Source organism: Amycolatopsis sp. MJM2582, assembly GCF_000754115.1.
Lineage (GTDB): Bacteria > Actinomycetota > Actinomycetes > Mycobacteriales > Pseudonocardiaceae > Amycolatopsis > Amycolatopsis japonica.
In genome coordinates this window covers 1333178-1390567 of record NZ_JPLW01000001.1, presented here as the reverse complement: position 1 = coordinate 1390567, position 57390 = coordinate 1333178, and the positions used below count along the sequence as shown (strand labels likewise).

Here is a 57390-nt window from a genome sequence, read left to right as displayed (position 1 = left end):
GACGCTGTTCCGATGCGGGCTTCGATGCCGGCGACCGAATGGCTTCGCACACCGGCGGGAAGACCGGCGTGCAGGTTTTGGGATTCCCCGAGAGTAGCCGGATGACCGGCAGGTAACCGAGAGCTGACCTGTCGGTTCTCTCACAAGAACGATAAGGGAATCGATTCAGTATCACCGGAATGGGCCATACGCAGAAATTCTTCCGGTGATCGATGGCACAGCCGCCGGTCGAATCGGACATGAGAAAACCCGGCACGAGGTCTCGTGCCGGGTTGTTCTGTGACCAGGATTACATTAAACGGCCTGCCGAAATGGACTAAACCATTCTTGTATTGGTCCAGGCCATTTCAGGATTTAGTTGGGGCTGATCCACTGGCCGGTGGCGGAATCGATCTTCGCCACTCCTTCGAGTGTTTCGGTGCCTTCGCCACCCCACGCCGCGTCGCCCGCCGGGTCGCCTTCGGCCGCCGGAGCGCTCGTGAAGACCGAGTCGATGTCGTTGTTGACCAGGCCGCTGCCGACCTCGGACCACTGACCCGGGCCGGTGTGCTCGTAGGTCTTGGAGTTGCCGGAGGCGTCGGTCTCCACCGCGATGTCGGCGCTGCCGTCGCCGTCCTTGTCGGTGAAGGCGATCGTGCGGCCGTCCTCGGTGTGGACGATGGCGGTGTCCGGGGTCCCGTCGTTGTCGGTGTCGACGGTCGGCGGGCCGACCTCGACGTCGCCGCTGGGCATGTCGGCGTGCATGGTGCCGCTGGTGCCCGTGTCGGAACCGTCGTCGCCACCGCTGCCGCCCGCTTCGACCCAGGAACCGGACGCCTCGTCGTAGACGGCTTCCTGGACGACCTTGCCGTTCTCGTCGAGCACCGCGTACTGGTCGGCCTCGCCGTCGCCGTCGCTGTCGACGAACGCCTGGCCAGTGCCGTCCTCGTGCTGGATGACGGCGGCGTCGTTCACGCCGTCCTTGTCGAGGTCGTAGTTGAGCTCGGCCTGGTACTCCTCGCCGTCAACGTGGACGGTGACCGCTTCGGTGGAGCCCGACTCGGTGTCCGTGCCGCCGCTCTCGTCGACCCACATGGGATAACCCCCTCGTTGACCTGCTGGTGTGTCGAAGCTTAAGACTCACCGTAAGCCGGTTCGGTTCCGGTCCACAACAGGACCACCCGCGCGGGCAGTCCGGAGGTTCGTCAGGCTGGGAGCCCCGTGCCGCCCAGACCGACGCACCACGAGCCGCCCTCCTCCTGCGTCACCCACAGGATGCTCGGGTCGGGCGCCGCGTCCGTCCTGCGGATTTCCACGTCGAAGGACACCCGCGTCGCTTCGTTCTGCCGTCGCGCCCCGATCGTCACCGTGGTGCCGTGCTCCGCGAACCCGGCCACTGATTTCGAAGCCGGGTACTCGGCCGAAGGGGCACAGTCGACATTCGTCAGCTTGACGGGATCCCGAGTCTCCACCGCGTCGGCGTAGGCACGGGCGATCTCGTCCGGGCCACCGGGAAGACGCTGATAGGCCACCTTGTCCGAGTTGGCGACGACGACGCCCACCACGACCACCGTCGCGATGGTCAGCACGATCACCCCGGCCAAGACCCCGAAGCCGATGAAGAGCCTCTTTTTCTTCTTCGCCCTCTTCTCGACCACCCAAGGCGGCTCGGCGAACGGCTGCTGCTGCGGCTGCTGAGGAAAGGTCACGCTTGATTGTCGCGCAGTGACCGAATGCGTCCGAGCAGTGCCTCAGCGCGGTCCCGGCCGTCCGAGACGTCCTTCAGGCGCTTCGCGACGACCGAGATCTTCTTCGCCCGTTCCTGCGCGCCCATCTTGATCGTCTTGTCGACTTCCTTCAGCTCCGCCTCGATCGCGTCGATGCGGCGGCCGAGGGCTTCGTCGAGCGCCATCGAAAGCTGCTGTTCGGCTTCGATCAGCTGCTCCGCGACGAGCTGGTCCAACGTGGACCGCGCGTCGGCGATCGCTTCGACCAGCCATTGCTTCATGTGCTGCTTGTCCGACGCGTGTTTGCGGGTCCGCGCCATCCACCAGCCGGCACCGAGCCCGATGATGATCGTGGCAGGCAGGATCACCGGGTTCAGGATCGCGACACCCGCCAGCGGCAGCGCGGCGACCTTCCCGGCGCCGAGACCACCGGAAACCCCCATGAAGATGAGCAGTTTGTCCTCGGCCGTCGGCGGTTTCTTGTCCGGCGGGCGCAGTACGACCGGCGGGCCGCCCGCCCTGGCGAACTGGCCGCGGATGATGTCGAGCTCTTCGGGCGAGAACAACTCGGCGAGCGCGACGTTGGTGACCTGGTTGAGCCGCTGGGAGAGCAGCATCGAGATCCGCTGCGACGTCGTCTGCAGCGCGATGTCGACCTGCTGGGGCAGCGCCGCGAGATCGTCCCGTTTCGCGCCGTCGATCCGCTGGCGGAAGTGGGTCGACGCGTCGCGCATCTGCCTGCTGGTCTCGTGCCCGACCTCGACACGGGTCCGCTGGATCTCCGCGCGCAGTTTCAGCTGCCAACCGCGGGTCGAAGACCGGCGCTCGGTGGTCAGGTCGTCGCGGCGCTGGCGCAGCTGCTCCGCTTCGGCCTCGCCGGCGGACAGCGCGCGGCTTTCCGCCTGGAGTTTCGCCTTGAGTTCGCCGAGCGCGCTCGACAGCGCGCGCAGGGTGTTGGCCTCGCCCAGCATCGCCGAACGGCCGACCAGCATCTCCTGCAACGCGCCCTGCAGCGCGGCGATACCCGCCTTCTCGCGCAGCATCATGGCCATCTGCTCGTTCGGGGCCTTGGCCGCCGTCTCGAACATACGCGCGGACACCGGGTGGAACACCGCGTCGGCGAACCGCGGGGCGTGCTCGGCGAGCAGCCGCCGGTCGGCTTCGAGCACCTCGCGCCAGCCACGGAACTGGTCGGTCTTGGTCAGCGCGAACAGCACCGTCTCGACGCGCTCGCCCATGTCCTGCAGGAATTGCAGTTCCTGCGCGGTGAACGGCGAAGAGGAGTCGACGACGAACAGCAGCGCGGTGGCGCCCGCGGCGGCTTCCTTCGCGAGTTCGCCGTGCATCGAATCGAGCCCGCCGACGCCCGGGGTATCCACAATGGACACTCGTTCGAGCAGCGGGACCGGGCCGGAGACCTCGACGTACCGCGGCGGGATCTGCCCTTCCGGCAGTTCGTGCGCGGCCGAGACCCAGTGGATCAGGTCGTTCAGGTTGATCGGCACCGGCGCCAGCTGGCCCGGGTAGCAGGCCTGTGCGGACCACTGCTCGGCGTGTTCGAAGACGAGATACGTCGCCGTGGCGACGTCGGCGTCCACAGGGGACAGTCCCGGCATGGACAGGAGCGCGTTCACGAGCGAGCTCTTGCCGCGGTTGGTCTCGCCGACCACCACGACCGACGGCTTCTTCGGCCGCGTCTTCCGGATGTCCTCGACCCATTTCGCCGCCTGGGGATCGGCTTCGCGGACGACGGTGAGCAGCTGCTCGCGGGTGCTCTTCACGACCGCGGGCAGGTTGGCCGCCGCGCTCGGAGCGGTCACTGTGCCTTCTTCGCGTAGACGATGACGATCGGCGCGCGCAGCACCCGGTCGTGATCGGCGAACCCGACGACCTCGGTCTCCGCGACGAGCCCTTCGAGCGCCGGGTCCTCGGTCGCGACCGCGCCGCCCGCCTCGTGCACGGCGGGGTCGAACCGCTCGCCGTCCGGACGCAGGGCACGGACGCCGATCGCGGCGAGACCGTGTTCGAGCCGCTCGACGACACCGCCGCTGCGGGCGCGGTCGAGGGCGTACAGGCACATCTGGATCAGTGCCTGCCTGTCGGCGAGAGCCTGTTCGAGGTCGGCCGGACCCGTGGTCGTGGACTCCACATCGGGTTTCGACGCGGCTTCGACCTCCGTGGTTCCCTCGGACGGCGAAGTCCCGCCATCCGCTTCGGCGATCAGCGCCGCCGAGATCTGGCCGGTCGGCACATCGTCCGGATTTTCCTCGTCGACCGCCTTCTTGCGCAGCCAGGCACCCACCGATTCGACCCCCGTAACTGATGTCCCGGGCCTACCGATCAGCCCGGGGAGATTTCACCAGTGTCGGCCACCCGCCCGGCCGCCGGGGGCGGAATCGCCAGAACGGGACGCAGGAATCTGGCGATCAGCTCCTTCATCACCGCGAGTTCCGCCGCCGGATCGAGGTCCGGCTCCAGAATCACGCGGGAAAGCGGCGCGTCGACCAGCGCGACGAGCCAGCTGGCCACCGTCCGCGGGGGCAGCCCGGGGTCGATCCGGCCCGCGTCCACCGCCCGTGTCACGAGGAGGGTGAGCCCGTCGCGCAGGGCGCGGTCGTTGCCCTGGACGAGCTCGGCCAGGTCGGCGTCGCGGGAGCACTGCGCGGCGACTTCGAGGACGAGTTTGGCCGCGACCGGGTGCAGCAGCTGTTCGGACACGTGCGCGATGACGTGGAGGATCGCCTCCCACGGGTCCTGGATCTCCCCGGCGGCCGCGAGCAGGGCCGCGGTCTCGTCGGCGTCCTGCTCGAAGATGCCGACGAACACCGCGCGTTTGTTCGGGAAGTAGTGGAAGAGGCTGCCGGTGCTGATCCCCGCCGCGCGGCAGATCTCCGCCGTCGTGGTCTTCTCGAAACCCTTCTCCGAGAAACGCCACGCGGCCGCGTCGAGGATGGCGCGGCGTTTGGCCTCGTGTTTGGCGGGGTCGACCGTCCTCATTTCACCGCCGGGGGCTCGTCGAGCCACGGATAGCCGTGGTCGAGGAAGGCTTTGGCGACGGCTTTGCGGTCGACGTCGCCCTTCTGCCGCGTCAGCTCCCGTCCGTCGGCGGCGAGGAGGACGAGCTCCTTGCCGTCGAGGAAGACGGCCTCCAGCTCGGCTTCGTACGCGCGGCTGCGGCCCTTGGTGGTGAGCGTGATGCGGGCCGGCGTCACCTTGACGATCAGCCGCTCGTGCGCCCAGACCGCGGCGAAGAGCAGGCCGAGGACCAGGCCCGCGCCGATTCCGACGACCGTGCCCCAGGGCTGGGGGATGTTCGAGACGAGCTGGAACGGGCCCTTGAACGGGATCCAGCTCAGGGACGCCACCCAGCCCGAGATCGACTGGAGGAACCAGCCGATGGCCGCCCCCGCCAGCGGGCAGCCGATCCAGGAGGCCGTGCGCAGCCACTGGGGCTCGTCGACGATCGTTTCCATGTGCTCATTATTAGACCGAGCGCTCGGTTTATCAATCCGGCCCGCATTTAGTCCTCTGGATGCGGTAGTTGCACGCGCAAGGACCGCATCCAGAGGACTAAATGCGGGAGGTCACTCGCGGATCTGCTGCCAGATGAGGAAGTAGGCCCGGTGCACGACGTGGGCGACGCGGCTTTGGGCGGGCGTCGCGCCGAAGGACGCGAAGGAGCGCCACCAACCGGCGCGTTCGAGGGCGTGGGCGGCGAGTTCGGCGCGGGGAGCGCCCGGCTTGCCGAGCTGGGCGCCGATGTCGGCGTTGCTGCCGACCCGCAGGACCTCCTCGGCCAGGTCCTCGGGCATGTCGACCGCGCCGGACGCGACCAGGGTGAGCGCTTCGAGCAGCCGCAGCTGATGTGCCTCGGGCTTGGCGAGCAGGACCTCGATCGCGTCGTGGACGCGCTGCCGCTCGGCCGGATCGCCGGACGCGTGGGCCAGCGCGGTGACCGAAGCGAGCGCGGCGGCGGCCTTGATGCCGTCTGCCCGCGCGGCGAAGACGATGCTCAGCCGCTGGCGGACGGCTTCGAGCCCGGAGGCGTCGAGCAGCTTCCGGCGCAGCGAGCCCGCGGTGATCTCGGGTTCCTTGCGGATCGCCTCGACGGCGTACCGGACGCCGAACAGGTCCAGTTTCTCCAGCAGCCGCAGCCGGGTGCCCGCCGCGACGTCGCATTCCCAGCTGGTGAAGATGTCCGCCGAGATCAGCATGGTCTCGAGGATGTCGTCGTCCATCTCGGCCAGCTGGCGCAGCGCCTCGGCGTCGGGGGAGGTGAACCCGCCGGACTCGGCCGACTCCGCGATCAGCCCGATCACCGGCAGCACGTCCGCGACACGGGGCTTCAGCGTCGCGGCCTGCTTCTCCGACAGCAGCGTCGCGGCCTTCCACACGTCACCGCCCGAGCCTTCGACCGACTCCGGCGCGATGGTGTCCGCCTTGTTGAGCACCGCGATCGCGTTGACCGGGCCCGCCTCGCGGCTCGCGGTCGCCGCGGTGAACGCGGCCAGCGCCTGCTGGTCGTCGGCGCGCACGCCCTGAGTGACCACGTAGAGCACGGCCTCGGCACCCGCGACGGCGTTGCGCGAGGTGTCGTCCAGCTCGTCGGAGCCTTCTTCTTCCTCTTCGTCATCGTCGGGCTTGCGGTGCTTCGCCGCGCCCAGCAGCTCCTCGGTCCGCGACACCGAAGCGGCGTCGAGCGAGCCGAGGCCCGGGGTGTCGATGACGGTCATGCCCTGCAGGACCGCGTTGGTGAGGTACGCCTCGATATGCGACACCTGGTCGATGTCGATGCCCAGCTCGGCCGGGATCATCCCGTCGGCGGAGAAGGGCAGCACCTGTTTGCGTCCGTCGTTGAAGACGATCTCGACGCGGTCGACCGTGCCGTACTGGAACCGGGTGACCAGCCGCGTGCACTCGCCGACGTCGGTCGGCGCGACCCGGCGGCCGATCAGGGCGTTGACCAGGGTGGACTTCCCCGATTTGATCCGGCCCGCAACGGCGACCTGCAACGGACCGCCCAGCCTGCGCAGCACTTCGGCGAACCCCGCCGCGGTCCGCGCGGAAACCTGGGGCTGGAGGCGATGGCAGAGATTCGCCACCGACATCGACAACGGACCGGCGAGACGGCCCTGCTCCGTCGCTGAGGTCACGGCGCCCACCCCTCCCAGTCGTCGAGCACGCCGAGGAGAATCGTGCCATGCCGCTCATCCTCGGGTCGCACCGAAGGTGGTACCGGCGACCGACGCGCGGACGGCATCGCCCGACATAGTGTTACCAGGTGCGACGGTTAAGCCTCTGGATGCGTGCCCACCCCATGGCCGGGGACAGCTTCATCGCCGTCGCCCTGCTGCTCACGGACCTGCTGTTCTTCGTGGCGGCGGCCGAGACGCCCGAAGTCCCGATGCCGCCCTGGTACGTGGTCCTGCCGCTGGACGTCGCGATGGTCGCGCCGCTGGTCTTCCGGCGGAAGGCGACGCTGTGGTCGGCGTATCTCCTGCTGCTGATCGGCATCCCGCACAGCGCGCTGGAGCTGGGCGCGGCCAGCGCGTTCGCGATGATGATCAGCATCTACTCGGTGCTGGTCTACGTCGGGCGCAAACAGGGGCTGCTGTACCTGCTGGCGACCGTGGTCGTCACGGGGCTCCAGCTGTGGATCGACACGCCGGAAGACGTGTGGATCCTGGCGATCATCGCCCTTTTCTCCACCGCGCTGTGCTGGACGCTCGGTGAGTTCGCCGGCGCGAGGCGCGCCTATCACGAGGAGGTGGAAGCCAGGTTGCATCTGCTTGAGACGGAACGGGACCAGGCGACCAGGATCGCCGTCGGCGAGGAGCGCGGACGTATCGCCCGTGAGCTGCACGACGTCGTCGCGCACGCGGTGAGCGTGATGGTCGTGCAGGCCGACGGCGCGTCCTACGCGGTCGACGGGAATCCCGAGATGGCGAAACGAGCCCTGCAGACGATTTCGGAGACCGGCCGCGGCGCGCTCGCCGAACTGCGGCGGCTGCTGGACGTGCTCCGCAGCGACGGCGACGACGAGCCGCGCGTGCCGCAGCCGGACGCCACCGCGTTGACCGACCTGGCGGACCGGATCCGCCAGGCGGGGGTGCCGGTGACGCTGGCGATCGGGCCGGAAGCGCTGGCCGGGCTGCCCGCCGGTGTCTCCCTCGGCGTGTACCGGATCGTGCAGGAATCGCTGACGAACACGCTGAAACACGCCGGTCAGGGCGCACAGGCCGAGGTGGTGGTGCGCCGCGAGGCCGACGTGATCGACGTCAAGGTCACCGACGACGGCGCCGGCCGCGCGAAACAGCTGGTGCCCACGGCGACGAAGGTGGCGGCGCACCCCGCGCCGCCGCGGAAGCTCACCGTCCCCGGTGGGAACGGATTGATCGGAATGAGGGAACGGGCGAACGTCTTCGGCGGCACGCTGGAGGTCGGCCCCGCTCCCGGTGGAGGGTGGCAGGTGCACGCGAGGCTCCCGGTTAGGTTGGCGACGTGATACGGGTGGTGGTCGTCGACGACCAGGAATTGATGCGCGTCGGGTTCCGGATGGTCCTGGGCGCGCAGGCCGACATCGATGTCGTCGGAGAGGCGGGGGACGGCGCGCAGGCCATCCGGCTCGCCGAGGAACTGCGGCCCGACGTCGTGCTGATGGACGTCCGGATGCCGGTGCTGGATGGGGTCGAAGCGACGAAGCGGATCGTCGAGGCCGGGACGGCGCGGGTGCTCGTGATGACGACGTTCGATCTGGACGAGTACGTGTATTCGGCGTTGCAGGGCGGGGCCAGCGGGTTCCTGCTGAAGGACACGCAGCCGGATCACCTGGTGTCGGCGCTGCGGGCGGTCGCTTCGGGCGACGCCGTGGTCTCGCCGTCGGTGACCCGGCGGTTGCTCGACCGGTTCGTCGGCGGCGGCGGGAAGCCGATGCGCGACGCGGCCGAGCTCGATGTCCTAACCGAACGGGAGCGGGAGGTGCTCGTGCTGATCGCGAAGGGCCTCTCGAACCTGGAGATCGCCGAGACGCTGTTCCTGTCCGAAGCGACGGTGAAGACGCACGTCGGGCGGATTTTGTCGAAGCTGGATCTGCGCGACCGGGTGCAGGCCGTGGTGCTCGCCTACGAGACCGGGCTGGCGCGTCCCGGGGTCACCTGAGCCACTGTCACACTCGCTCGCCCCTGCAAGTACATGAAGGCCCCCTTCCTTGCGCTAGACGCAGTGAAGAGGGCCTTCATGTACTTGGGAAGGTGTGAAGCCGGAACTCGCGTGATTCCAGGCGGAACTCACGTGCTTGGAGCCGGATCAAGCGTGATTCTCGCCGGAATACACGGTACGAGGTCGGCTCGTGTGTGTTCCGTCCCCAAGCACGCGGGTTCGGGCTCCGATCACGCGTGATCGGCCTTGAATCACGCAAGTTCGGAAAAGTGGTCATTCGGTGAGCACTTTGCGGTGGATCCTTCTTCTCAGAGCCACTACCTGAGGAGAACGAAATGCTGCGAGGTCTCACCACCACCACGTTCTACGCCGACGACCTGACCGCCGCGATCGAGTGGTACTCCGGCCTCTTCGGGATCGAGCCGTACTTCGTCCGCAATGGTCCCGACGGCACGCCGGTGTACGCCGAGTTCCGGATCGGTGACTACCAGCACGAGTTCGGCCTGGTCCGCGGGGACTTCCGGCCGCCGTCGGCTCAGCCGGGCCCCGGCGGGGCCATCGCGAACTGGGCCGTCGACAACGTCGAGGACGCCTTCGCGAAGCTGCTGGAGAAGGGCGCGAAGGAGTACGAGCCGATCATCGAGCGCGGGCCGGGCTTCGTGACCGCGGCCGTCGTCGACCCGTTCGGCAACGTCCTCGGCGTCATGTTCAACCAGCACTACCTGGACGTGCTGGCCGGGAAGAAGTAGCTCCCCGGCCGGCACGATCCCTCAGCGGTACAGCGCGTGATCCGCCGTCGCGGCGTCCTTGCCCTGCTCCCTGACTTCGGCCATCCACTTGCCGAAGTCAGGGCGTGAGCCGTCGACGTCGGTCAGGCCGTACTCGTTCATCAACGTCCACGACGCGAGCGTCTTGCCCGCGAACCGCGAGACCTCCGGGTCGGTCGCCAGCTTCGCGACACCACGCCCGAGCAGCGCCGGCGTCTCCGAGATCGCGAAATCGACCGGCGCGGCCTTGCCGACCGCGTCACGCCACGTCTCCTCGGTGACCTTGAAGTAGTCGAGCATGGCTTCCGAGCGCAGGAAGCCCGGCGTGACGGTCATGCCGACGCAGCCGTACTTCTTCAGTTCGGCGCCGAGTGCCCTGCCAATCGCGCGGATCCCGCATTTCGCGAGGAAGTACGGGATCCCCGCGCCGACGTACTCGTCATGGTCACCGTCGGTGACCTCGATGACGAGGCCGCCTTCCCGCCGCACGACCAGCGGGAGCAGCCGGTGCAGCGCGATCAGATGCGTGTCGATCGCGTTGTGCACCAGCGTGAGCGCGTCGTCGAGACTGGAGTCCCAGTACGCCCCCTCGAAATCCGCGAACTGGTCGCCGCCCCAGACGTCGTCGACCAGGACGTCGATCCTTCCGTCCACTTCGGACTCGATCCGCGCCTTCAGCGCGTCCACATCGGACACGACGGTGAAGTCGGTCCGGACGGGGATCCCCCGGCCGCCCGCCGCGTCGACGAGCTCAGCGGTGTCTTCGATCGTCTCCGACCGCTTCATCGGCGACTGCTGCTCCCGCGTCGTGCGGCCGGTGACGAACACCGTCCAGCCGAGCCTGCCCAGTTCCACCGCGATCGCCCGGCCGCATCCCCGCGTCGCCCCCGTGACCACGGCCACTTTCCGGTCCATTCAGGACACTCCCTTCCACGCGGTCAGCACCGCGTCCACGTCTTGCCCCAACCGTTCGGTGATCCGTCCCTTCGGCCGGATCGACCAGTCCAGCGCGGCCCCGTTCGCCACCCCCAGCAGCACTCGCGCGGCGCGGACGACCCCCGGCGCGCCCGGCAGGTCACGCGTCGCGGCGCGCACCAGCCTGCGCAATTCCGCTTCCACGGCGGTGAAATGGTCACCGAGCAGGGCGCGCAGCTCCGGATCGCCGATGTCCACCCCCAGCTGCCCGAGATGGTTCGCCGCGGTCTCCGCGTCGCCGAGGCCCTCGTAGACCACGACGACCGCCGCCCGCAGTGCTTCCACGGGATCGGCCAGCTCGCCGCATTCCCGCATCAGCCCCACGACGGATCGCGTGTTCGCCCGGCTCAACGCCAGCAGGAGACCGTTCTTCGAACCGAACCGCTGGGCGACGGTGCCGACCGCGACCCCGGCCTCCGCCGCCACCTGGGCCAGCGTGAAACCCGGGCCGACCTTGCCGATCACGGTTCCCGCCGCGGTCAGCAGTCGTTCGTCGGTGATGCTGCGGGGCCTCGCCATGCGATTATTGAACCACGATTCATTAACCCTGGCGAATCAGGGTCACTCTCAGGGGTATCACCGATCGCGTACGCCGCCGGAAGACGGCAAGCTACGTCTCAGGTCGGGTATCAGGTTGGCACCTCAGGATGACGCGCTCGGCCACCCACATGGACGACGATTGTTCTCGCAGTCGCCGAGGGGAGCAGACATGATCGAGGCAGCGGGCCTCACCAAGCGGTACGGCAAGACACTGGCGGTGAACGACCTGTCCTTCTCCGTCGCGGCGGGTGAGGTCACCGGGTTCCTCGGCCCCAACGGGGCGGGCAAGTCCACGACCATGCGGATGATCCTCGGTCTGGACAACCCGACCTCGGGCCAGGTGCGCATCGGGGGCAAGCTCTACCGCGATCTGAAAGACCCGCTGCGGACCGTCGGCGCGCTGCTGGACGCCAAATGGGTGCACCCCAACCGGTCGGCGCGGGCGCATCTGCGGTGGATGGCGAAGTCCAACAAGATCGCGGAGAGCCGGGTCGACGAGGTGCTCGAGATCGTCGGGCTCACCAGCGTCGCCGGCAAGCGCGCCGGTGGATTTTCCCTCGGCATGTCGCAGCGGCTGGGGATCGCGGCGGCACTGCTGGGCGACCCGGAGGTCCTGCTTTTCGACGAGCCCGTCAACGGCCTCGACCCCGAAGGCATCCTCTGGATCCGGAAGTTCATGCACCGGCTGGCCGACGAAGGCCGCACGGTATTCGTTTCCTCGCACCTGCTTTCGGAGATGGCGCTGACCGCGAGCCACCTGGTCGTGATCGGCAAGGGGCGGCTGATCTCCCAGTCCTCCACCGAGGACTTCGTGGCGCGGGCCGCCGAGAACACGGTCAAGGTCCGGTCGCCGCAACTGCCCGCGCTGCGCGCCGCGCTGACGCAGGCGAGCGCTCAGGTGACCGACGCCGACCGAGCGCTCGTGGTGTCCGGTTTGGACAGTGACAAGATCGGCGAGATCGCCGCGGCCAACCAGATCGTGCTGCACGAGCTCAGCCCGCAGACCGGCTCCCTGGAGCAGGCCTTCATGCAGATCACCGGCGATTCGGTCGAGTACCACACCGGTCTCAGGGACGGCACTGCCGAAGCCGCGTTCTCCGCCGCCCAGTAGCCAGCCACTCTTCGAGGAAAGAAAAGCCATGACTCTGCTCGCCGTGGAACGCATCAAGCTGTTCACCACCCGCTCACCCTGGTGGTGCGCGCTGGCCGCACTCGCGGTCGTGATCGGCTTCGCCGCCATCATCTCCAGTGCCGCGCCCGCCGGGGAACTCACCGACGTCAGCCTGACCCAGTTCGGTTACGGGTTCGGCATGGCCGTGATCATGGTGCTCGCCGCGCTTTCGGTGACCACCGAATACCGCTTCGGCACCATCCGGACGACCTTCCAGGCCGTGCCGAACCGCACTTCGGCGCTGCTGGCCAAGACCGGCGTGGTCGCGACCCTGTCGCTCGTGGTCGGCGAGGTCGCCGCGTTCGGCGCCTGGGGCCTCGCTTCGATCATGCGGCCGGAAGACCTCATGCTGAACACCACCGCGGAGTGGGTCTCCGTCGCCGGGGTGGGCGTGGTGTTCGCCCTCGCCTCGGTGATCGCGATCGCCGTCGGCATCCTGATCCGGCACAGCGCCGGCGCCATCTCGCTCGTGCTGATCTACGCCCTCGCGGTGGAGAACCTGATCCAGCTCATCCCGAAGATCGGCAAGAACATCTACGACTGGATGCCGTTCCACGTCGCCGACCGGTTCCTCACCGGGGGCCCCGCCGCGGCGGACGCGCCGCTGAACCAGGCAGGCTCGCTGGCCTACTTCGCCGGTTTCGCGCTGGTGTTGCTGGTCATCTCGCTGGTCGTCGCGAACAAGCGCGACGCGTAAGGACTTCCACAGGGGAGAAAGCCGGACGCCTCACTCGGGGGAGCGAGACGTCCGGACGGGGAGAAAAAGGGGAACAAGGACCGGGCCGCCTATCGGGGGGCAGCCCGGTCCTTTCCCGCGTAATGTCGGAATCCACCGGAGGGAGGGCTGATGATCGAGGCCATCGGACTCACGAAAAGCTACGGCGACAAGCTCGCCGTCGACGACCTTTCCTTCACCGCCGAAGCAGGACGGGTGACCGGGTTCCTCGGCCCCAACGGGGCGGGGAAGTCCACCACCATGCGGATGATGCTCGGGCTCGACAGCCCGACGTCGGGCACGGTGACGATCGACGGCCACGCCTACCGCGAGCTGCGTGATCCACTTCGGACGGTCGGCGGCATGATCGACGCCACCTGGCGGCATCCCGGCCGCACCGCCCGCGAGCACCTCCGCTGGATCGCCGCGACCAACGGCCTCCCGGACAAGCGCGTCGACGAGGTGCTCCGGCTCGTCGGCCTGGAGCCGGTCGCCCGCAAACGCGCCGGGCAGTTCTCGCTCGGGATGGCGCAGCGGCTCGGGATCGCCACGGCGCTGCTGGGCGATCCCCGGGTGCTGCTGTTCGACGAGCCGGTGAACGGGCTCGACCCCGAGGGCATCGTGTGGATCAGGAAGCTGATGCACGCGCTCGCCGCCGAGGGGCGCACCGTGTTCGTGTCCAGCCATCTGCTGCCGGAGATGGCGCAGACCGCGCAGGACCTCGTCGTGATCGGGCGCGGGAAGCTGATCTACCAGGGCACGATGGAGGACTTCGTCGGCCGCGCGAAGGGTCTCGGCGTGCGGGTCCGCAGCCCGCATCTGCCCGAGCTGCGGAAGGCGCTGACCGAGAAGGGCGCCGAGTTCCGCGAGGAGGACGGCGCGCTCGTCGTGTCCGAAATGGACAGCGATCACATCGGCGAGCTCGCGTTCGCCGCGGGCGCGACCCTCCACGAGCTGAAGCCGCTCACCGGCTCGCTCGAACAGGCGTACATGCAACTCACCGCCGAGGCCGTCGAGTACGGCACCGGCCAGGTCCCGGAGGTCGTCCGATGACCGCGGCGAACATGCTCCGCGCGGAGCGGATCAAACTGCTGAGCACCCGCATGCCCTGGTGGTGCGCGGGGATCGCGGTCGTGATCGCGCTCGCCTACACCGCGTTGTTCTTCGGCTTCGTCCCGCTCGAAGGCCAGACCGGCGTCAACTCGACGCAGGTCGCCAGCGCGCTCGGCCGCACCGTGGTGCTGGTCCTCGCCATCCTCGCGGCGGCGACGGAGTTCAGCTGGGGCACGATGAAGCTCACCTTCCAGGCGGTGCCCTCGCGGTTGCCCGCCTTGCTGGCGAAGGGCGCCGTCGTCGGGGTGTTCTCGGGGCTGATCGGCCTGCTGGTGGGCTTCGGCTCGTGGGCGATCGCGTACTTGATCAAACCGGCCGCCGACCTGGGCCTTGCTTCGGGCGCCGACTGGCGCGCGGTGGCGGGACAGGGCCTGACTTTCTTCCTGACCGGCCTGCTGGGCGTCGGCCTCGGGCTGCTGTTCCGCAGTCCCGCGTTCGCGCTCGGGTTCGCACTGGCCTGGACGCAGCTGCTCGAGGGGCTCGTCATGCTGATCCCGAAAGTGGGCGACGACATCTACCAGTGGATGCCGTTCTTCGCGGCGAATCAGTTTTCGGGGCCGGATCTGACGGTTTCGATGCTGAAACTCGAACCGCCGTTGGGACCGTGGGGCTATTTGGCTTATTTCGGCGGCATCTGCGTGATTGTTTATGCGGCCGGGCTGATGATCACCCATCGAAGGGATGCGTGAGCTTTTACCGCGGCCAAAGGAGTTAAGTCCACGTTAAGAGCCTGTGGCTTCTCTCACAGGAAGCGGACATACTGTTCCTGACCGGGCGATGCTCGGGATGAGCCTATTTCTCGGCTCTCGGCCCCGGAGGTGATCCTTGACGGTGGATTCCGGTCAGGGAGTGGAACGTATGATCCCGCAAGCCCGCACGGAAAGTATGCAGCCCCGGCTCGAACCCATGCTCGACCTCGAATGGTCACAGGCGATCGAACTGCCCCGCACGGTGGCGTCCGCGACCCGGCCGTCGGATATCCGCCGCGCCTGGGTGCATCGCGCTCCCGAAGATCTCGTCGTCGCGTTGTATCGCGCGTCGAGCGGAATGCACGGCGAAATTCCCGCGCCTTGGTGGCTCCGCGCCATCGTGGACGGACGGCTCGAATCGCGGGAGCTCGGTTTCCGCATCGAAGATCGCATCGCCGGCCTGCTCGGCAGGCGGCCCGGTTGGGAATTCGTGCCGTGGGCCGCGGACGGTGAATCCGGCTACTGGGAGTTCATGCCTTCCGAACGCGGCGCGTCCGGACATTCGATCCCGACCACGGTGCTGAACACCAGCCGCCACGACGGCTGGATCGATGTTCTTCCCGCGCATTCCAGCCCGACGCCCGCTCCGATCGCGGTCGGCGGTTTCGCCGGGCTGCGCTCGCGGCTGGGGGAGTTCGAAGCCGTCCGGTAACCGCCGCGTTTAATGGGCTGGTGGAAAACGAGGACCAGCCACGGATGCGCAGCGTGGTCAGCTATGTCAAACGCGGCGGCCGGATGACCGTCGGGCAGCAGCGAGCCTGGAACGAACTCTGGCCGTCGCTCGGCCGCACCGTCGGCGAACTGCCCGAAGGACCGGTGGACTTCGACGACTGGTTCGGCAGGCGGGCCCCGGTGATGGTGGAGATCGGTTCGGGCATGGGCGAGACCACGTCCCAGCTCGCCGCCGCCGCGCCGGAGCTGAACTACGTCGCGGTCGAGGTGTACGACCCGGGGCTCGGCCAGCTGATGCTGCGCGCCGAGAAGCTCGGGGTGGAGAACCTGCGGCTGATGCACGGTGACGCCGTCGTGCTGCTGACCTCGCATGTGGAGCCGGGCTCGCTGTCCGGCGTCCGGCTGTTCTTCCCGGACCCGTGGCCGAAGAAGCGGCACCACAAACGGCGGATCGTGCAGCCCGAGTTCGTCGCGCTGGTGGCCTCGCGGCTCGCGCCGGGCGGGACCTTCCACATGGCGACCGACTGGGAGAACTACGCCGAGCAGATGATGGAGGTCTGCTCGGCCGAGCCGCTCCTGCGCAACCGCCACGCCGGCGAGCCCGGCGGCTGGGCGCCGCGGCCGGAGTGGCGGCCGATCACGAAGTTCGAGAACCGCGCCGACGTGGAGGGCCGGATCTCGCACGACCTGATCTTCGAGCGGGTTTAGAGCGCACAGAAAGGGCCGGTCAGGACGTCCCCACGTAGCCTGACCGGCCCTTTCTTCACACCCCCGTGCCTTGGAACGCCCCCTGCGCGTTCCCGGTGCCCGTTCGTCCCTCCCCCGACAGAGAGACGACCGGGCACCCGGCCTCGTGGATGTGATCACCCGACTCCACCCACGAGACCTGCCCGCCCAGGCGCCATGACGCCATTCGGGCGAATCTTTTTTCTATTCGTCGGCCAAGGGCTCCGACTGCACCCGCTTGAGCGCCGGGGTCGAGACGGATGCCCCGAGCAACGCCACCCCGATTCCCAGCACCACGGGCGCCAGCAGCCACGGGCTCAGCACGACCGACTCCTTCTCGACCAGGCTGTAGAGCCCCATCCCGACGCCGATCCCGACCACCCCCGCGCCGATGGTGGCCACCATCGCGGGCAGGGCCGCTTCCATCCGCAACGCCCTCGCCAGCACCCGGACCGGTGTCCCGGCCGCGATGAGCGCCCCGAAGGTGCGGCGGCGGTCCATCACCGAACCCGCGGTCGCCACGGCCGCGCTGCAGCCGGCGAGCACGCCGGCGGCGATCAGGCCGATGACGGTGACCCGGCGCAGGTCGCCGAGCTCCTGCTGCTGGCCGATCAGGTGCAGGCCGCGGCTGCCGACCTCCTGGCCGGGGGCCGCGCCGACCAGCGCGGTCCGCACGACCTCGGCGTTGTCCGGGGTCGTCGGCACGATCACGTCGAAGCGTTCCGGCGTGACCCCCGCGGGCACCAGGGCCGGGTCGATGACGATCGTGCTGGACGTGTCCTCGTCACCCTGCGGGAAGAGGTGCACGGGAGCCTTCGGATCCAGCTGCGGACCGGCCTTGTCGTACTCCGACAGCACCCGGTACTCCGCCGGGTTGATGGCGTACCTGCTGTAGATCGCCGGACCCGGCTGGCACGTGCCGCCGAGGTTCACCCGCAGGAGTTTCGAGGCGTCCTCACAGGTCATCACGAAGGCCCGGTTCAGATTCTGCGAGCGGGTGCCCGGTTCGCCGGTGGACAGGTAGACCTGCCCGACCGCGACGGCCTTCTCGGTGATCCCGTAGCGGGCGAGGGACGCGTTGGTCTGGTCGGCGACCTGCCGCGCCTGGGTCGCGTCGGATTGGGCGTAGAGGACGTTGTCCTTGAAGGTCCGGCCACCACCCGCCATCGACTCGAACGAGGGCAGCAGGGTGAGCGCCATCGAGCCGGTGAAGACGGCGAGCACGACACCCGCTGTGGCGCGGTAAGCGCTCTTCGGGTCGTCGCGGAGCCTGCGTCCGGCCAGCAGCGACGCCGGTTTGCGCCAGATCCGGACGAACGTGCCGCCGACCGCCGAGGTGACCCACGGGCCGATGATCGCGGCCGAGCCGACCAGCAGGAACAGTCCGAGCATCACCATCGGCAGGCTGGCGTTGTCCTGGGTGATCGCGAAGAGGAAGAAGGCACCGGCCACGGGGACCGCCAGCAGCCGCCACCAGTGCAGCGGTTTGCGAGCGTGCGCCGAGGCCGCGAACAGCGGCGTCTTCAGCACGCGGCGGATACCGAGGACCCCGGCGAGGACGACCAGCAGCGGGATCGCGATGGCGACCGCGATGGTCGAGCCGACCGACAGGCTGAAGTCCGACGCGAGCCAGGTCCCGCCAGCCCAGGGAACAAACGTTGAGAGCCCCTGCAGCGCGGGCGCCACGAGGATGCCGAGCAACGCGCCGACGGTCGCGGACAACGCCGTTTCGGCGGCGACGATCTTCGTCACCTGGCCGGGAGTCGCCCCGGCGAGCCGGAGCGCGGCCATCCGCAGCTCACGCCGGGCGGCGGTGAGCCTGGCCGAAGACGCGACGAGCACCAGGCTCGGCACGAGCAGGACGATGACGCCGACCCAGGCGAGCAGTTCGAGCATCGGGTCGGGTTTCGCCTGCTTGTTGGGGAAGCCGTCCGCGGCGAGCGCCGTCTGCGGCATCGACTCCGGGGTGTGGCCGACGACGGCGACCAGCTGCTCCGGATACATCAGCGATTCAGGACCGAGGGCGTCGACGAGTTTGCCGAACCGGTCCCCGAGCTGCGCCTGCGGCGCGGACTGGATCAGTTTCCCGAGTTCGGGGGAAACGATCGACTCGCCGGGGGCGGGCAACCTCGGGATGCCCGGCGGCAGGCTGAGCATCGGCGCGGTACCAGTCAGGGCGATGTCGACGCGGATGATCTCGCGGTCGCCCGAGTAGTCCTTGTTCGACGCCATCAGCAGCGGCGCCGGCCGTTGGCTCTCCCCGGATTGGGAGTAGTAGCTGCCGATGTCCTGCCAGATCGCCCGCTGCGAACGGGCCTGCGTGGCACCGGGAAGAGAGGCGAGCAGGAGCACCAGACTGGTCGCGACGGCGACCCCGACCGCGGTGAGGATGGCCGACGTGCGGGTCCGGCGGTCGACCCGGAGCACCCGCATGGCCAGCTGGAAGCTGTTCATTACGCGGCCAGCCTCGTCGCGATCAGGCCGTCCCGGATGGAGACGGTGCGCGGCATGGCTTCGGCGAGCTCGCGGTCGTGGGTCACCACGATCACCGCGGCGCCGCTGTCGGCGGCCGCGGCGAGCAGCGCGTCCATCGTGACGCGGCCGGTGCGGGTGTCGAGCGCGCCGGTCGGCTCGTCGGCGAAGATCACCTTCGGCCGGTGCGTCAGCGCGCGGGCGATCGCGACGCGCTGCGCCTCACCGCCGGAAAGCTCGCCGGGGCGGCGCTTCTCCTTGCCCGCGAGGCCGAGCTTCGCCAGCCATTCGCGGCCGGCTTCGATGGATTCCTTGCGCCCCTTGCCACCCAGCAGCGACGGCAGCGCGACGTTCTCCTCGGCGCTCAGTTCGGCGACGAGCATCCCGGACTGGAACACGAAGCCGAACTCGGTGCGCCGCAGTTCGCTGCGCTTGCGCTCGTTGAGCTGGTCGACGCGCTGGCCCGCCAGGAAGATCTGCCCGGAGTCGGCGCGGAGGATCCCGGCGAGCACGTGCAGCAGGGAGGTCTTGCCCGAGCCGGAGGGCCCGACGATGGCGACCGCGTCACCCGCCTGGATGTCGATGTCGATCCCGGCCAGCGCGTGCTGTGTGCCGTACCGCTTCACCAGCCCGCGGCCCGAAAGCACCGGCTGCCCTGTCCACTGTGGATCAACCACCGTGATTCTCCCTAGTCAGTCACTGTGTGTTCCGCTTCGGTGAAGAGCTTCGCGGTGAACCACCTGTGTCCACTTCGGGCAGACGGCCAGTGCTGATCACCCGCGCATCGGCCGATCGGCCGACCCGGCTCGGGCCGGTCGGCCAAGGTGCGGACGGCGGGCGATCCTCTACCGTCACGGTGTGACAGCAGGTCCGGCCCAGAACAAGTTCACCGCGCGGGTGAGTGCGCTCGCGCGACGGATCGGCATGCCCGCCGTCGTCCTGTTGGCCGCGCTCGCGTTCGACCTGGTCTTCGTGACCGACGCGGCTTTCGACGACACGGGCCCCCGCGGCATCGATCTCCTGCTGTTCCCCGGCATTTTCGCGATGGTGTTCTGCGCGCTCTGGGCGCAGAAGCGGGCCGCCGTCGCCGCTGTCGCGGCCTCGGTGGTGCTGGTCGCGTACACGCTGGTCGTCCGGTACTTCAACATCCCGACCTACTCGAGCGTGCTCGCGCATCTGTCCATCACCGAGGTGGTGGCGGGGGTCGAGATCCTGTTCTACGCCGCACGGCGGACGCGACCGGGTGTCGCCTTCGCGGTGATCTCGGGTCTGGTGCTGGCCACGTTGACCGCGGTGTCCGGCCGGTATTTCTCCGGCAGCGATTCGAACGGCACCATGGCGCAGGCGATGCTGTTCGGCGGCATCCTGCTGGGCGGCACGCTGATCTTCGCGATCCCCGGCCGGGACCGCACGGCGCATCCGAAACGCTACGAGAAGCTGCAGAAGCTCAACAAGCTGGTGATGGGCCAATGGCCGCTCATCGGCCTGCTGGGTGTCGCGCTGATCCTGGAGTTCGGCTTCACCTACGAGAGCGGGGCGCACGGCTTCCCGATCCTGGTCTGTTCGATCGTCGCGGCGATCATCGCGGTCGCCGCGCCGCGCCGGCCCGCCGACGCGATGGTGGCGCTCACCGCGGTCATGCTGCTTTCGGCTCTGGTGACGCCGTTCCTGCGGCTCCGCTACGACTACGCCACGCCCGGCGGGGTGCCGGGGACGCAGATCGTCGCGGGGATGGGGCTGGTCGTCACCCTGGTCCGGGCGGTCGGGCTGAGCAAGGCCGTGTCCCGGATCGTAGGGCTTTCGGCCGTGGTCGCCGTGGCCGCGATCCTCAACACCAAACGGCCGGGCCCCAGGCTGATGACCGACCCGGACGAGATCGCCGGCCTCGCCGTCGCGGCGGTGCTGCTGCTCGGTATCTCGGTGGCGGTCGGCCTGGCGCTACGTTCGCGGGATTCGGAGCGCACGCAGGTCATCCAGTCGGCGATCAGTGACGCGCAGACGTCGGAACGGATGGCGCTGGCGCGGGAACTGCACGACGTCGTCGCCCACCACGTCACCGGGATCGTCGTGCAGGCGCAGGCGGCGAAGATGATGGGCGAGAAGAACCCGCAGGTCGCGGTCGAGGCGATGGGCCGGATCGAGGACGCCGGGGTGGAGGCGCTGGCGGCGATGCGGCGGCTCGTGCGGAGTATGCGCGGGGACGCCCCGGCCGGGAGCAGCGAGTTCAGCGAACAGGCCACCACCGATCTCGCCGCCGACCTGCGGACGCTGATCGAACGGTCGAACCACGGCGTGAAGACGTCGATGAAGCTCGAACTGCCGTCGAACGTGCCGCACGAGGTCGGGCGGTCGGCGTTGCGGCTGGTGCAGGAGTCGCTGACGAACGTCGGCAAGCACGCGTCGGGGGCGAAGGAGGCGCTGGTCATCGCCGAGGTGACCGGGAACGAGCTGCACCTCCAGGTGACCGATGACGGACGCGAACCCCAGCGGCGTCCGGCGGGCGGGTCGGGCGGCTACGGTCTGATCGGCATGCGCGAACGGGTCGCCCTGCTGCACGGCCGGCTTTCCGCCGGGCGGGCGCCGGGCGGCGGATGGCGCGTCGAAGCGTGGCTACCACTTGAAGGAGAAGAGTGATCCGGGTATTGATCGCCGACGACCAGGACATGGTGCGGATCGGCTTCCGGATGATCCTGGACGCGCAGGACGACATCGAGGTGGTCGCCGACGTGGCGGACGGCGTCTCGGCGGTCGCGAAGGCGCGGGAACTGCGGCCGGACGTCTGCCTGCTGGACATCCGCATGCCCGGGATCGACGGGCTCGAGGTCACCAAGCAGCTGGCGGGCCCGGACGTCGCCGATCCGCTGAAGGTGGTGGTGGTGACGACGTTCGACCTCGACGAATACGTGCACACCGCGCTGCGGAACGGTGCGAGCGGCTTCCTGCTGAAGGACGCCGGGCCGGCGCTGCTGATCGAAGCCGTACGCGCGGCCGCGCGCGGGGACGCGCTGGTGTCGCCGCAGATCACCGTCCGGCTGCTGAAGCATTTCGACGGCGGGGCGGTGAAACGCGACGTCAGCCCGCCTTCGGAGCCGCTGACGGCGCGGGAGCTGGACGTCGTGAAGGCGGCCGCGAAGGGGCTGACGAATACCGAGATCGGGGCCGAGCTGTTCCTGTCGCTGTCGACGGTGAAGACGCATCTGGCGTCGGTGCAGGGGAAGGTCGGTGCGCGGAACCGGGTGGAGATCGCGGCGTGGGCGTGGCGGAGCGGAGTTGTGGACTGAGCGGCGCGAGGGGCCCTTCTTTTGAAGTCGCGCCTGTAGGCCGAAGGCCCCGGTATCTCGGCGGCAGGGCGCCGATATGGAGAAGTGCCGTTCACGCGCAAGCCTCGTCCTGGCGACGAGATGGCGGTCGGCGCGATAAATGGCACCCGTAAGCTCGGTTCATGCAACGCCGTTTCCACGCTCCTGTCGTTCTCCCCGCCGACCCCGCCTGCTCGTTGCTGCGTGACGCCGTGGTCGACGTGGACGAGGCGGGGCGTATCACCCATGTCGGCCCCGCTTCCGAGGCGCCTGAAACGTCCGCTCCCGTGACCCGGTTGAGCGGCATCCTCCTGCCCGGTCTGGTCAACGCGCACGCGCACAGTCCGATGACGCTGCTGCGCGGGATGGGCGGCGACCTGCCGCTGCTGCCGTGGCTGACCGAGATCATCTGGCCGACCGAAGCGAAGCTGAAGCCGGCCGACATCCGTACCGGCATGCTGCTGGGCTCGGTCGAGATGCTGCGGCACGGTGTCACGACGAGCGCGGAGATGTACTTCGAGGGCGAGCAGCTCGCCGACGCGGTGCTCACCACCGGTGGCCGCGTGGTGCTGGGTCCGCCGATCATGGAACTGCCCGGGATGGATTGGCGCGCGATGCTGAAGAGCATCGAACGCTGGATCGACACCGACGGCCTGCGGTTCGGGCCGGGCGAGCGGATCGAGGTCGGCTACGGGCCGCACTCGGCGTACATGCTGAACGAGGAGGCGCTGCGGGCGACCGCGGAATCGGCGGCCGAGCGGGGCGCGCTGGTGCAGATCCACGTGGCCGAGGCGGCGCTCGAAGACGTCAAGCAGCGTGAAGCGCACGGCTCGGTGCCCGCGCTGCTGGAGAAGGTCGGGATGTTGCGGGGCCGGACGCTGGCCGCGCACGCGATCCACCTGTCCGACGAGGACATCGCGCTGTTCGCCGCCCGCGGCGTCGGCATGGCGCACTGCCCGGGCTCGAACGCGAAGCTCGCTTCGGGCATCGCGCGCGTGACGGAGCTTCGCAAGGCGGGTGTCGCGATCGGGCTCGGCACGGACGGCCCGGCGTCGAACGACGACATCGACCTGTGGGAGGAGCTGCAGCTCTCCGCGATGTTCGCGCGGCTCGCGACCGGCGACTCGACCGTGCTGACCGCGGCCGACGCGTTCCTGCTCGGCACCCGCGGCGGCGCGGACGCGCTGGGCCGGACCGACATCGGCGCGCTGGAAACCGGCCGGTGGGCGGACATGGTGCACGTCGACCTCGACGACCCGGCCTTCGCGGCCGGTATCGACGTGCCGGACGTGCAGCTGCTCTCGAACCTGGTGTGGGCCGCGGGCTCACGCCGCGTGCGCGACGTGTGGGTCGCGGGCGAGCAGGTCGTCGGCGACGGCGAATCCCTGCGCGTGGACCGCGCCCAGGTGCAAGCCGAAGTCGCCGACACCTCCGCACGCCTTCGCTCTTGACTCACCTACCCAGCCCCCCACCCGTCCCAGGGGGCGGCCCCGAAGCCAGTCTATCGGGGGTGGGGGCTGGGGCCCGGGGAAAAGTGCTGTTCAGGGGCTGGTTGTCCACAACCGGGGTGGGGCTGTGGACAACTGAGCTGGGCTCGTGCGCCCAATGTGGCATTGGGGACGTTGGGTGGCTCCGATGCCACATTGAGGGCACACGAGCAGCCAGCAGAGAGCGAAGCCGCGTCAGACCAGGCCCCGCGGGCGGAGAGTCACCTCGGTCGGGTGCGCGTCTCCGGTCGCGGAGACCGCGGCGAGGACGGCGGCCGCGACGGATTCGGGGCGCAGGAAGCGTTCCGGCTCGTACGCGCGGCCCTCGTCGGCGATGATCGCCTGCTGCATTTCGGTGTCCGTGCGGCCGGGGTAGATCGACGTCACCCGGAGCGTGGTCTCCTCCTCCCGCAGCGAGTCGGCGAAGGCGCGGACGGCGAATTTGCTCGCGGCGTACGGGCCCCAGCCTGGGCGGGCGTTCTGCCCGGCACCCGAGTTGATCACGACGACGTGCCCCTTCGAAGCACGCAGCGCGGGCAGCAGCCGCCTGGTCAGCGTGACGACGGCGAGCACGTTGACCTCGAAGTTCGCGCGCCAGTCGGCGTCGGTCGCGGTCTCGACCGTGCCGAGCCGCGCCACACCTGCCGAGTGCACCAGCACGTCCAGCTCGCCGAATTCGGCCGTCGCCGTTTCCAGCGCCTCGTCGTCGGTCAGGTCGATCGGCCACGGCCGCGCGTCGGGCAACGTCTCCGCGAGTTCGCCGAGCGCGTCGGCGTCGCGACCGCCGAGCAGCAACCGGTGGGTCGGAGCGAGCGCGCGGGCGGTCGCGGCACCGATGCCGCGGGTGGCGCCGGTGACGAGAGCCAGGGGGAGATCAGCCATACCCGCCACGCTAGTACGGCGGTCTCACGTGCTCGAAAGCGGAACTCGCGTGATTGAACGGCGAACTCGCGTGATTGGAGGGCGAACTCGCGTGATCAGGGGGCGCACACGACGGGAGGGGTCGCGACCCGCGGGAACCGCACGGAGCCGCGCGTGAAGGAACCGGCGAGGTTGTCCGCGAAGCGGGCGGCGGTGAGCGGGTCGCGCACCGAAGCGTCGATCGCGCGAAGGGCCGGGCAGTCGAGCGCGGCGCGGGCGGCGGCGACGTCCTCGGCGCGGGCCGGGCCGCCTTCGGCGATCGGGAGGCGGGCGGAGTTCGCCAGTTCCCAGACCGGCGGCAGCCATTTCTGGTGGCCGGGGCGGCCGTTGGGGAGCGAGGTCGAATGCGCGGCGAACGGGTTGGCGAGGCCGTAGCCGTCGCGCAGCCGCACGTCGAGCGGGATCAGCAGGCCGAGGGCACCCATGCTGTCCGCCGCGACGGTGACGTACGGCCGGTCCGTCGGGTACGCGTACCAGCGCCTGGTCGCGTAGTCCTGGACAAGCACCGCCGGGCCGACCACGCCGTGAACGGCCTCCAGCGCCGACGGCATCAACGGGTGGTCGGCGTAGTCGCCGGCCAAGACCGGGTGTTCGTGCCCGGTCGACCGTGACCAGAACGACCGCTCGTCCGTGACGCCGACGGCGCGCGGAGAAGCCGAGGACGCCGGGCGGAGCGACGCGGCGGCCACGAACGCCCAGATCCCGACGACGACCAGGAGCGCCACGGTCAGCCTCGTCACCGGCAAGGCCAGCGCGGGCAACAGCAGGCAGAACAGCGCCGGAAGCAGCATGCGTCCGTGCATGAAATCCCCGCCGACGCGGATCACGTACCCCGCGAGCAGCAACGCGCCGACGAGCGGGACCGCGGTGAGCACCACGAACGTCTTGTCCACAGTGGACGAAACCGTGGCGGCCGCGACGGCGAGCACCAGCAGCGGCAGCCACAGCCAGTACGGCTGGACGAGATCCACCAGATAGGCGCAGCCACGGGCCCAGTTCGCCTCCGACGCTTCCTTGACCAGGGCGGTGTTCGGCGTCAGCAGACCGTAGTAGCCCATGCGGAACACCTGATACGCCAACGGGAGCGCGCCCGCCACGGCCAGCAGGCCCAGCGCACGACGCCGTCCCGGACGCATCAGCACGAGCAGCGACACCAAGGCGACGACGCTGAACAGCGCGAGATCCGGCCGCACCAACGGCCCGAGACCGGCGACCAGCGCGACCGGCCAGGTGCGCAGATCGTCCACTGTGGACGCACGGCGGACGAGCAGCCACCAGGTGCCGCCCAGCCACAACGTGATCAGGCCGGTCTCCAGCCCGGACGTCGCGAAGTCACGGAACGGCGGCAGCGCGCAGACCACCAGCGCCCCGGCGGGCGCGAGGCCGTGGAACGCCAGCGGCTGGTAGAGCCGCCGGGCGCCGTCCAGGCCGAAGAACAACCCGGCGACGGAGAAGACCAGCCCGGTGACCACGGAGATCCACTCCAGCGGCACGCCCGGAATCAGCCCGAGCACGCTCAGCACCGCCGTCCACAAAGGACTGGTGTTCGTCTCGACACGTTCGCCGATGTTGAACACCGGCCCGTTGCCCGCGAGGATCTGGCGGACCGTGCGCAGCACGATCAGCCCGTCGTCGCTCATCCAGCGACGGCGCCAGGCCAGGTCGGCGTAGACCATCAGCACCAGGCCGAACCCGAACCACGTCCACGTCGACGGCCGGCGGAACCAGGCGCGCGAAGGCCAGTCGGGCGTGTTCTCGCCCGTGGTCGTGTTCGTCTGCGTCATGACCCCGCCCGGCTCGGTTGCGTGCGCAGGAGATCAGGTCCGCGGCCCGCGCGTCAAACCGCCCGGGCGGACAGACAGGCCTGTGGCCATTTCCTCCCTTCCATGATCAGCCGCGCGACGACCTCGAAGCCTGCCTGACCCAGCAGGTCGGCGATCCGGCCGGGATCGAGCAGGTAGGCGTCGTAGCTGACCGGGTGGCCGTACGCCGTTTCCGGGCTCAGCCGTTCGTCACCGACGTGGAATCCGACCAGCAGACGTCCTCCGGGCGCGAGCGTGCGACGGAACTCCGCGAAGACCTCGGGGAGCACCTCCGGCGGCAGATGGAAGATCGACCACCAGGCGACGAGACCGCCCAACGAGCCGTCGCGGAACTCCAGGGCCGTCATCGAGCCGACGGAAAACCGCTGGTCAGGGAACTGCCGACGGGACACTTCGATCATTTTCGGCGACAAGTCGACACCCGTGACGTCGAGGCCGAGCGACGCCAGATGGGCGGTGACGTGCCCGGGACCGCAACCGACGTCGGCGACCGGGCCGCGTACCTGTTCGGCGAACGCGGCCAGCATCGCGCGACTGATCGGCTCCTGGTCGAAGCGCGGGCCGATCAGCGCGGCGTAGTCCTCGGCGACGGTGTCGTAGGACTCGCGGATGGCATCGAGATGAGTGGTCACGGTGGGCGACGCTAGTGGCACCCACCGACAATTCACGGTTCGAGCAGCCCGGCGTCCCTGGTCAGATCCTCCGGCGCCGCCACCGCGGCCACCGGCGTGCACCCGGTCGCGGGATCCGCCGCCGAATCCGTGCCGTCGTGGTGCGCGGCGCCGGATCGGGTCAGCTGACGCGAGCCGACGTCGAAGCACACCTGGTACGAGCCCGGAGTGAGCCGTTCGAAGGCGTACCGACCGTCCGGCCCGGTGACGGCCGAGCCGACCTCCTTGCCCGACGCGTCCTTCAACGTCACCTTCACGTCCGGGACGCCGAGTTCGTCGCGGCTCTGGAGGCCGTCCTTGTCCTTGTCCAGCCACACGAAGTCGCCCAGCCTGCTGGTCGGCGCGTTCAGTCCCGCCGCGAGCGTCAGGTCGACGCGGTTACGCGGGCCGACGGTGGTGGTCGCGGTGCAACCGGTCGCCGGGTCGGCGTCCGAATCCTTCGTGTCGTCGCCCGCGTCCTTGGCCGTGTACGTGAACGGAAGCCCGGCGATGTCGAAGCAGACCTGGTAGATGCCGTCCTTCAGCTTGGTGAAGCGGTACTTGCCGCCGGCGTCCGTGGCGATCGTCCCGAGCGCCTTGCCCGACGCGTCCTTCAAGGTCACCTTCACGCCCTGAACGCCCGGCTCTCCGGCGTCCTGCAGGCCGTTCCGGTCGACGTCGTCCCAGACGAACTCGCCGATCTCGTCGATCGCGGGCGGCGGGGTGACCTTGATGGTGGTGGTCGCCTTCTTCTTCGGCAGGGTGCCGCTGGAGACGGTCACGGTGCTGACGTGGCCGTTGTCCGCTTCGGTGACGTTCTTGTGGTCGCAGGTGACGGTCGCGGACTTGCCGCTTTCGAGGCTCGCGATCGGCGCGGGTTTCACGTCGCAGTACGGGTCTTCGACCTTGACGTCGGTCAGCGTCGTGGTGCCGTCGTTGGTGACCGTGAACCGGTAGTTCGCGGTGGTGCCCGCCTCGATGGTGGCCGTGGCGCCCCAGGCTCCGCTCGCCGGATCCCGCACCTCCGCCTTCGCCGAGAACGAGGCGACCTGCAGGTGGACGCAGTCCCACATGACCCAGTTGCGGTCGGTGGCGGCGAAGAACTTCACGGAGCCGGCCGAAGGCGGGGCGGTGGACGGCGGGAAGTCCTGCCGCGCCAGCGCGCCGTCGGTTTCGACGGCGTGCGTGACCTTGAGCTTGTTCTCCAGGACGACCTTGCCGGAACCGTCGTAGAACCGCAGTCCTGTTTCCTGGACGGCGTCCGTGCGCTGGACGTTCGTACCGGTCCAGTCGGTCAGCGTGTAGACGGCGCCGGGCACGAACTTCAGCGCCGCGTAGGCGGTGCTGACCATCTTGTCCGGGGTCGCGATCAGGGCGTATCTGCCGCCATCGGGCTGGTAGCCACTCGCCGTCGACAACCGGGGCTGCTTGCTCCTCGGCGTGCCCGGCGGCACCGGGGCGGCCGGGCTGAACGTGTACCCGGCGGGCGGGCTGCCCTGCTCGACGCTCGGGTTCGGCGCGGCGCCGCCGGTGCAGCCGGACGGGACGGCCGTCGCCTGCGCGTACGAAGGGACGAAGCCGGAGACGAGCGCGCCTGCCGCGATGAACACCAGTGCCCTTTTCACAGGGCTGAAGCTAATGAGCGCGGCGGGCTTCCGTCATCACCGAACGGTGTCGTCCGGCGCCCCGATCAGGGAGAACAAGTCTCGCCGAGAGTGATCGGGGCGCCGGAGGCGACTACTTGACGCCGATGCGGCCGACCTGGCCCCAGCGGCCCTTCTTCCACACCGACACGATCGCCGGCCGCGGCTGCGAAGTGCCGCCGTCCGGCCAGTGCGACGTCGGGTTCGCGGAGCTGGCCGCGTCCTCACCCGGGTGCTGCACGGCGACGAGCACCAGGTGGTCGGTCACCACCGGGCCGCAGCATTCCGCGCCGACCGGGACCGACAGGAACTGCTTGACGTGCCCGCGTTCCGGACCGTCGACCGGCACCGAGAACAGCCCGTCGTGGGAGCCGAGCGCGTTGCCGTCGGTGGAGATCCACAGGTTGCCGTGCCGGTCGAACGCGACGTTGTCCGGGCAGGAGATCGGGCTGACCTGCTCCTTCGGGAAACCGCCGAAGTAGGTGTCCGCCGTCTTCGGGTCACCGCAGACCAGCAGGAGCCGCCAGGAGAACTTCGTCGACGCGGCGTCGCCCCGGTCCTCTTCCCATTCGAGGACGTGGCCGTTGCGGTTGTTCGGCCGCGGGTTCGCCTCGTCGACGTTCGCCTTGCCGGCGGGGCCACGCTGGCTGTTGTTGGTCAGCGCCGCGTAGATCCGGCCGTTGACCGGATTCGGCTCGATGTCCTCGGGCCGGTCCATCTTGGTCGGCTGGACCTTGTCCGCCGCCTGCCGCGTGAAGACGTAGACCTCTTCGGCGGTGAAACCGTCCACAAAGGACTGGTTCCCGGCGGCCAGCGGGATCCACTCGCCGACGCCGTCGAATTCGCCGTCCGACGGCAGTTTGCCGGTGCCGTCGATCTCGGCGGCCGGGCTGTCGCCGGTGAAGCGGGCGACGTACAGGGTGCCGTCGTCGAGCAGCGCCGAGTTGTGGCGGCGCGCGTGCGCGCTCTTGCCCGGCTTGTACTTGCCCTTGGAGACGAACTTGTAGATGTACTCGAAGCGCTCGTCGTCACCGGAGTAGACGGCGACGCGGCCGTCCTTGGTGATCTTGACGTTCGCGGCCTCGTGCTTGAACCGGCCGAGCGCGGTGTGCTTGATCGGCGTCGAGTTCGGGTCGTTCGGGTCGATCTCGACGACCCAGCCGAAGCGGTTGGCCTCGTTGGGCTCCTGCGCGAGGTCCCAGCGCTTGTCGAACCGTTCCCACTTACGGGTGCTGGCGGCGCCGGAGAAGCCATACCGCTTCAGACGCGCGGCAGCGACCGGGTCGGTGACGCTCGCCGCGTTGGCGAAGTACTGGTTGACGTTCTCCTCACCGGAAAGCACGGTGCCCCAAGGGGTGACGCCGCCGGCGCAGTTGTTCTGCGTGCCGAAGACCGTGCGGCCGGTCGGGTCCGCGGAGGTCTTGAGGAACTTCGAGCCCGCCGCCGGGCCGCGCACCTCGAAGGGGGTGTTCAGCGTGATGCGGCGGTTGAACGGGCTCGGCACGGTGCGCAGCGCGCCGCCGATCGGGTCGCGGAAGGCCTGGACGACCGAAAGACCGTGCGCGGCCCACGCGATCTTGACCTGCTCCTCGGTCGGGTTCGCCGGGTCGTACTGGTCGGCCGGGAACATGTGGACCTCGGTGGTGTACTCGTGGTTCACCACCAGCAGGTTGCGGATGCCCAGCGGATCCTGCGGGATCAGGCCGACGAAGTCGTTGTTGTAGCCGAACTGCTTCGCCTGCGCGGCCGCGGTCTGCTTGCGGAAGTCGAACTTCGGGGCGCCGAATTCGACCGCGTCACCCCAGCGGATGACGACGCGCTGGTCGTACCCCTCGGGGATGGTGATGGCGTCGAGCGTGTTCGGCGGCACCGCTTCGAAGTCGGTGCCGGGCACCGGACGCCCGGGGCGGCCCGGCTTGCCGTGGCCGGCGGCGGAGACGTCAGCCGGGGTTTCGGCGGCGGCCGTACCGGACAGCGCGGCGAAACCACCGGCGGTCGCGGCCAGCACGGCGCTCGCCTTCAGCGCGCCACGGCGGGAAAGCATGTTCTTGACGACGTCGCCGAAGTACTCGTTGTCCGACGTGTTCGGCTCGGGGTGGGCGCACGCGTTGCCGCAGCGGTACTCGCAGGTGACCGCGGAGCGGCCACCGGGGTGGGAGGTGATCAACGGCAGGAGCCGCTGAGGCTCGAAGGACACAGGGCCTCCATGGTCGCGGTGGGTACACGTAGTCCAGTCGGGGGAACGTCGTGACGGTAAGCGACCAAAACGATCCGGCCCTGGCCAGAAGATGAACAGCGCGCGAACGAGCGATGGCGCGCTGCCGGACCCGGCAGCGCGCCATCGACCAAAAGTACTGCTAGATCGTTGCTTTTCGACTAGGAGCCGATGTCGGACAGCCCGTGCCTGCCCGGTTTCCAGACCGCCACCACCGAGGGACGGGGCTGGTTTTCGCCGCCGTCCGGCCAATGGGAGGCCGGTTTGTCGGCGTTCGCGCCGTCGACTTCACCCGGATGCTGGACACAGACCGTGACGATCTTCCGCTCGACGATCGGACCGCAGGTCTCCGCGCCGCGGGGCACGGTGAGGAACAGCTTCAGCTCGCCGCGGTTGCGGCCCTCCAGCGGCACCGAGTAGAGGCCGTCGTTGATGCCGAGGGCGCCCGCCGAGTCGGTGGAGATCCAGAGGTTGCCGTGCCGGTCGAAGGCCACGTTGTCCGGGCTGGAGATCGGCGAGACCTGATCCTTGGGGAAGCCGGCGAAGTAGGTGTCCGGCGAGGCCGGGTCGCCGCACACGAGGAAGAGCCGCCAGCTGAACGTGAGTGCGAGCGCGTCCCCACGCCGTTCTTCGAGCTCCAGCACCTGGCCGTGCTTGTTGTTCAGCCGCGGGTTGGGCTCGGTGGCGCCCTCCTTGCCGGGGTTGCCGCGCTCGACGTTGTTGCTGAGCGCGCAATAGATCCGGCCGGTGTACGGATGGGCCTGGATGTCCTCGGGACGGTCCATCTTCGTGGCGCCCACCCGGTCGGCCGCCTCGCGAGTGAAGACGTACACCTCTTCGGCGGTCATTCCGTCCACAAAGGACTTGTTCCCGGACGCCAGCGGGATCCACTCGCCACCGCCGTCGAATTCGCCGTCACTGGGCAGTTTCCCGGTGCCGTCGATCTCGGAGACCGGGCTGTCGCCGGTGAACCGGCCGACGTAGAGCGTGCCGTCGTCGAGCAGGGTCATGTTGTGGCGCCGGGCATGCGCGCTGTCGCCCGGCTTCATGCGCCCCTTGGAGATGAACTTGTAGATGTACTCGAAGCGCTCGTCGTCACCGGAGTACGCGACCACACGGCCGTCCTTGGCGACGCGGATGTTCGCCGTCTCGTGCTTGAACCGCCCGAGATGCGTGTGCTTGACCGGGGTGCTGTCGGGATCGTTCGGATCCAGTTCGATCACCCAGCCGAAGCGGTGGGCCTCGTTCGGTTCCCTGGCGATGTCCCAGCGCGCGTCGAACCGCTCCCACTTGCGGGTGGTCGCGGTGCCCTTGATGCCGTACCGCGCGTAGCGCTTGCGCTTGACGGGGTCGGTCACCGTTTCGGCGTTCCCGAAGTACTGGTTGATGTTCTCCTCGCCGGACAGGATCGTGCCCCACGGCGTGACGCCGCCCGCGCAGTTGTTCATCGTGCCCAGTACCACCGTGCCGGTGGGGTCGGCGGCGGTCTTGAGCAGGTCGCTGCCCGCGGCGGGGCCGGTCACCTTGAACGGCGTGTGCAACGTGATCCGCCGGTTGTAGCGGGACATCTTCGGCCGCAGGTGCCCGGTGTCGCGTCCGCGCGACACCTGGACGACGGTCAGCCCGTGGGCCGCCCACGCGATCTTGACCTGTTCCTCGGTCGGGTTGTCCTTGTCGTAACCGCGGAACATGAACTCTTCCGAGGTGTACTCGTGGTTCGTGACCAGGAGGGAAGTGAGGCCCGAGTGGTCGAGCGGTAACAGCGCGGCGAAGTCGCAGTTGTAGCCGAACTGCTTCGCCTGCGCCTCGGCGGTCTGGTGGTCGAAGTCGAATTCCGGTGCGCCGGGCAGCACCGCGTCACCCCAGCGGATCACGATGCCCTGCTCGTAGCCCTCGGGCACCACGACGGCGTCGAGCGTGTTCGGCTGAACGCGTTTGTAGTCGGTGCCGGGTGGCGGTTTCGGCCGCCCCTCGGGAGCGGCGGACGCCGGCGCCGCGAGCGCGAGCGGCGTCCCGGCGGCCAATGCGACGACGGCCGTCGCCTTCAGCGCGCCACGGCGGCTCACCGCGCCGAGCACGTCGGCGAAGGTGGGGTTGTCCGACGTGTTCGGCGCGTCGTGGAAGCACGCGTCGCCACAGCGATAGGTACAAGTCACTGACGCCCGGCTTGGTGAGTGGCCGGCCAGTAACGGAAGGAACTTCACGCGGACCTCCGCATCTGCAGTTCGGGAGGTCGACGCTAAGGCACCGGACCAACGGGAGGAAACCCCTCGTTGGTCCGGTGTTCACCTTTTGTTCCGATTCACATCTCTTCGCCGACGAGGACCGCTTCGGCCGGGATCGTGTGCGGGTCGGCGGTCTTCTCGCGGATCGTCAGCAGCGCTCCGGCGAGCACGCACAGGACCGCGGCGATCACGAACGGCGCCTGCTTCGCGCCGAACCACTCGGCCAGGTGACCGACGACGGTCGCGGCGACCGCGCCGCCGAGCCAGCGGCAGAAGTTGTACCCGGCGCTCGCGACCGGACGCGGGGCGCCGCTGATCGACATGGCCGTGCCGGTGAAGAGCGTGTTGAGCAGGCCGGACACCAGACCGGACAGGATGATGCCGACGACCAGCACCGGCTTGCTCGGGATCGCCATGATCAGCAGCAACACGGCGTACCCGAAGACGGCGACCACGGTCGCGTGCCGTTCACCGAGCTTCGCGGCGAGTTTCGGCGCCAGCACCACCCCCGCGACGGCGACCGAAAGGCCCCAGCCGCAGAAGATCAGGCCGACGGCGACGGCGCTCCACTCCAGCACGAACGGCGACCAGGCCAGCACCACGAAGAACGCGGCCGTGTAGAGCGCGGAACCGATCGACGTGCGCAGCAGCCCGCCGTGCTTGAGCGCGCGGAACGGGTCGAGCAGGCGGATCTTCGGCCGCTTCTCCTTCGCGTCACCGGTCAGGAAGATCGAGCAGAGCACGAGACCGCACAGCATCAGCAGCGAGGTGCCGAGGAACGGACCACGCCAGGAGATGCTGCCGAGCAGGGCGCCCAGCAGCGGGCCGACCGCGAGGCCGACCCCGAGCGCGGCTTCGTACAGCAGGATCGCGCCCGCCTGGCCGCCGGTCGCGGCGCCGACGATCACCGAAAGCGCGGTCGCGATGAAGAAGGCGTTGCCGAGCCCCCAGATCGCGCGCAGTCCGATGAGCTGCTCGATCGACCCGGACGCGGCGCACAGCGCGGTGGCGACGACGACCAGCGTCAGCCCGACGACCACGGTCCGCTTGGCCCCGAACCGGGCGGTCATCGCGCCGGTCACCAGCATGGCGACCGCCTGGACGCCGAGGTAGCTGGAGAACAGCAGCGTCACTTCGGACGGCGTCGCCTTCAGGCCTTCCGCGATCGACAGCAGGATCGGGTCGACCAGCCCGATGCCCATGAACGCGATGACCGCGGCGAACGCGGTGATCCATACCTGTTTGGGCTGTCCTTTGACGGCGTCCAACAGGCTCGAGTGGGGCTCAGCGCTCATCGCGGATCAGTTCCTCCTTCTTGTCTTCGTGCAGCAACTTGGTGAGGGCGGGGAGCGCGGCTTCGATCGCGGAGCGGTCGGTCTCGTCGAGTTCGAGGAGCCGCTCACGGAGGAACTCCTCCCTCGCGACGATCAACTGACGGTGGAAGCGCTGCCCGACCTCGGTGACCTCGACGAGCACGGCCCGGCCGTCGGCGGGATCGCGGCGGCGGCTGACCAGGCCCAGCCGTTCGAGACGGCGGACGACGTCGGTCATCGTCGGCATCCGGACCCGCTCCAGGTCGGCGAGCGTGCTCATCCGGCGCGGACCGCCGTTGAGCAGCTCCGACAGCACCGAACCCTGCGTGAGGGTGAGCTGCACCTGCGGCGTCTCCCGGCGGACGAGGTAGTACAGCCGGAACACCAGCGGGCGGAGCCGGTGGGCGAGATCGGCGACTTTCGTGGTCACTTAGCCATGCTAACTAAAATTACTGAGCATGGCTAAGTAATCTGCCGCACAGGTTTCCAGCGCCTAGGGTTGAGGGCGTGGAAGCGGTGATCTTCGATCTCGACGGTGTCCTGGTGGATTCGGAAAAAATGTGGGACGAGGTCCGCCGGGCGGTCGTCCACGAGTTCCACGGCACCTGGCGGGAGGAATCGACCAGGGCCATGCAGGGGATGAGCACCCCGGAATGGGCCGCCTACCTGGCGCACGACCTCGGCGTCCAGCTCCGGCCCTCGGACGTCGCGCAGCTGGTGATCGAGCGGATGGCGCGGCGGTACGCGGAGAAGCCGCCGATCATCCCGGGCGCGCCGGGTGTCGTTCGCGAGGTCGCGAAGCACTGGCCGGTGGCGATCGCGAGCTCTTCGCCGCCGCTGCTGATCAAGGCGTTCCTGGACATCACGCGGCTGCCGGTGCCGACGGCGGTCTCGTCGGAGCAGGTCGGCGCGGGGAAGCCGGCGCCGGATGTGTATCTGAAGGCGGCCGAGCTGCTGGGCGCGGAGCCGAAGAACTGCGCGGCCGTGGAGGACACCACGAACGGGCTGCGCGCGGCGCTGGCGGCGGGGATGACGGTATACGCGGTGCCGAATCCGCATTTCCCGCCGGATCCGGCGGTGCTGGAGCAGACGACGGTGGTGCCGGTGATCACGGACCTGCCGTCGGCGCTTCAGGAGGACTGAAGCGGTTTAAGCGGCCCCTCGAATGCTAGGAACGGTCCTTTCCTTGCAAATTTTGCAAGGAAAGGACCGTTCCTAGCGCGCTACGGGAGAGGTCACGCCTCGCCGGCGATGAACTTCTCCACCTCGTCGCGGGCCGTCGCGTCGTCGTACTGCTCCGGCGGCGACTTCATGAAGTACGAGGAAGCCGAGAGGATCGGGCCGCCGATGCCGCGGTCCTTCGCGATCTTCGCGGCGCGCACGGCGTCGATGATGATGCCCGCCGAGTTCGGCGAGTCCCACACCTCGAGCTTGTACTCCAGGTTCAGCGGCACGTCGCCGAAGGCGCGACCTTCGAGCCGGACGTAGGCCCACTTGCGGTCGTCGAGCCACTGCACGTAGTCGGACGGACCGATGTGGACGTTGCCCTTGCCGAGCTCGCGGTCGACCTGCGAGGTGACCGACTGGGTCTTCGAGATCTTCTTCGACTCGAGCCGCTCCAGCTCCTTCATGTTCAGGAAGTCCATGTTCCCGCCCACGTTGAGCTGCATCGTCCGGTCGAGCTGGACGCCGCGGTCTTCGAACAGCTTCGCCAGCACGCGGTGCGTGATGGTGGCGCCGACCTGGGACTTGATGTCGTCACCGACGATCGGGACGCCGGCCGCGCGGAACTTCTCCGCCCACTCCGGGTCGGAGGCGATGAACACCGGCAGCGCGTTGACGAACGCCACACCGGCGTCGATGCACGCCTGCGCGTAGAACTTGTCGGCCTCTTCGGAACCCACCGGCAGGTAGGAGACGAGCACGTCGACCTCGGCCTCGCGCAACGCGGCGACGACGTCGACCGGAGTCTCGTCGGACTCCTCGATGGTCTCGCGGTAGAAGCGGCCGAGACCGTCGTAGGTGTGACCGCGCTGCACGGTGACGCCCAGCGGCGGCACGTCGGCGATCTTGATGGTGTTGTTCTCGCTGGCGAAGATCGCCTCGGACAGGTCACGGTTGACCTTCTTGGCGTCCACGTCGAACGCGGCGACGAACTCGATGTCGCGGACGTGGTACTCGCCGAACACGACGTGCATCAACCCGGGCACGCGGGTGCCGGCATCCGCGTCGCGGTAGTACTGAACGCCCTGGACCAGTGAGGCCGCACAGTTGCCGACGCCCACGATGGCCACCCGAACGCGGCGGTTCTCGCCCATGCCGGTTTCTCCTTCATTAGTCCAACAGTTGTAGGTAATGCGCAGCGAGGACCGCCGGAGCGCCTCAGGTCTCCGGTCCGCGCTGCTCGGCCTGTTCGTGCGCGATCAGCTCGTTGAGCCAGCGCACCTCCCGTTCACTGGACTCCAGCCCGAGCCGGTGCAGCTCACGGGTGTAGCGGTCGATCTTCTCCTCGGCCCGCGCCATTGCCGTCCGAAGTCCTTCTCGGCGTTCCTCGACCCGACGACGACGGCCTTCCAGGATTCGCATCCTGACGTCGGCCGGTGTCCTCGAAAAGAACGCCAGGTGGACGCCGAAGCCTTCGTCGTCCCACGTCTGCGGCCCGGCGTCGCCGAGCAGTTCGGCGAACCGTTCCTTGCCCTCGGCGGTGAGCTTGTACACCCGCTTGCCCCGGCGTGCCCACGCCCGGTCTTCCACCTCTTCGAGCTCCTCGACGAGGTAACCGGCGCGAAGCAACCGGCGCAAGGTCGGGTACAGCGAGCCGTACGAGAACGTCCGGAACATCCCGAGCGTCTCATGCAAACGTTTGCGCAGCACGTAACCGTGCATGGGGGTCTCGTGCAGCAGCCCCAAGATCGCGAGCTCGAGCACACCGCACCCCCTTCCGGGAACAAACCGCGACCGGTCGCGTTGGCCACCGTGACCGGCTCGGTCAACCTACCGGCCCACTATATCGCGCCGATACATCGAAGTGGCGTAGCTAACCCGATCGAGCGCGGGCGGATCCGGGCGAAATTCACCGGAGAGTTATCGAATCGTCGGCGTGTCCGACCGTGCGCGGACCGTCTCCCCGAGAACGGGACGTGGACCACACAGCAAGAGCCCGTACTCTGTTGGCGTGCGAAACCAGCGGCAGGTCGTGGACTACGCCTTACAGCGGCGCGCGCTGCTCAAGGGCGTCCACTCCGGACGGGTCGGCACATACGACGTCTGCGACGCGGGGCCGTACCTGCTGCGGGCCGCGAAATTCCACGGCCGACCAGGCGAGCAGGACTGCCCGGTCTGCCACCGGGAGCAACTGACCCTGGTGTCCTGGGTGTACGGCGACGAGCTCAAGCACGCCGCCGGATCGGCCAAGACACCGGAGGAACTGACGCGGATGGACGGGCTCTTCGCGGAGTTCACCGTCTACGAGGTCGAGGTCTGCCAGAGCTGTCACTGGAACCACTTGGTGCGGTCCTACGTCCTCGGAACAGGAGAACCGGGAACCACCCGGCCACGGACCCGGTCGCAGAGGACAGCGGGTCAGTGACAGGTATCGAAAACGCAGTTGACCACAGAGCGGCGTCCCCCGAAGCGCCGGTCTGGGAGGCCCATTCGTGAACGACGACCGCAAGCGCTCCTGGCCTGGCCAGGAGCCTGATGCACCTCGCCGTGCCCAATGGCCGGGCGAAGCCGACGAACCAGGCTGGCCGAGCGAAGAACCGCCGCGCCGCCCCCAGCGCCGGACACCCCCGAACGGCACCCCCCGCTCGGCCGCGCCACGGTCCGCGAACGAGCCGCAGTGGCCGGGCGGCGACGCCGGCGGCCCGGAGTGGCCCTCCGACAACGAGCCGCGCCGTCCCGCGGCCCCGCGTCGTTCCAACGGCATGCCCCCGCGCAGGCAGGGACCCCCGCCGCCGGGAGCGCGAGGCCCCGCCGGTGACCAGCGGTCCCGCCAGGGTGCCGCCGGGCATCGCCCGCCGCCGCCCCCGCCCGGCAACCGCCGTCCTCCGGCCCCGGCCGACCAGGCGACCGCGATGGTCCGGCCGGTCGAGCCGGAACCGTACGAGCGCGAGCCCGAGCTCATCACGCATCACGCGCACAACGGCACCGAAGACCCGTACGGCTACGACCCGTACGACGATCGCTATGACGATCGTCACGAAAGCACCGCGCTCGGCGCCGAGGGCGAAGACGGCTACGACGTGGACGACGGAGCGCCGGCCGAAGACGGAGAAGACGACAAGAAGAAGGTCCTCACGCCGAAGCAGCGCAAGAAGCGCCGCTGGCGGATCATCCGCCGGGTCCTCTACGCGATGTTCGGTCTCTTCGTCGTGGTGCCCGCGATCGCGTTCGTCATCACCTACTTCCTGGTGGACGTCCCGTCGCAGGAAAGCGTCGCGAGCCTGCAGAGCCAGCCGATCACGCTGATGTACTCGGACGGCAGCCCGATGGGCAAGATCGCGCCAGCCAGCGGCGGAAGCCGGTACCTCCTGCAGCCGGGCGACGTCCCGGAGGTGGTCAAGAAGGCCGTGTACGCGGCCGAGGACTCGTCGTTCGAGACCAACTCCGGGTTCGACGTCGGCGGCATCCTGCGCGCGGTCTACAACAACGTCACCGGCGGCCAGGGCGGCGGTTCGACGATCTCCCAGCAGTACATCAAGAAGGCCACGGCCAACGAGGCGCCGACGCTCACGCGTAAATGGACCGAGCTGGCGAAATCCTTCAAGATGAACAACCAGATGTCCAAAGAGGAGATCATCACCGCCTACCTCAACACCATCTACTTCGGTCGCGGCGCGAACGGCATCGAAGCGGCCGCGCAGGCCTACTTCAAGAAGCCTGCCAAGGAACTCGGCGCGTCCGAGGCGGCCCTGCTCGCCGGCCTGATCCAGGGCCCGAGCAAGTCCGAGAACGAGGCTTACGCCACCAGGCGGTGGACCTTCGTGATGGACCAGATGGTGGCGAACGGCTGGCTGCCCGCCGGCGAACGCGCGAGCGCGACCTTCCCGAAGCCCATCCCGAAGGCGCAGGCGAAGGCCGACGACGCCGGGACGCTGAGCCTGCACATCCGCAACCGGGTGATCGACGAGCTCGAAGCCCGCGGTTACGACCAGGACCGGCTGCACCAGGGCGGCTACAAGATCACCACGACGATCGACCCGAAGGCGCAGAAGATGGCCGAGGAGTCCGTCGCCGAGGGGATGAAGGGCCAGACGGACGAGAACATCCTGAACGCGCTGGTCGCGATCGACCCCAAGACCGGCGGCGTGGTCGCGTACTGGGGTGGCCCGGACTGGACGAAGAACGCGCAGGGCCAGGACGTCCAGGCCATCGACTGGGCGAACGTGCCGCACAACCCCGGTTCGGCGTTCAAGGCCTTCGACCTGACCGCGTTCCTCAAGATGGGCAAGGGTCTCGGCGAGACCTTCGACGGCTCCAACAACCGGAAGTTCGACGGCCGCACGATCCGGAACGCGGGCGAGAGCTCCAACTGCGGGCCGCAGTGCACGGTCGCCGAGGCGATGAAGGTCTCAGCGAACACCGTGTTCTACGACATGGTCCGCAACGAGACGAAGATCGACCCGGTGGCGAAGGCGGCCAAGGAAGCCGGCGTGATGGTGGAGGCCGACGGCGGCAAGGCGAAGCTGAGCCCCGACATCAACATCGCGCTCGGCGGTGGTGGCACGGTCACCACCGCGGAGGACATGGCGGCCGGCTTCGCCACCTTCGCCGGTGAAGGCGTCCGGCAGAAGCAGCACTTCGTCGCGAAGCTGACCAACTCCCAGGACGAGGTCGAGTTCGACGAGACCGCTCCCAAGGGCGCTCCCGCCTTCAGCGACGACGCCGCCAAGAGCAAGCAGATCGCGGGCAACGTCACCGACGCGCTCGAAGAGGTCATCCCGTACTCGAAGCTCAAGTGCCCGAAGGGGCACGAATGCGCGGGCAAGACCGGGACGCAGCAGTACGACTTCAAGGACAGCGACCCGGCGAGCTATCGCGATCGCAACGCGCAGACCTGGATGGTCGGCTACACGCCGAGCATCTCGACCGCGGTGTGGGTCGGCGGCGACGGCAACAAGCCGCTGCACGACAAGAACAACAAACCGGTCTACGGGCGGACCATCGCCGGCCCGATCTGGGAAGACTTCATGTCCCGGTACATGACCGGCAAGCCGTCGGAGAAGTTCGAGAGCGTCAAGCCGATCGGCAAGGACGCGCGTTACGTGCCGACGACGACGGCGCAGAAGCCGCCGGAGACGCCGACGCCGACCGAGACGCCGACGACCACCCCGACGCCGACGACTCCCACCGAGCCGACGGAGACGGAGCCGACGAAACCGACCAAGCCCACGAAGCCGAGCTGGACGAGGCCGGGGCCGGGGACTTCGGATCCGTTGTTCCCGAACGGCGAAGATCCGTGACGATCGGGCTGAGCACGTGAAGGAAGGTGTGCCGGGCGAGTGCCCGGCACACCTTTTTTCGTGGCATCGGTGAACCTGAACCGATCCGATACGTCTTCAGTAGAAGGAGACCTGCGACCGCAGGACCGCGCTCACCCACGGAAGGTTCGGAGGACGTCCCAGTGAACGACGATCCCCACGGCGGATGGCCAGGTCAGGACCCTGACCCCGCCCGTCGTCCGCAACGCCCGGCCGGACCGCCCCGTCGTCCCGCCGGTCCGCCCCCGGGATACGGGCAGCGGCCGGGTCCCGGTCCGCAGGGGCAGGCGCCGTGGCAGCGCCAGGGTCCGTCCCAGCAGCAGCCGCCCCCGCGTCGTCCGCAGCGGCCGCCGGTCGCGCCGCAGCACGAGCCGGACCTCATCACGCATCACGAGCACAACGGCACCGCCGACCGCGGCTACGACGAGCCGTACGAGGACGAGCAGTACGGCCCGGAGACCGACGAGAACGGGAAGCCGGTCCTCACCCCTGCCCAGCGCAAGAAGCGCCGGTGGAGACGCATCAGGCGGGTGCTGCTCGCGCTGTTCTGCCTCTTCGTCGTCATCCCGGCGATCGCGTTCGTGATCACCTACTTCGCCGTCGACGTGCCTTCGCCGCAGTCCGTCGCGGCGACGCAGGGCCAGGCGGTGACGTACTACTACGCCGACAACACCGAGATGGGCAAGGACGTCCCCAAGGGCGGCAACCGGCACATCCTGACGCCGGAGCAGATCCCGGACATCGTCAAGAAGGCCGTCATCGCCACCGAGGACGCGTCCTTCGAGACCAACTCCGGTTTCGACATCGGCGGCATCCTGCGCGCGGTCTACAACCAGGTGACCGCGGGCAAGGGCGGTGGTTCGACCATCTCCCAGCAGTACATCAAGGTCGCCAGCGGGGACGACGAATCGTCGCTCGCGCGCAAATGGACCGAACTCGCCAAGTCCTTCAAGATGAACCAGACGTACGAGAAGAAGGACATCATCACGGCGTACCTGAACATCATCTACTTCGGGCGCGGCGCGTACGGCATCGAGTCGGCCGCGCAGTCGTTCTTCGGCAAGCCCGCGGGCGAACTCAACGCCTCCGAGGCGGCACTGCTCGCGGGTCTCATCCAGCAGCCGGGCCGCTCGGAGAACCCGAAGGTCGCGAACGAACGCTGGACCGTCGCGCTGAACCGGATGGTGCAGAACGGTTTCCTCTCCGCCGCCGACCGCGCGAACCTGCAGTTCCCGACGCCGATCCCGCAGGAGGACAAGCAGCAGGCCGGGGTGGTCAACCCGTTCATCCGCGACAAGGTCAAGGAAGAGCTCGCCGCGAACGGCATCACCGACGACGTCTACTACCGGGGCGGCTACAAGGTCTACACGACCATCGACCCGAAGGCGCAGGCCGCGGCCGAGCAGGCGGTCGCCGACGGGATGAAGGGCCAGACCGACGAGAACCTGCTCAACGCGCTCGTCGCGATCGACCCCAAGACCGGCGGCGTGAAGGCGTACTACGGTGGCCCGTCCATCGTGAAGGGGCCCAACGGCAAGGACCAGAAGGGCCGCGACTGGGCGAACACACCGCAGAACCCCGGGTCGTCGATGAAGCCGTTCGACCTCACCGCGTACATGCAGCTCGGCAAGGGTGGCATCAACTCGACGTTCGACGGCTCCAACAACCGGCAGTTCGGGAAGCAGACGATCCGGAACGCCGGCCCCGGCAGCACCTGTTCGCAGCAGTGCACGGTGTCCGAGGCGATGCAGCGGTCGGCCAACACGGTGTTCTACGACATGGTCGTGAACGTGACCAAACCCGGGCCGGTGGCGCAGGCCGCCAAGGACGCCGGGGTGAAACCCGCCCCGGACGGCAACTCCGAACTGTTCGCCGACAACAACATCGCGCTCGGCGGTGGCAAGACGGTCATCACCCCGGAGGACATGGCCGCCGCGTACGCCACCTTCGCGGGCGACGGCCAGCGCCGTGACAAGCACTTCATCGTCAAGGTGACCAACTCGCAGGACGAGGCCGCGTACTCGGCTCCGGAAGAGGCGAAGCCGGCGTTCGCCGACGACTCCGACAAGAGCAAGCAGATCGCCGGCAACGTCACCGAGTCGCTCAAGGGTGTCATCCCGTTCTCGAAGCTCAAGTGCCCCAACAACCACGAGTGCGCCGGCAAGACCGGGACCCAGCAGCACACCTACCGGCCGGGCGAGCCCGCGTCGGCGAAGGACGCCAACTCGCAAACCTGGATGGTCGGCTACACGCCGTCGATCTCGGCCGCGGTGTGGGTCGGTGGCGACGGCGACAAGGCGCTGAAGGGCAAGAACGGCAAGTCGATCTTCGGTTCGACGATCGCCGGGCCGATCTGGCAGAAGTTCCTTTCCCTGTACCTGAACGGGAAACCGGGGGAGCGCTTCGACAAGGTCAAGATCATCGGCGGGGACGACAGCAACACCGTCCCGTCGACGCAGACCCCGCCGGACGACGACGAGGGTTCGACCGAGACCGGCACGCCGTCGACGGGTCCGTCGACCGGATCCTCGTCTTCGCGGAACGAAGAGGATCCGCCTTCGAGCTCGAAGAACCCGCCTTCGTCCAGTGAGAACAACGAAGAGGGCGGCAACGGAGGTCCGCCGGGCCGGGGCGGCAGAGGCGATACCGAATAGCTAGAGGGTGACGACGCGCCGTTCGGCACCCGCGAGGTGGGCGGCTTCGATGACCCGGAGCGTCTCCACGGCGGAGGCGGGATCGACCGGGAAGCCGCCCTTGCCGAGCAGCGCGTCGCGCACCTGCGCGTAGAAGTCCTCGTAGCGCCCGACCTCGGTGGGCACGGTCTCGACGTCGTCGTTCACGCCGAGCACGCCGGCGTCCGACTCCGGTTCGACGCCCCAGCCGGGGTCGCCGGGCCGCAGCCCGTCCTTGATCTGCGGCTCCTGGACGTCGAGGCCGTACTTGGTGAAGGTCGCCTTGTCGCCGAGCACGCGGAATCGCGGGTTCCGGGTGCCCGCGAGCGCGGACGCCCACAGGTGCGACCGCACGCCGTTGGTGTGTCGAAGCGCGACGAAGGCGTCGTCGTCGACCGACACCCCGGCGCGGCGCCTGTCGACCTCCGCGTAGACCTCGGAGACCGGGCCGAACAGCTGCAGCGCCTGGTCGACGATATGCGCGCCGAGGTCGTAGAGGAGCCCGCCCGCCTCGGCGGGGTCGCCGAACTCGCGCCAGTTGTCCCGCGGTTTCGGCACCCAGCGGTCGTAGCGTGACTCGAAGCGGAAGACGTCGCCGAGACGGCCCTCGTCGAGGACCTTCCGGACGGTGAGGAAGTCCGAGTCGAATCGGCGGTTCTGGAACACCGTCAGCCCGACACCCTTGGCCTTCGCGGCTTCGACGACCTTCGCCGCTTCGGCCGCTGTCGGCGCGAAGGGCTTGTCGACGACGACAGGCAGACCCGCCTCGATCGCCCGAAGCGCCAGCGGAACGTGCGTGCGGTTCGGCGTGCTGACGACGACCAGGTCCAACTCGCCGGCCTTCGCGAACAGCGCGTCCGCGTCCGGCAGTACGTCGGCGGCCGGGTGGTCGGCGCGTGCCTGCGCGACCCGATCCGGGTTCGAGGTGACGATGGCGGCCGGGGTCAGCCCCGGTGTCGCGTCGACCAGCGGCGCGTGGAAGACGCGTCCGCCGGTGCCGTATCCGAAGATCCCCACTCGCAAGTCAGCCATGACCCCATTAAACAACAGTGTTGCGTAATCAGCCAGTCATGGCAGGATGCGCGCTATGCCGGAGACCGGGGTCAATCTGCGCGGCCTGCGCCAGCACAATCGGACACTGCTGCTCACGCACATCCTGCGCGCGGGCGGTCTGAGCCGTGTCGAACTCGCCGAGCGCACCCGGCTCACCCAGCAGGCCGTCTCGAAGATCGTCCCCGAACTGCTCGAAGCCGGCCTGCTGGACGAAGAACGCCAGCCCGCGTCGGGTGTCGGCAAGCCACGCACCCTGCTGCGCGTCCGCGCGAACGCCCGGCACGCGCTCGGCGCCCAGCTCGACCGGGACTCCTTCCGGGTGGTCATGACCGACCTGACCGGGAAGATCATCGCGTCGCGCGGCGGGCCGCTGCCCCCGGGATTCACCCCCGACCAGGCCGTTTCCGCCCTCGGCGAAGCAACCGAAGCGCTACTCGACGGCGTCGAGGGTGTCCTCGGCCTCGGCGTCGGCAGCGTCGGCCCGCTCGATCACCACGAAGGAGTGGTCCGAGACGCCACGAACATGCCGGGCTGGCACCACGTGCCCCTGCGCGACCTGCTCGCGAAACGCACCGGACTGCCCGTGCGGCTCGACAAGAACACCAACGCGGCCGCCTTCGCGCAGCACTGGCCGGAGGGCGACCAGGCCGCGACCGCCGTCGTGCTCGTCGGCACCGGGATCGGCGTCGGCCTGCTGATCGACGGCAGGCTGTACCGCGGGCCGCGGACCAACGCCGGCGAGTTCGGGCATACGACGCTCGCCTTCGACGGACCGCGCTGCGCGTGCGGCCGCCGTGGCTGCGTGGAGGTGCTGCACAACGCGGCGGCGACCACGGAAGAGGCGGCGGGCCTGCTGGCGATCGGGCTCGCCGACCTCGTCCAGGTGCTCGATCTCGAACGTGTCGTGCTGACCGGACGGTCGGTCCGCGCGGCACCCGAGGTGTACCGCGACACCGTCGCGGCGCGGCTGCGGGAACTCCTGCCTTTGCCGCACTGGCAACGGATCCAGGTCGATCTCGACGAGATGGGCGACGACGTCGTGGCGTTCGGCGCGGCGGCGGAGGTGCTGGCCGGGTTCTACGAGAGCGGCGACATCACCTAGGAACTGGCTTGTAACAGACGAAGCTCCCGTGACGACCTTGCATCGACATTCGGGAGCAAAGGGAGTCAGTTGCGCGCCAGGGCGATCATCGCGACCATCACCGTGACCTGCGGGGTTCTGCTGTCCGGATGCGGCACCGCCGTGTCCCCGCCCGATCCCAAGGCCGAATGGACGGGCGCGATGAAGAGCGCGGGTTTCGTACCGAACTCCCCGCACACTTACGACGAGATGTTCGAGTCGGCGAAGAATTTCTGCAGCGCGGGATCCGCGCTCGCGATCAGCGGACTCGCCCGCACCGTTCTGACACCTGAAATGGCCGATCGGACAGCGATGCCGGCCCGCGGCAAGGACCCCGATACCGCGGCCAAGGCCTACGGGGACGCCACCTGGAAATGGGCCTGCGGACACCAGTAGATCGCCGACCGGGTTCTACGAGAGCGGCGACATCACCGGGTGGTCACCCGGATAGGCGCTAACATCCGCCACGTGTCCGACCAGACGACCCAGCCCGAGGCTCCGCTCTCCCTCACCCCCGGCGAGCGGGTCATCCCGAGCTGGAACGAACCGCTCGTGGCCGCGGCCACCCGCCCGATCGGCGGCCCGCTCGGCGAGCACGCGGCCGTGGGGCGGCACTGGTTCTGGTCGCCGCAGCGGGTCGGGCTGCTGCTGGCTTGCCTCGCGTTGGTGCTCTCGTGGTTCGGCAAGGCGTCGTGCATCCAGCAGTACACCGACGACTCCGGCACCCATCAGCTCGACTGGCGGGCGGGCCGCCCGTTCGTCGCGATGTGCTACTCGGACATCATCCCGCTCTACAGTTCCGAGCGGCTGAACAACTCCGACACCTTCCCGTACGTGACTTCGTGGACCGAAAACGCGGGAACGGCGAAGGAGACCACGCGGTACATGGAGTACCCGGTGGCGACCGGGCTGTTCCAGTGGATCAACGCGAAGCTCACCGAAGCCTGGCTCTCGGTCGCGGAAGCGGGCTGGCTGCCCAGTGCGCTCCCGGTGGCCGTGTACTTCAACATCTCGGCACTGTGGCTCGCGCTGGCCTGGCTGGTCACGGTGTGGGCGACCGGCCGATCGCTGAAACGCCGCCCGTGGGACGCCGCCCTGGTCGCGATCTCACCGCTGGTGCTGGTGCACGTCTTCACCAACTTCGACGCCATCGCGACCGCGTTCACCGCGACCGCGCTGCTCGCGTGGGCGCGGCGACGGCCCGAGGTCGCGGGCTTCCTGCTCGGGCTCGGCGCGGCGGCGAAACTGTATCCGCTGCTCCTGCTCATCCCGTTGTTCTTCCTGTGCCTGCGCGCGGGCAAGGTCAAACAGTGGGCGCTCGCCGCCGGGCTCGCCGTGGCGACGTTCGTCGTGGTCAACGTCCCGTTCGCGCTCGCCGCGCCGACCGGCTGGTGGGAGTTCTTCCGGCTCAACGCGGCACGTCCGATGGACCCGGACTCGCTCTACAACGTGATCTCCCACCTTTCCGGCTGGGCCGGATTCGACGGGAAACTCGCCACGGGCGAGACACCGGTCGTGCTCAACGCCGTCGTCGCGGTGCTGTTCCTCGCCGCCTGCGCCGGCATCGGCTACGTCACGCTGAAGGCGCCACGCCGTCCGCGGTTCGGCCAGCTCGCGTTCCTCGTGGTGGCCGCGTTCCTGCTGACCAACAAGGTGTGGAGCCCGCAGTACTCGCTGTGGCTGGTTCCGCTGGCGGTACTCGCGATCCCGCGCTGGCGGCTGCTGCTCGGCTGGATGATCCTCGACGCGCTGGTCTGGGCGCCGCGGATGATGTACTACCTCGGCGTCGACAACAAAGGCCTGCCCCAGGACTGGTTCCTGGGCGCCGTCGTGGTCCGCGACCTGGCGGTGGTCGGCCTTTGCGCGCTGGTGATCCGCGACATCCACCAGCCACGCAAAGACCCGGTCCGCGCCGCCGGGGACGACGATCCGATCGGCGGATTCCTCGACGGCGCCCCCGACCTACGCGCGGTCAAGCCCGCTTCAACACCTCAGGCCCAGGACGTTCGAGCCTGATGTGCTTGCCGAAGTCCTCGGCCCCGAAGTCTTCGATCCGCACGACGACGGCTTCGGGCGAGGTTTCGACCAGCCTGCAGGTGAACCAGTCTTCGCCGTGCCTGACCGACCAGCGCTCGGCGAGGATGGCCAGGCCCTCCGCCTCCAGCAACGCGACGGAGTCGTCGAAGGCGGCGGGCCCGCCGAGCGGGTAGCCGAAAACGGTCAGTGCCTGCCAACGGGTTTCCGGCGCGGGGACGACGTAGCCGACGTGCTCGCCGTCCTCCGCCCGGTACACGGTCCGATTCTTCATGCGGCCAAGACTCGACCCTCCCGTGGCGAGAGGGTCAAGCCGATTCAGCGCACGAGGTAGCCGCCCGTGCTCGTTTCGAAGAACGGGATCGGGGCCGTGCAGCGCAGAACGTCCTGGTCGAAGCCACCGACGGCCCAGCTCCAGCCGATCCGGTCGTGCCCGCCCGGCACGTCCCGCACCGAGAAACCGACCCGGCGCCCGACCAGGTTCACCGGGAGCGCGGGGATGTCGGCGCGTTCGATCACGCCGGTCAGGATCGCGAGGTCGCCGTCACGCGAGACGCAGTCGACCTTGCCTTCGAAATCGGCGAAGGGCTTCCCGTCCTTGGTCAGATGATTCACGTGGAACCGCCCGGAAGACTTCCCGGGATCGCCGAAGGCCGCGAAGTCGAACCGGACCGGATCGCCTTCGTAGCCCGGAAACGTCAGCGGACCGCCCGCCGAGCCGAGGACGACCGAGCCGGACGGCGGGGCCTGCGCCGCCGTCGCCTGGGTCGCCCCCAGCGTTCCCGCGGCGACGGCGAGCACTGCGACGGCGGCGATCTTGGCCTTGAGCTTCATGGCTTTCCCTCCAGTACCGGGTGTTTCCCGGCTGGAATCGAGCCTTCCTTGATGGGCTTGCCCGGCCCTCCCGCTGGAGAGGGAACGCTCTCCCGCGCGGGTAGCCCCTCGGTCCGGCTTGATCACATGCCAGGTCCTCGCCACGCACCCCACAGGGCACAAGCAGGCACAGCGGTCACAGTGCCTTCACACCATGCCGAGTACTTCAGCTGCCCAATCCGTCGCGAGTACCGCACTCACGTGATCGAAGCCGGAACTCGCGTGATCAGAGGCGGAACACCCCGAGTGCGGCTTCCAGTCACGCGAGTCACGTGCCTGAGCACACGAATCACGCCTTCGCGCACGCCGCGCCCTGTGTTCCAGGTCCGTGAAGGCCTCCTTGAGGGACCCAGAGTCCCTCAAGGAGGCCTTCACGGACTTCGGACCACCGCGACGTCAGGCGGACGCGACGCGCTCCCGGACGAAGGCGATGTCCGCGGCCTGCCCCTCGGCCGGGGTCTCGACGACCACGGGCGCGCCCGCTTCGGCCGCGACGGCGGCCAGCACCTCGGGATCGATCGTGCCGTCGCCGCCGACGACGTTGGCGTGCCGGTCCCGCGTGGAACCGAATTCGTCACGCGAATTGTTGAGGTGCACCAGGTCGATCCGGCCGGTGATGGCCTTGACCTTCTTGACCGCCTCGGTCAGATCCCAGCCCGCCGCGTACGCGTGGCAGGTGTCGAAACAGAAACCGGCGCCGAATTCGCCGACCTTGTCCCAGAGCCGGGCGATCGTGTCGAGGTCGCGGGTCATCGCGTTGTCGCCGCCCGCGGTGTTCTCGATCAGGATCGGCACGGCGAAGCCGCCCTTTTCCTGTTCCCGCTCGAAAAGCTTGCGCCAGTTGACGAGGCCTTCTTCGACGTCTTCCGCCGAACCGACGTGGCCGCCGTGCACGACGAGCCCTTTCGCGCCGATTTCGGCGGCGCCGTTCGCGTGCTGGGTGACGTTCTTCCGCGACGGGATGCGGATGCGGTTGTTCATCGACGCCACATTGATCAGGTACGGCGAGTGGATGAACACCTCGACCGGCGATTCCTTGATCGCTTCGCCGTGCGGGTGGGGTTTGGGAGCCTTCCAGCCCTGCGGGTCGGAAAGGAAGAACTGGAGGACCTCGGCCTCGCGTTCGGCGACCGCGGAGAGGGGATCGTCGTCGCGGACATGGGCACCGATTTTCATGTTGAAGGAATCTACGCGGAGCGAAGCTCCTCCGTTGAGGGCGGTGGTGGGGAGGAAGGCGGAGTTACCCTCGCGGGTTTTTCGCCGTCGCGGACCGGATGGTCACGCTCGTGGGGTAGCGTGAGCGCGTTCCGTTAAAACCGCGTGGGTCTTTGAGGGGCGGAGGACGAACTCGATGGGGAAGACTGCCGGGCGGATCACGGCTTGGGGATTCGCGCTTTCGGTCACGGCCGGACTCGCGTTCCCGATGACCGCGACGGCCGCCGAGGAACCGAGCCCGACCCTTTCCGGTGATTGCGGATCGACGCTGCAGAACGGGAAGTCGGCCGACGGTCTCGTGCTCGACGCGGGTGCCCCGCTCGGTTCGTCCGAGGCGCTGACGGTCGGTCTCGATTCGAAGGCCAAGACCGCCGAAGGCCGGAAGCCTCTGCTCTCGCTGCCGGTCGGCGATCTCGTCAAAACGACCGGTCTCACCGACAACGCGGCAGGCGACCTCGTCGCGCAGGGTGTCTGCAAACCGGCGCAGGGCGCGGTGAACGCGGTCGGGAACCTGACCCAGGGCGTCGTCGAGGAGATCCCGGGAGTCCCGGAGATCCCACCCGGCCCAAAACCGCCGAACCCGGAGCCTCCCAAGCCGGAGCCCCCGAAGCCGGGGCCGGGTCAGCCCGGCGGTCCGGGCAGCGAACTCCCGGTCGAGACCGCCCCGGGCTCCTCCACCGGCATCGGCGGCGACTCGATCGCCGGCCTGATCAGCAACGCCGCGCTGCTCCCCGGCAGCTTCGTCCAGGCGCCGGTGATCACCGAGATCATCCCCGGCGAGGTGCCGCCGCCCACCGTCGACGAGAAGGACACCGGCAACGCGCAGGCGGTCCAGGCGCCGGTCGCCCCGGCCAAGCTGCCGCTGCTGCTCGCGGTGCTGGCGCTGGCCGTCGTCGCCGCGGCTCTGGTCCGCGCTTGGCTGCGGGGTAAGCCCGCCTGACCTTCACCGTCAGTGACGCCCGCTTCCACTCGAATGCCTGACCTCTTCGAGTGAGCGGGCGTTACTTGTCTCCGTTAGCGTCGTTATCCGGGTAGGTGACCCCGACGACGGAGGAGTCGAAGGCATGCGCGAACGGACACGGAGGGCGACCGCCCTGGGTGCGTCGGCCTTCATTCTCGCGGGCTCGGCCGCCCTCGCCATGCCCGGCCAGGCCGCCGCCGCGGAGACCAAGACCGCCACCTGCGGCGGCTCGGTGACCGCGAAACCCGGCGACACGATCCTCGGCAAGACCCCGTTGCTCGGCATCCCGCTCAACCTCGGCCAGGCCGGACCGGTCTCCGGAGTGCTCACGGGCACGATCAACGCGCTGCTCGGCACGGTCTGCAAGGTGACGGTGACCGTGGTGAACACCGTCGTCGCGCCGGTCCCGGTCGTCGGCGCGCCCGCTGCGGAAGCGCTGAACGGCGCCGTCAGCGGCACCCACGAAGCCCTGACCGGTGGTGGCGCCAAGCCCGCTCCCGGAACCCAGCCCCAGCCGGGGAAACCCGCTCCCGGAACACCCGGCAGCGGCGGACCCCAGACCGGCGGACCGGGTGCTCCCGCGCAGGGTGGCGCTCCGGCGGCCGGCATCCCCGCGGCGAACAGCCCGCTCCTGCCCGGCACCTTCACCCCGAATTTCGGCGGCCTGCCCTGGGGCATCAGCACGGGCTACGCCCCGATGCGCGACTACAGCTCCATCCCGATGGCGACGGCCGGTCTCTTCAGCCCGTCGCCCGGCCTCCGGTACGGCGGCCAGATCCCGGGTTACGCGCCGCAGTACGGCCTCGCGACCGAGAACCAGGCCGGCAACCCGGACGTCCAGAATGCGGGACAGGCGGAAGCGCTACCGAGTGTGAGCGACGGATTCACTCAGGACGGGAAACTGCCGCTGCTGATCGCCGTTTTGGCACTCTCCGGAGTCAGCGCGGGCCTCGTGCGCACCTGGGTCCTCCGCCGAATGGCCGCTACAAGTTAGTCCTACCGCCTAGTATCTTTCTGGTCGCTCCCTCGTTATCCCCGTTGCAGTGATTCCTCATGCACTGCTTCACGCCCCCACCGACCCGGAGGATCGCGCCCGTGCGGAAGACCACCATCTGGCAGACCACCCGCAAGGCGCTCACCGTCACCGCACTCGCGACCATGGTCACCGGTGGCGCGCTCCTGACGGCGGGTACCGCCTCGGCGGCGGGCACCACGCTGGCGAACGCGTGCAGCGGCACCGTGAACGGCGGGATGGGCGACACCGTCGCGATCACCGGCACCTCGGTCAAGGAACTGGTGCGGGCGGGCGCGCGGGAAGCGGGCACGCTGGCGCTGTACGACGTCGCCGCGAACGACATCGCGAAGGTCAACACCATCAACGTCGGCGCGGTCCCGAACGCCGCGGGCGGTTCGGTCGACGGCAAGGCGATCGGCACGGCCGTGCGCCAGGCGGTCAAGAACACCAAGTCCTGGGGCCTCGGGCTCAACCCCGAGAAGACCCTCGACTCCATCGAGCACAAGGTCGCCGGCAGCTGCGGCCTGACCACGGTCGCCACGAACTACGTCGCGCCCACCCTGCCGACGCCGGGCACCACCGCCCCGCAGCAGGGCGGCAACGGCGGCGGCACCAACGGCCTCCCGACCTCGCCGAGCCTGCTGCCCGGCGGCAGCAACGGCACCGGCTACGCCCCGCCGCGCGACTACGGCAACCTGCCGGTCGCGCAGCCGGGTGTCGCGGTGGCGCCGGGCGTGCGCTACCCGGCCAACAGCCCGCTCCCGGGCGAGGGCGCCCCGCAGTACGGCACCGACGGCCAGGCCGGGCCGGGTCCGGACGTCCGCAACGCGGGCAACGCCGAAGCGCTCGCGACCGACGGCATGCCCGGCGGCGACGTCCAGCTGCCGATGCTGCTCGCGGTGCTCGTGCTCGCCGGCGTGACCGCCGCGCTGGTCCGCACCTGGGTCCTGCGCCGCGTCTCCTGACCGCCAGGTACGCTTACCTGGACAAACCCTCCTGCCACGGACAGTCCGTGGCCGCGAGCCCATAGGAGGTGAGTGGTTGTGTCACGCCATTACGAGGTAATGGTCATCCTGGACCCCACGCTCGACGAGCGTACGGTGGCCCCGACCCTGGACAACTTCCTCAACGTGATCCGCACTTCGGGCGGAAGCGTCGAGAAGGTCGACGTCTGGGGCCGTCGCCGGCTGTCCTACGAGATCAAGAAGCACACCGAGGGCATCTACGCGCTCCTCGACCTGAACTCGACTTCGGAAGCGGTCAAGGAGCTGGACCGTCAGCTCTCGCTGCAGGAGACCGTGCTCCGCACCAAGGTCATGCGCCGCGAGATCAAGCGCGCCGCGACCGCCGCCGCCAAGGCCTGAGCCGAAGGACTTTCCCGATGGCTGGAGACACCGTCATCACGGTGATCGGCAACCTCACGTCCGACCCGGAGCTTCGCTTCACCCCTTCCGGTGCGGCGGTCGCGAACTTCACCGTCGCGTCCACCCCGCGCACGCTGGACCGTCAGTCCGGTGAGTGGAAGGACGGCGAGGCCCTGTTCCTGCGCTGCAACATCTGGCGTCAGGCGGCCGAGAACGTCGCCGAGTCGCTGACGCGTGGCGCGCGAGTCGTCGTGCAGGGGCGCCTCAAGCAGCGGTCTTTCGAGACCAAGGAAGGCGAGAAGCGCACGGTCGTCGAGCTCGAGGTCGATGAGATCGGCCCGTCGCTGCGCTACGCCACCGCCAAGGTGAACAAGGTCAGCCGTGGCACCGGTGGCGGTGGCGGCGGCTTCGGTGGTGGCGGCGGCCAGAGCGCCCCGCCCGCCGACGACCCGTGGGGCTCCGCCCCGCCCGCCGGTGGCGGCGGTGGCGGCGGTTTCTCCGACGAGCCGCCCTTCTGATCAGGCGATCCACCGCGGGCGCGAGCTCCGCGAGACGCCTCGAGACAACCACTACGTAGAAATTCAGGAGTAATACCGTGGCCAAGCCACCCATCCGCAAGCCCAAGAAGAAGGTCTGCGTGTTCTGCAAGGCCGAGAAGAAGGGCCGCCCGGAGAACATCGACTACAAGGACACCAACCTGCTTCGGAAGTACATCTCCGACCGCGGGAAGATCCGCGCCCGTCGGGTGACCGGCAACTGCAGCCAGCACCAGCGTGACATCGCCATCGCGGTCAAGAACTCCCGCGAAATGGCGCTGCTGCCCTACACCTCGACCGCGCGCTAAGGAGGCACGTCAATGGCGAAGATCATTCTCACCACCGACGTCGCCAACCTCGGTGGGCCCGGCGACATCGTCGAGGTCAAGGACGGCTACGCACGCAACTACCTGCTCCCCCGCGGCTACGCCATCGTGGCCACCAAGGGCGCGGAGAAGAACGTGCGCACGATCAAGCGGGCGCAGGAGAGCCGTCGCATCCGCGACCTCGACCACGCCAAGGAGATCAAGGCGACCCTGGAGGGCCTCGGCGCCATCCAGCTGAGCGGCAAGGCGGCCGAGGGCTCGAAGAAGCTCTTCGGTTCGATCACCACCGCCGAGATCGTGGACGCGATCAAGGCCGCGGGTGGCCCGCTGCTCGACAAGCGCGTCATCGAGCTGAAGGACCACATCAAGACCGTGGGCAAGCACTCGGTCGGCGCCCGTCTGCACCCCGACGTCCGCGTCGACGTGCGGCTCGAGGTCAAGGCCAAGTAACACCGCTTCGACAAAGGGCGGGACGTCTCCATTCCGGAGGTGTCCCGCCCTTTGTTTTACGGGGAACCGCACCCCACCAGGCCACGTCTTAAGCTTGACTGGGGATCAAGGCATTATCGAGACTCGACGTCGAGGCACGGGGAGATCTGGACGCATGGCTTACGACAGCAACGCCGAGCAGAACCGGCAGGAGAAGGTCACGGTGTCCGCGCCGGCCAACCCGGACAAGCCGGCGTCTGGCGGAGGTGGCGGCGGGTTCACCTTCGACAAGGACAAGATCGACGGCATCATCAAGAAGTGGACGGATCTGCAGGCCGAGCTCAAGCGGGACTACGCCGACGCGAACCTGATGGCGAACGTCAAGGCGCCCGGCAAGGAGTTCGCGAGCGGCGACTGGGAGAAGCTGGCCAACCCGTCGGGCAAGGCGTTCCTGGAGCAGAACCAGAAGATGCAGGAATACGTCAAGAACTACATCGACCAGCTGACCGCCGCGAAGCAGAAGATCGCCACGAACGAGGCCGAAACGCAGGCTTCGCTCAACAAGCACAAGGCCGTGTGATGCGACGTTCCCTCGTTCTCCTCCTGGCCGCGGGCGCGCTGGTCGCCGGCTGTTCGGGCACCAAGACCGGCACCGCCTCTTCGGAGCCGTCCTACACGACCGGTGCCGGTGCCTCCAGCGCGTCGAGCGGCTCGTCCGGCTCCGCGCCCAAGGTGTCGAACCCGTTGAAGACCTCGTCGATCGAGAGCGACGCCTGTGCCGCGCTTTCCGCGGCGAAGCGGACCGAGCTCGGTCTCGGCGAAGGCGAGCGGCGGACCACCAGCGTCGGGCCCGGCTGCTCGATCTTCGCCGCCGACGACCAGCTGAACCAGATCGAGATCAGCCCGGTGCTCGCGAACAAGAACGGCCTGAGCGACGTCTACGACACGAAGGCCAACAACGAGTACTTCGAGCCGACCGAGGTCGCCGGCTACCCGGCGGTGTACGCCGCGTCGCTCGACCACCGCAAGAACGGCAAATGCGGTCTGTTCGTCGGCGTGACCGACCAGCTGTCCGTGAACATCCTGGTGCAGTACGACAACGGGCCCGGCGCGAGTGATCCGTGCCCGGTCGCGCTCAAAGTGGGGGAAGCGATGATCGAGACGTTGAAGGAGGGCTGACGCGTGTTCCTGCTGCCGATCATCGCCGGGTATTCGGCCTACAACCTGGCGACCACGAAATCCGGCGACTTCGAAGCGTCCGGCGGCGATCGCAAGATCGACTGCTACAACATCTGGGAGAAGATCGTCACCGGTCCGGGTACCGGGTCGATCCAGGAGGGCCAGGCCGCCGCGACCCGGCTCAAGGCCGGCTACCAGGACAGGCTGACCACCATCGACAACCTGTCGAAGGAGATGGACGCCGCCTGGACCGGTAAGAGCGCCGAAGCCGCGCAGCAGTCGGGTGCGCACCCGCTGCGGACGTGGATGGAGGACTCCGGCAAGAAGCTGGTGGACTCCGACAAGTACCTCGGTGAGCAGAACACCGCCTTCACCACGGTGAAGGCGAAGGTGCAGCAGGTCCCGAAGGACCCGCCGAAGAACAACCTGCTCAACTCCATCACCCCGTGGACCACCGACACCGACCGCGCGATCCGGGACTACAACCAAAAGGGTCAAGCGAACGTCGACGCGTTCAACGAGTACTTCAAGGCCAGTTCCGAGAACGGCAAGAAGCTGCCCACCTACAACAAGATGGAGGGGCAGAACACCAACGTCGACGTCAACGGCGGCGGCAAGGACAAGAACGGCAACGACAAGGACGGCAGCGGCCAGGGCGACCGGAACGGGAACAACGGCATGCCGGGCATCTCGACGCCGCCCGGTTCGATGCCGCCCGGCGGGATGCCGAGTGTCCCCAGCCCGAACATCCCCGGTTCGAACATGCCGGGTATCGGCACGCCGGGATCGAACCTTCCGGGCAGCAATCTGCCCGGGTCGAACCTGCCGGGTTCGAACCTGCCCGGCGGGCAGTACAACCCGAACATCCCCGGCAGCAACTACAAGCCGCCGTCCTGGGACGACGGGACGAACGCGTCCGGCTACACCCCGCCGAAGATCCCCGGCGCCGGTGGCTTCGGCCCGGGTGGTGGCGGCGGAGGCGCCGGTGGCGGCTTCGGCGGCACCGACATCCCCGGTGCGGGCGGCTTCGGCCCGGACGGTGGCTTCGGTCCTGGTGGCGGCTTCGGCCCCGGTGGCGGAAGTGGCGCGGCCCTGCCCGGCAACGCGGGCGCGATGGGTGGCGCCGGCATGGGCGGCGGCGCCGGTGGCGCGGGTTCCGGAGCGGGCCGCGGCGCGGGCGGAATGATGGGCGGCATGGGCGGTATGGGAGCCGGTGGCGCCAGGGGGAAGGGCGGCGAAGACGAGGAGCGCAGCTCCAAGTTCCTCGTCGGCGACGACCCCAACGAGATCTTCGGAACCGACGAGCTCACCGCACCGCCGGTGATCGGCGAGTGAGTTGGGGGCGGAGCTGCGGCAATGACGGCATACGGCCACGGTTGTGAACCCGCCCGGCCGCAAGGCCCCGCTATCGCGGTGGCAGGGCGCCTGCACCGCGAAAGGCGACTGGGAGTGCCAACACGCGCCCTGCCGACGTCGATCGCGGTCGCGGGTTCACCGATGAAGGACTAGTAGTCACGAGCGGGCCGGGCGCGTGCCAAGATGGGGCCGCGCCCGGCTTGTCTTGTTCCCGGGCTGGACGAACAGAACGACTAGGGGGCAGTTCCGGTGCTGGACAAACAGGTCACGATCACGACCGGCACCCTCATCACGCTGATCCGCCGCCGAGGCGGCGAACCGCACACGATCCTGTCGGAAACCCCCACCTGGTACGACGAGGACGCGCAGCGGGCCGAGGACGAGCGGACCAACGAGGAACTGGCGAGCCAGGGCCTCTTCGGCGCACGAGGACTG

General features: G+C 68.9%; 55 protein-coding genes (1 of these 55 running past the window's edge). 30 read left to right on the top strand and 25 right to left on the bottom strand.

Annotated features, from left to right (window positions below; all coding sequences use genetic code 11):
• Positions 1 to 354 precede the first annotated feature (354 nt).
• From ED92_RS06815 to ED92_RS06785, 7 genes are all read right to left on the bottom strand, one after another.
• Positions 355 to 1074 (bottom strand): hypothetical protein, encoded by a 720-nt coding sequence (locus ED92_RS06815; RefSeq protein WP_037334269.1) that lies wholly within the window; start codon positions 1072 to 1074, stop codon positions 355 to 357.
• A gap of 110 nt (positions 1075 to 1184) precedes the next feature.
• Complete coding sequence (locus ED92_RS06810) at positions 1185 to 1688, bottom strand: hypothetical protein (protein ID WP_037334266.1); 504 nt, start codon at positions 1686 to 1688, stop codon at positions 1185 to 1187.
• Complete coding sequence (locus ED92_RS06805; protein ID WP_037334264.1) at positions 1685 to 3526, bottom strand: dynamin family protein; 1842 nt, start codon at positions 3524 to 3526, stop codon at positions 1685 to 1687. Before ED92_RS06805 ends, ED92_RS06810 begins: the two co-directional genes overlap by 4 nt.
• Complete coding sequence (gene grpE, locus ED92_RS06800; RefSeq protein WP_037334261.1) at positions 3523 to 4008, bottom strand: nucleotide exchange factor GrpE; 486 nt, start codon at positions 4006 to 4008, stop codon at positions 3523 to 3525. The genes ED92_RS06805 and grpE overlap by 4 nt, the downstream gene beginning before the upstream one ends.
• A gap of 38 nt (positions 4009 to 4046) precedes the next feature.
• A complete protein-coding gene (locus tag ED92_RS06795) occupies positions 4047 to 4703 on the bottom strand; it encodes a TetR/AcrR family transcriptional regulator (protein WP_037334257.1) in 657 nt (218 codons plus the stop codon).
• Positions 4700 to 5179 (bottom strand): hypothetical protein, encoded by a 480-nt coding sequence (locus ED92_RS06790; protein WP_037334255.1) that lies wholly within the window; start codon positions 5177 to 5179, stop codon positions 4700 to 4702. The genes ED92_RS06795 and ED92_RS06790 overlap by 4 nt, the downstream gene beginning before the upstream one ends.
• A 111-nt stretch (positions 5180 to 5290) precedes the next feature.
• Positions 5291 to 6814, bottom strand: coding sequence for a dynamin family protein (locus ED92_RS06785; RefSeq protein WP_152610875.1), 1524 nt, complete (start codon positions 6812 to 6814; stop codon positions 5291 to 5293).
• A 209-nt stretch (positions 6815 to 7023) separates the two neighbouring features.
• Between ED92_RS06785 and ED92_RS06780 the strand changes: the two genes are divergently transcribed.
• The 3 genes from ED92_RS06780 to ED92_RS06770 all read left to right on the top strand — a co-directional run bounded on the left by ED92_RS06780 (position 7024) and on the right by ED92_RS06770 (position 9613).
• Complete coding sequence (locus tag ED92_RS06780; RefSeq protein ID WP_037334252.1) at positions 7024 to 8211, top strand: sensor histidine kinase; 1188 nt, start codon at positions 7024 to 7026, stop codon at positions 8209 to 8211.
• Positions 8208 to 8864, top strand: a complete 657-nt coding sequence (locus ED92_RS06775) for a response regulator transcription factor (protein WP_005167029.1) — start codon at positions 8208 to 8210, stop codon at positions 8862 to 8864. Before ED92_RS06780 ends, ED92_RS06775 begins: the two co-directional genes overlap by 4 nt.
• A 335-nt stretch (positions 8865 to 9199) precedes the next feature.
• The gene (locus ED92_RS06770; protein ID WP_037334249.1) at positions 9200 to 9613 is read left to right on the top strand and encodes a VOC family protein; all 414 of its coding nucleotides are present in this window, start codon (positions 9200 to 9202) and stop codon (positions 9611 to 9613) included.
• Positions 9614 to 9634: 21 nt separating this feature from the next.
• On the opposite strand, the gene ED92_RS06765 is transcribed toward ED92_RS06770, so the two are convergent.
• Complete coding sequence (locus tag ED92_RS06765; RefSeq protein ID WP_037334246.1) at positions 9635 to 10546, bottom strand: SDR family NAD(P)-dependent oxidoreductase; 912 nt, start codon at positions 10544 to 10546, stop codon at positions 9635 to 9637.
• Entirely contained in the window at positions 10547 to 11125 is a 579-nt protein-coding gene (locus ED92_RS06760) for a TetR/AcrR family transcriptional regulator (protein ID WP_037334243.1), read from the bottom strand. It abuts the gene before it with no gap.
• A 190-nt stretch (positions 11126 to 11315) separates the two neighbouring features.
• Here ED92_RS06760 and ED92_RS06755 point away from each other — a divergent pair, with 190 nt between their 5' ends.
• The 6 genes from ED92_RS06755 to trmB all read left to right on the top strand — a co-directional run bounded on the left by ED92_RS06755 (position 11316) and on the right by trmB (position 16274).
• On the top strand, positions 11316 to 12257 hold the full coding sequence (locus tag ED92_RS06755; protein ID WP_037334240.1) for an ABC transporter ATP-binding protein: 942 nt from the start codon (positions 11316 to 11318) through the stop codon (positions 12255 to 12257).
• 28 nt (positions 12258 to 12285) lie between these two features.
• Positions 12286 to 13014, top strand: a complete 729-nt coding sequence (locus ED92_RS06750) for an ABC transporter permease (protein WP_037334237.1) — start codon at positions 12286 to 12288, stop codon at positions 13012 to 13014.
• A 150-nt stretch (positions 13015 to 13164) separates the two neighbouring features.
• Positions 13165 to 14085, top strand: coding sequence for an ABC transporter ATP-binding protein (locus ED92_RS06745; RefSeq protein WP_037334235.1), 921 nt, complete (start codon positions 13165 to 13167; stop codon positions 14083 to 14085).
• Complete coding sequence (locus ED92_RS06740) at positions 14082 to 14834, top strand: ABC transporter permease (protein WP_037334231.1); 753 nt, start codon at positions 14082 to 14084, stop codon at positions 14832 to 14834. Before ED92_RS06745 ends, ED92_RS06740 begins: the two co-directional genes overlap by 4 nt.
• A 169-nt stretch (positions 14835 to 15003) precedes the next feature.
• Positions 15004 to 15546, top strand: coding sequence for a hypothetical protein (locus ED92_RS06735; RefSeq protein WP_037334228.1), 543 nt, complete (start codon positions 15004 to 15006; stop codon positions 15544 to 15546).
• A gap of 44 nt (positions 15547 to 15590) precedes the next feature.
• Entirely contained in the window at positions 15591 to 16274 is a 684-nt protein-coding gene (gene trmB / locus ED92_RS06730; RefSeq protein ID WP_037334225.1) for a tRNA (guanosine(46)-N7)-methyltransferase TrmB, read from the top strand.
• A gap of 222 nt (positions 16275 to 16496) precedes the next feature.
• On the opposite strand, the gene ED92_RS06725 is transcribed toward trmB, so the two are convergent.
• Complete coding sequence (locus ED92_RS06725; protein ID WP_037334222.1) at positions 16497 to 18746, bottom strand: FtsX-like permease family protein; 2250 nt, start codon at positions 18744 to 18746, stop codon at positions 16497 to 16499.
• Positions 18746 to 19441, bottom strand: coding sequence for an ABC transporter ATP-binding protein (locus ED92_RS06720; RefSeq protein WP_037334218.1), 696 nt, complete (start codon positions 19439 to 19441; stop codon positions 18746 to 18748). The genes ED92_RS06725 and ED92_RS06720 overlap by 1 nt, the downstream gene beginning before the upstream one ends.
• A gap of 181 nt (positions 19442 to 19622) precedes the next feature.
• Between ED92_RS06720 and ED92_RS06715 the strand changes: the two genes are divergently transcribed.
• From ED92_RS06715 to ED92_RS06705, 3 genes are all read left to right on the top strand, one after another.
• Complete coding sequence (locus ED92_RS06715) at positions 19623 to 21398, top strand: sensor histidine kinase (protein ID WP_037334215.1); 1776 nt, start codon at positions 19623 to 19625, stop codon at positions 21396 to 21398.
• The gene (locus ED92_RS06710) at positions 21395 to 22045 is read left to right on the top strand and encodes a response regulator transcription factor (protein WP_037334212.1); all 651 of its coding nucleotides are present in this window, start codon (positions 21395 to 21397) and stop codon (positions 22043 to 22045) included. Before ED92_RS06715 ends, ED92_RS06710 begins: the two co-directional genes overlap by 4 nt.
• A gap of 161 nt (positions 22046 to 22206) precedes the next feature.
• Complete coding sequence (locus ED92_RS06705; protein ID WP_037334209.1) at positions 22207 to 23514, top strand: amidohydrolase family protein; 1308 nt, start codon at positions 22207 to 22209, stop codon at positions 23512 to 23514.
• Positions 23515 to 23745: 231 nt separating this feature from the next.
• Here ED92_RS06705 and ED92_RS06700 read toward each other — a convergent pair whose 3' ends face one another.
• The 8 genes from ED92_RS06700 to ED92_RS06665 form a co-directional block, all read right to left on the bottom strand.
• Positions 23746 to 24432 carry an SDR family oxidoreductase gene (locus ED92_RS06700; protein WP_037334206.1) on the bottom strand — a complete coding sequence of 229 codons (687 nt, stop codon included), beginning with the start codon at positions 24430 to 24432 and terminating at the stop codon, positions 23746 to 23748.
• Between the two features lie 95 nt (positions 24433 to 24527).
• Positions 24528 to 26255, bottom strand: a complete 1728-nt coding sequence (locus ED92_RS06695) for a hypothetical protein (RefSeq protein WP_037334203.1) — start codon at positions 26253 to 26255, stop codon at positions 24528 to 24530.
• 53 nt (positions 26256 to 26308) lie between these two features.
• Complete coding sequence (locus tag ED92_RS06690; protein WP_037334200.1) at positions 26309 to 26926, bottom strand: class I SAM-dependent methyltransferase; 618 nt, start codon at positions 26924 to 26926, stop codon at positions 26309 to 26311.
• A gap of 32 nt (positions 26927 to 26958) precedes the next feature.
• A complete protein-coding gene (locus ED92_RS06685) occupies positions 26959 to 28569 on the bottom strand; it encodes an SdrD B-like domain-containing protein (RefSeq protein ID WP_235213208.1) in 1611 nt (536 codons plus the stop codon).
• Positions 28570 to 28681: 112 nt separating this feature from the next.
• Entirely contained in the window at positions 28682 to 30784 is a 2103-nt protein-coding gene (locus tag ED92_RS06680; protein ID WP_037334198.1) for a PhoX family phosphatase, read from the bottom strand.
• Positions 30785 to 30963: 179 nt separating this feature from the next.
• Positions 30964 to 33006, bottom strand: coding sequence for a PhoX family phosphatase (locus tag ED92_RS06675; protein ID WP_081975711.1), 2043 nt, complete (start codon positions 33004 to 33006; stop codon positions 30964 to 30966).
• Positions 33007 to 33104: 98 nt separating this feature from the next.
• Positions 33105 to 34322 (bottom strand): MFS transporter, encoded by a 1218-nt coding sequence (locus tag ED92_RS06670; RefSeq protein WP_037334191.1) that lies wholly within the window; start codon positions 34320 to 34322, stop codon positions 33105 to 33107.
• Positions 34312 to 34770: a MarR family winged helix-turn-helix transcriptional regulator gene (locus tag ED92_RS06665; RefSeq protein WP_037334188.1), complete on the bottom strand. Its 459-nt coding sequence runs from the start codon at positions 34768 to 34770 to the stop codon at positions 34312 to 34314. Before ED92_RS06665 ends, ED92_RS06670 begins: the two co-directional genes overlap by 11 nt.
• Before the next feature lie 77 nt (positions 34771 to 34847).
• On the opposite strand from ED92_RS06665, the gene ED92_RS06660 reads away from it, so the two are divergent.
• Complete coding sequence (locus ED92_RS06660; protein ID WP_037334185.1) at positions 34848 to 35483, top strand: HAD family phosphatase; 636 nt, start codon at positions 34848 to 34850, stop codon at positions 35481 to 35483.
• Positions 35484 to 35575: 92 nt separating this feature from the next.
• Here ED92_RS06660 and ED92_RS06655 read toward each other — a convergent pair whose 3' ends face one another.
• Complete coding sequence (locus ED92_RS06655; RefSeq protein ID WP_037334182.1) at positions 35576 to 36658, bottom strand: inositol-3-phosphate synthase; 1083 nt, start codon at positions 36656 to 36658, stop codon at positions 35576 to 35578.
• 64 nt (positions 36659 to 36722) lie between these two features.
• Complete coding sequence (locus ED92_RS06650; RefSeq protein WP_005168208.1) at positions 36723 to 37268, bottom strand: PadR family transcriptional regulator; 546 nt, start codon at positions 37266 to 37268, stop codon at positions 36723 to 36725.
• A gap of 247 nt (positions 37269 to 37515) precedes the next feature.
• Between ED92_RS06650 and ED92_RS06645 the strand changes: the two genes are divergently transcribed.
• The 3 genes from ED92_RS06645 (at position 37516) to ED92_RS06635 (ending at position 43476) form a co-directional block, all read left to right on the top strand.
• Entirely contained in the window at positions 37516 to 37929 is a 414-nt protein-coding gene (locus tag ED92_RS06645) for a DUF5318 domain-containing protein (RefSeq protein WP_037334179.1), read from the top strand.
• Positions 37930 to 38416: 487 nt separating this feature from the next.
• Positions 38417 to 40804, top strand: a complete 2388-nt coding sequence (locus tag ED92_RS06640) for a transglycosylase domain-containing protein (protein WP_081975710.1) — start codon at positions 38417 to 38419, stop codon at positions 40802 to 40804.
• 161 nt (positions 40805 to 40965) lie between these two features.
• The gene (locus ED92_RS06635; RefSeq protein ID WP_037334173.1) at positions 40966 to 43476 is read left to right on the top strand and encodes a transglycosylase domain-containing protein; all 2511 of its coding nucleotides are present in this window, start codon (positions 40966 to 40968) and stop codon (positions 43474 to 43476) included.
• Here the strand turns inward: ED92_RS06635 and ED92_RS06630 are convergent, their stop codons facing one another.
• Positions 43477 to 44526: a Gfo/Idh/MocA family oxidoreductase gene (locus tag ED92_RS06630; protein WP_152610835.1), complete on the bottom strand. Its 1050-nt coding sequence runs from the start codon at positions 44524 to 44526 to the stop codon at positions 43477 to 43479.
• 55 nt (positions 44527 to 44581) lie between these two features.
• On the opposite strand from ED92_RS06630, the gene ED92_RS06625 reads away from it, so the two are divergent.
• The 3 genes from ED92_RS06625 to ED92_RS06615 all read left to right on the top strand — a co-directional run bounded on the left by ED92_RS06625 (position 44582) and on the right by ED92_RS06615 (position 47683).
• Positions 44582 to 45649 (top strand): ROK family transcriptional regulator, encoded by a 1068-nt coding sequence (locus ED92_RS06625; RefSeq protein WP_037334168.1) that lies wholly within the window; start codon positions 44582 to 44584, stop codon positions 45647 to 45649.
• A gap of 69 nt (positions 45650 to 45718) precedes the next feature.
• The gene (locus tag ED92_RS06620) at positions 45719 to 46063 is read left to right on the top strand and encodes a hypothetical protein (RefSeq protein ID WP_037334165.1); all 345 of its coding nucleotides are present in this window, start codon (positions 45719 to 45721) and stop codon (positions 46061 to 46063) included.
• A 72-nt stretch (positions 46064 to 46135) separates the two neighbouring features.
• A complete protein-coding gene (locus ED92_RS06615; protein ID WP_037334162.1) occupies positions 46136 to 47683 on the top strand; it encodes a glycosyltransferase family 87 protein in 1548 nt (515 codons plus the stop codon).
• Here ED92_RS06615 and ED92_RS06610 read toward each other — a convergent pair.
• From ED92_RS06610 to ED92_RS06600, 3 genes are all read right to left on the bottom strand, one after another.
• On the bottom strand, positions 47640 to 47975 hold the full coding sequence (locus ED92_RS06610; protein ID WP_037334159.1) for a hypothetical protein: 336 nt from the start codon (positions 47973 to 47975) through the stop codon (positions 47640 to 47642). The genes ED92_RS06615 and ED92_RS06610 overlap by 44 nt on opposite strands.
• Positions 47976 to 48019: 44 nt before the next feature.
• A complete protein-coding gene (locus ED92_RS06605; RefSeq protein WP_037334156.1) occupies positions 48020 to 48535 on the bottom strand; it encodes a hypothetical protein in 516 nt (171 codons plus the stop codon).
• A gap of 435 nt (positions 48536 to 48970) precedes the next feature.
• A complete protein-coding gene (locus ED92_RS06600) occupies positions 48971 to 49750 on the bottom strand; it encodes a deoxyribonuclease IV (protein WP_037334154.1) in 780 nt (259 codons plus the stop codon).
• A 175-nt stretch (positions 49751 to 49925) separates the two neighbouring features.
• Between ED92_RS06600 and ED92_RS06595 the strand changes: the two genes are divergently transcribed.
• From ED92_RS06595 to ED92_RS06545, 11 genes are all read left to right on the top strand, one after another.
• On the top strand, positions 49926 to 50729 hold the full coding sequence (locus ED92_RS06595; protein WP_037334151.1) for a hypothetical protein: 804 nt from the start codon (positions 49926 to 49928) through the stop codon (positions 50727 to 50729).
• Between the two features lie 124 nt (positions 50730 to 50853).
• Positions 50854 to 51744: a hypothetical protein gene (locus ED92_RS06590; RefSeq protein WP_037334148.1), complete on the top strand. Its 891-nt coding sequence runs from the start codon at positions 50854 to 50856 to the stop codon at positions 51742 to 51744.
• Between the two features lie 101 nt (positions 51745 to 51845).
• A complete protein-coding gene (locus ED92_RS06585) occupies positions 51846 to 52730 on the top strand; it encodes a hypothetical protein (protein ID WP_037334146.1) in 885 nt (294 codons plus the stop codon).
• Between the two features lie 78 nt (positions 52731 to 52808).
• A complete protein-coding gene (rpsF, locus tag ED92_RS06580; protein ID WP_200882673.1) occupies positions 52809 to 53129 on the top strand; it encodes a 30S ribosomal protein S6 in 321 nt (106 codons plus the stop codon).
• 17 nt (positions 53130 to 53146) lie between these two features.
• On the top strand, positions 53147 to 53647 hold the full coding sequence (locus ED92_RS06575; RefSeq protein WP_037334141.1) for a single-stranded DNA-binding protein: 501 nt from the start codon (positions 53147 to 53149) through the stop codon (positions 53645 to 53647).
• Positions 53648 to 53724: 77 nt separating this feature from the next.
• Positions 53725 to 53973, top strand: coding sequence for a 30S ribosomal protein S18 (rpsR, locus tag ED92_RS06570; RefSeq protein ID WP_005168122.1), 249 nt, complete (start codon positions 53725 to 53727; stop codon positions 53971 to 53973).
• A 12-nt stretch (positions 53974 to 53985) separates the two neighbouring features.
• The gene (rplI, locus tag ED92_RS06565; RefSeq protein ID WP_005168124.1) at positions 53986 to 54441 is read left to right on the top strand and encodes a 50S ribosomal protein L9; all 456 of its coding nucleotides are present in this window, start codon (positions 53986 to 53988) and stop codon (positions 54439 to 54441) included.
• 154 nt (positions 54442 to 54595) lie between these two features.
• Positions 54596 to 55000: a hypothetical protein gene (locus ED92_RS06560; RefSeq protein ID WP_037334138.1), complete on the top strand. Its 405-nt coding sequence runs from the start codon at positions 54596 to 54598 to the stop codon at positions 54998 to 55000.
• Positions 55000 to 55599, top strand: coding sequence for a DUF3558 domain-containing protein (locus ED92_RS06555; protein WP_037336135.1), 600 nt, complete (start codon positions 55000 to 55002; stop codon positions 55597 to 55599). The genes ED92_RS06560 and ED92_RS06555 overlap by 1 nt, the downstream gene beginning before the upstream one ends.
• Before the next feature lie 3 nt (positions 55600 to 55602).
• Complete coding sequence (locus ED92_RS06550; protein WP_037334135.1) at positions 55603 to 56934, top strand: PPE domain-containing protein; 1332 nt, start codon at positions 55603 to 55605, stop codon at positions 56932 to 56934.
• A 270-nt stretch (positions 56935 to 57204) separates the two neighbouring features.
• Positions 57205 to 57390, top strand: the 5' portion of a protein-coding gene (locus ED92_RS06545) for an ESX secretion-associated protein EspG (RefSeq protein ID WP_037334133.1). The gene runs 612 nt beyond the window's last position; the window shows 186 of its 798 coding nt (coding positions 1-186); its start codon is at positions 57205 to 57207; its stop codon lies beyond the right edge, outside the window.

Bases quoted from the DNA above. Each gene is read 5' to 3' on its own strand.
- ED92_RS06750 (WP_037334237.1), top strand. From the start codon at position 12,286: ATGACTCTGCTCGCCGTGGAACGCATCAAGCTGTTCACCACCCGCTCA.
- ED92_RS06725 (WP_037334222.1), bottom strand. From the start codon at position 18,746: ATGAACAGCTTCCAGCTGGCCATGCGGGTGCTCCGGGTCGACCGCCGG.
- ED92_RS06605 (WP_037334156.1), bottom strand. From the start codon at position 48,535: ATGAAGCTCAAGGCCAAGATCGCCGCCGTCGCAGTGCTCGCCGTCGCC.
- ED92_RS06610 (WP_037334159.1), bottom strand. From the start codon at position 47,975: ATGAAGAATCGGACCGTGTACCGGGCGGAGGACGGCGAGCACGTCGGC.
- ED92_RS06760 (WP_037334243.1), bottom strand. From the start codon at position 11,125: ATGGCGAGGCCCCGCAGCATCACCGACGAACGACTGCTGACCGCGGCG.
- ED92_RS06630 (WP_152610835.1), bottom strand. From the start codon at position 44,526: ATGGCTGACTTGCGAGTGGGGATCTTCGGATACGGCACCGGCGGACGC.
- trmB (WP_037334225.1), top strand. From the start codon at position 15,591: ATGCGCAGCGTGGTCAGCTATGTCAAACGCGGCGGCCGGATGACCGTC.
- ED92_RS06695 (WP_037334203.1), bottom strand. From the start codon at position 26,255: ATGACGCAGACGAACACGACCACGGGCGAGAACACGCCCGACTGGCCT.
- ED92_RS06745 (WP_037334235.1), top strand. From the start codon at position 13,165: ATGATCGAGGCCATCGGACTCACGAAAAGCTACGGCGACAAGCTCGCC.
- ED92_RS06700 (WP_037334206.1), bottom strand. From the start codon at position 24,432: ATGGCTGATCTCCCCCTGGCTCTCGTCACCGGCGCCACCCGCGGCATC.
- ED92_RS06600 (WP_037334154.1), bottom strand. From the start codon at position 49,750: ATGAAAATCGGTGCCCATGTCCGCGACGACGATCCCCTCTCCGCGGTC.
- ED92_RS06780 (WP_037334252.1), top strand. From the start codon at position 7,024: ATGGCCGGGGACAGCTTCATCGCCGTCGCCCTGCTGCTCACGGACCTG.
- ED92_RS06625 (WP_037334168.1), top strand. From the start codon at position 44,582: ATGCCGGAGACCGGGGTCAATCTGCGCGGCCTGCGCCAGCACAATCGG.
- ED92_RS06560 (WP_037334138.1), top strand. From the start codon at position 54,596: ATGGCTTACGACAGCAACGCCGAGCAGAACCGGCAGGAGAAGGTCACG.
- ED92_RS06590 (WP_037334148.1), top strand. From the start codon at position 50,854: ATGCGCGAACGGACACGGAGGGCGACCGCCCTGGGTGCGTCGGCCTTC.
- ED92_RS06785 (WP_152610875.1), bottom strand. From the start codon at position 6,814: ATGTCGGTGGCGAATCTCTGCCATCGCCTCCAGCCCCAGGTTTCCGCG.
- rplI (WP_005168124.1), top strand. From the start codon at position 53,986: ATGGCGAAGATCATTCTCACCACCGACGTCGCCAACCTCGGTGGGCCC.
- ED92_RS06575 (WP_037334141.1), top strand. From the start codon at position 53,147: ATGGCTGGAGACACCGTCATCACGGTGATCGGCAACCTCACGTCCGAC.
- ED92_RS06765 (WP_037334246.1), bottom strand. From the start codon at position 10,546: ATGGACCGGAAAGTGGCCGTGGTCACGGGGGCGACGCGGGGATGCGGC.
- ED92_RS06555 (WP_037336135.1), top strand. From the start codon at position 55,000: ATGCGACGTTCCCTCGTTCTCCTCCTGGCCGCGGGCGCGCTGGTCGCC.
- ED92_RS06670 (WP_037334191.1), bottom strand. From the start codon at position 34,322: ATGAGCGCTGAGCCCCACTCGAGCCTGTTGGACGCCGTCAAAGGACAG.
- ED92_RS06640 (WP_081975710.1), top strand. From the start codon at position 38,417: ATGGTCCGGCCGGTCGAGCCGGAACCGTACGAGCGCGAGCCCGAGCTC.
- ED92_RS06740 (WP_037334231.1), top strand. From the start codon at position 14,082: ATGACCGCGGCGAACATGCTCCGCGCGGAGCGGATCAAACTGCTGAGC.
- ED92_RS06790 (WP_037334255.1), bottom strand. From the start codon at position 5,179: ATGGAAACGATCGTCGACGAGCCCCAGTGGCTGCGCACGGCCTCCTGG.
- ED92_RS06655 (WP_037334182.1), bottom strand. From the start codon at position 36,658: ATGGGCGAGAACCGCCGCGTTCGGGTGGCCATCGTGGGCGTCGGCAAC.
- ED92_RS06770 (WP_037334249.1), top strand. From the start codon at position 9,200: ATGCTGCGAGGTCTCACCACCACCACGTTCTACGCCGACGACCTGACC.
- ED92_RS06815 (WP_037334269.1), bottom strand. From the start codon at position 1,074: ATGTGGGTCGACGAGAGCGGCGGCACGGACACCGAGTCGGGCTCCACC.
- ED92_RS06595 (WP_037334151.1), top strand. From the start codon at position 49,926: ATGGGGAAGACTGCCGGGCGGATCACGGCTTGGGGATTCGCGCTTTCG.
- ED92_RS06735 (WP_037334228.1), top strand. From the start codon at position 15,004: ATGATCCCGCAAGCCCGCACGGAAAGTATGCAGCCCCGGCTCGAACCC.
- ED92_RS06705 (WP_037334209.1), top strand. From the start codon at position 22,207: ATGCAACGCCGTTTCCACGCTCCTGTCGTTCTCCCCGCCGACCCCGCC.
- ED92_RS06755 (WP_037334240.1), top strand. From the start codon at position 11,316: ATGATCGAGGCAGCGGGCCTCACCAAGCGGTACGGCAAGACACTGGCG.
- ED92_RS06795 (WP_037334257.1), bottom strand. From the start codon at position 4,703: ATGAGGACGGTCGACCCCGCCAAACACGAGGCCAAACGCCGCGCCATC.